This is a genomic window from Halopiger thermotolerans, from assembly GCF_054654555.1.
Window position 1 is genome coordinate 172,621 of record NZ_BAAIEU010000003.1, and the last position, 57,092, is coordinate 229,712.

Genomic DNA, 57,092 nt, shown 5'->3' on the forward strand with positions numbered 1-57,092 from the left:
CGACATTTGAGCGAGCGCGGCTTCAGCCGTGGATTTTCGTCGTTTACGTTCTCTCTCGCGCAAGCTCGGTCTACAGTTCTACGGGCCTGAATCGAGCGATTCACCGGCCGAAGGGGCCGCTTACGGCGAGTTAACCGGTCCGCAAGGATCGGTCTCGAGCAGCCCGTCGGTGCAAACGCGATACCCTGCCCCTCGATTCCCTCGGTCGTCGGTGCGGTGACGACCGCGATGAACGATGACCGCGTTCGACCGCTCCGATGCTACTGTCGGCGCGGCGATAGCCGATCGGCATAGGACCGTCGTCTCGGTCGCACGTCCGCTGGCGGTAATATGATGCTACTCTGTTGAGTGTAGAGAACTGTTATCAAACGGACCGTTCGTAGCAACAGTTTGCTGTTTCAGAATGACGAACGATAGTATGGGGGAGCCGCACTGGCGTTTTCCGGACGAGCGAATACGAACGTCCTAGGGCTACCGCCGCCTATTTTGCGCATCGTTCCCAAATCCGTTACCGTCATCGATATCAGTCCCTACTGGACGCTCACGTGATCGAACAATTAAATAATGATATTGAGTATCGTTCGTATCTTATCTATACCGCGTGCGTCGCGAGCTATTCGGATAGTAACCGGGGAATTCGACGTACTGTATCAACGTCCGGTTTGCGGTCCGATCGGTTCCCCTGCTGATCGACCGCGCGAACGATCGTCCGGCGGTCCCCGGCAGGAAGTACGACAGGCAGTTGACTGCTGTCTCCGTTCGTCACGGACTCGAGCGCTGTGAGCGGTGTCCGACCGAAGTCGTCGCTACGGCCGAGTCGCCCCCGTCAGAGACGGCGACTCGACCGCCGAACGCGGCCGCGGCCGATAGAGCGCCGCCGTGACGTGGCGTCGTGGACTCAGTTCGCTCGAGGACGGGCGGCGGCCCGTCAGTCCTCGGCGGCGCCGATCGTCAGGACGGGAACCGGCGCCGTCCGGAGGACTCGTTCCGTCGTCGATCCCAGCAGTCGCTCGTCGAGTCCGGTCCGGCCGTGGGTTCCCATCACCACGAGATCGATGTCGGCGTCCGCCGCGAACGAGCGGACCGTCTCTGGAACCGACCCGCTCTCGACCGTCGTCTCGACGTCGTCGACGCCCGCCTCCCGAACGGCCGACTCGCCGTCGGCCAGAATCTCCTGCGCGTCCGCCTCGAGCCGGTCGTGGACCGGTGAGGAGCCGACGGCGTCGCCGAGCGCGGGCTCGTCGATGACCGACAGCAGGTGCACCGTCGCGTCGTGGTGCGCCCCGACTTTCGCGGCGAGATCCAGCGCCTTCCGCGCGTTATCGCTTCCGTCGGTCGGGACGAGAACGTCGTCGTAGGGGTACGGTCGGCGCGCGTCCGCGTCCTCGCGAACCGACAGGACGGGCGTTTCGCTCGCGTTGACGACGTGCTCCGTGACGCTCCCGAGGACGTACTTCTCGAGGCTGTCCCGGCCGTGGGTTCCCATCACTACGAGATCGACGAAGTCGGGGTTCGCCGCGTCGACGATCGCTTCCCGCGGATCGCCCTGAACGATATCGTCGGTGACGGGCACGTCCCGCTTCGTCGCTCGCTCGCGCGCGTCCGAGATGACGTCTTCCCCCTCCCGTTCCAGAACGTCGACGACGGTACCCTCGTACTGCGTGAGACTCGGCTTGTTCGTGTCCGCGACGTACAGCAGCTGCACCGTCGCCTCGTGGGTAGACGCGATCTCGAGGGCGTACTCGAGCGCGGCGGTCGCCGGATCGCTGCCGTCGACGGGAACGAGAACGAAATCGAACATACCGGGTATTCGGCCGGACGTCACATATCGTTATTCCTACCGCGAGCGATCGCGGCCCGCTCGACGCGGTCTCGGTAGCGGCTGCCGGACGAGGGAGTCCGACCTTCGGTTCTCGCCGGCCGGGTACCGTTCATCGTCGTTCCGTCCGGTACCGAATGCGACTCCGATAGTGTCGGATTACGAGGACGACCAGACCGCGCGGTAGCCGTCGGCGTATCCGGCGATCGCCTATCAGTCCTCGAGTTGAGTATTCCCGCACAAGGTCTATTGATGACGGTGATTGAGGATAGCGTACTGATTCTGTATGTCAGCCATAGGAGTCGTTCATATGGACCTCGGCGCGAAAGGCGGCGGTGAGGCCGTCTGCATGAACGTTCTCGAGACCCTTCAGGACGACCACGAGGTGACGCTGCTGACGCTGACCGAGCCGGACCTCGCCGACCTCAACGAGTACTTCAACACGGACGTCCGCGATATCGCTGTCGAGCGGGCGGGGGTGCTCGCGCCGTGGATGCACGAGCGCTACGGGTTGCGATACTACATCCTGCAAAACGCGCTGCTCGGTCGATACGCGCGGAGCCGGGCGGACGAGTTCGATCTGCTCGTGAGCACGATCAACGAACTCGGCCTCGGGCCGAACGCCGTCCAGTACGTTCACTTCCCGTTCGACTGGACGGTGAGCCTCGAGAACCGCGAGCACATCTTCCACCCGACGGTGGAGGAGGATTCGTTCTACGAGCGGCTGTGTACGTTTGTCGGCGAGATCGATCAGACGGAGCTCCAGCGGTGTACGCTGCTCGCGAACTCCACGTGGACGGCCGAGGTCATCGAAGACGCCTACGGCACCACGCCGCAGGTCCTATACCCGCCGATCGATACGGCCGAGTTCGACGAGTTCGAAATCCCGTGGGCCGACCGCGAAAACGGGTTCGTCACCGTCGGTCGTATCGAGCGGAGCAAGCGGATCGCCGAGATGATCCGAATAATCGACGGGGTTCGGGACCGCGGTCACGACGTCCACTTCCACGTCATCGGGCCGACGGTGGACGACGAGTACTACCGGGAGGTGGTGGCGCTGGCCGACGACCGGGATTACGTGGACCTCGAGGGCGAGATTCCGCGCGACGAGCTGGTCGAGCGCATCTGCACGCACCGGTACGGCATCCACGGGAAGGAGTACGAGCACTTCGGCATGGCCGTGGCCGAGCTGGCCGCCGGCGGGACGATTCCGTTCGTCCCCGCGACGGGCGGGCAACACGACATCGTGAACGGTCGCGAGACGCTCGAGTACGAGTCGCCGACGGACGCCGTCGATCGGATCGACCGCGTGCTTTCGACGCCGTCGCTCCAGCGGGAGCTGCGGATCGATCGCGCCGAGATCGAACGCCGGTTCGGCCGCGAGCGATTCCAACGCGAGTTCGACGACATCGTCGCCGCCGCGCTCGAGGAGTCGCCCGCGGCGGTCGAACCCTCCCCCGCGGCGAACGTCGAACCCGGATACGGCGATTGAATCGCTTTCCCTTCGGCACCGGCTCACGCTCTCGCTCTCGCTCCCGCGGCAGGTATCGGTGTGGTCCTTACCCCCCTGCGAGCCGATGGTATCGTCGCTCGAGCGCCGACACCGTCCGCTCCCACGGATAGCGGCGTTCGACGTAGCGGCGACAGGCACGCCCCGCGGCGGTTCGCGCCGCCGGCGCGAGCGCCGCCCACTCGCACATCGCCCGCGCCAGCGCGTCGGCGTCGACCGCCGACGCGAGCGCCGGCCCCCGAAACTCCTCGAACGCGGTCAGTCCGCCGATCACCTCCGGCGTCGCCCCGACCGGCGTGCCGACCGCGGGGGTGCCCGACGCGAGCGCCTCGAGCGTCGCGAGGCCAAAGCCCTCGAGCTCCGTCGTCGGGAGGACGAAGCAGTCCGCGGCCGCGTACGTCGCGGGGAGGCGGTCGTCGGGAACGTAGCCGAGGAACGTCACCGCGTCGTCGATGCCGAGGCGAACGGTCCGCCGCTCGAGGCGCTCGCGAAGCGGCCCGTCGCCGGCGATGTAGAGGCGGGCGTCGGGGTGTCGATCGCGGACGGCGACGAACGCCTCGAGCAGGAGGTCGTGTCCCATCCGTTCGCTGAGGCGCCGCACGGTGAGGAACGCTGGGCGTCCGGGGAGGGCGGTCGAGTCCGCTCCCGAGCCGTCCGTCTCGAGCGGCTGGGTCGGGCCCGGACCGTCGGACTCGATCCGTTCCGCCGCCGTCGCAGCGCTCGGCGCGTACCGCTCGAGGTCGACGCCGCCGGGGACGACGATCGGTTCGGAAGCGCCGCCGTAGGTTCGGCGGAGTCGATCCCGCATAAACGCGCTGAGCGTGACGATCTCGTCGCAGGCGTCGAGCGCGCGAGCTTCGACGGCGTGTCGGAGCCGGGCGTTGAGTTCCCGACGGAGGTCGCTCCGGTCGCTCGAGCGGGTCCGAATGCGGTACTCCGTCGGCCAGGCGCTGTGAAACGTGCAGGACCGAGGGATCGCGTCGTCGGCGAGCGCCGACAGCAGCGGTCCCGTCACCGGACCCTGGAGGCTGAGGACGTCGGGCGGACCGTCAGAGCACAGCGCATCGACGTGTCCGGCCGTCTGGGGTAGCGACCGGGGCAACTGTCGGATGACGGCCGGTGCGTTTCGCTCGGCAATCTCGAGGTCGTAGCGGCGGACGTCCATCCCGGCGACGGTCTCCCGTTCGGGGACGTCGCCTCGGCGACGCGTGAGCACGGAGACGTCGTGCTCGCGGTCGACGAGTCGGCGGCCGGTCTCGTAGACGTACCGACCCGAGCCGCCGGAGCCGGGGTCCGGGTAGAGGTCGTGGGCGGCGATTGCGATGTGCACGCGGAACGTTCGGAAAGACGAGCACTCGCTCCAAAAAAGCGGGGCGTGACCATGCCGTCGGAGTACGGTGGTCCGACCGATCGATCGGTCCCGATTCAGGACGACTGCAACCGACTCCTGAAGAACCCGACGAGGCCGCTCACGTATCCGGTTCCCCAGATCGCCACGAGTATCGCACCGACGCCGTTGAAGATGAAATCGGTGACGATGTCGTCGATCCCGTAGACCGTGACGAAGCCGCCGAAGGTGAACTCGAGCACTTCCCAGAGGAGGCCCGCCGCGAGGACGAACACGACGATGAACACCGCTCGAAACTCCTCGGGGACGTCGATCTCGTTCGAGTGGAGTTCCAGAGCCCGGAAGGACGCGTATCCAATGCCGGCGATAACCGTCGCCGAGAACGTGTGCGTTATTTCGTCGTACCACTGGTACTGCTCGTACAGCCCCATCGAGCCGACCGTGTGGAGGAGCATGGCGACGGTGATCCAGAGCACGAGGCCGGGGTCCATCGAGTAGTCGTACTCCCGTCGTATCAGCGCGGGCAGCAGCGTGACGCCGAGCGCGATCGCCGCCGTCGCGGCGACGTTTATCCAGTTCGTCAGTAGGCCGGCGACGATCAGCGCAACCAGCACGGCCTGAAGGGTCCGCGTAACGAGTCGTTCCTGGGAGTCCGACAGTCCGAGCGCGTCGCCGATAGTCATCGTGTCCTCGTTCGATACGTCGGTCGGTCGACTACTTCCGCCGGTTCGAATCGGGTGACGTACCAGTAAAAGAGGCTCCCGACGGTAAATCCCACGACGGTGACGACGACGATGTCCCGCTGCAGTTCGGTCTGCGTGGTCAAGAAGTCCGTTCCGAGCCACTGATCGGAGTAATACTGGGCGACGATCCAGACCGCTTCGGTCGCCATGGTCGTCAACACGCCGAAGGCCACGGCGAACCGACGACCGAGTTCGACGGGCGTGAACACGTCGAGTTCGACGACGACGATGAGCGCCGCCGCGGCGATCAGCAGATACCCGGCGAGTTCGGGATAGAGATCGATCGCCCCCGTGAGGACCGCGAACGCGGCGAGAACCGACAGCGGCCACGGAACGATCGCCGTCCAGTCGCGAGTCACCACCGCCGGGACCGCGATCACGACCGCGAGAAGTAGCGAGACCCCTCCCCAGAGCAACGCCCCCGCGAGAACGCTGCCGACTGCACCGAGCGCTACGAGTCCCCCCATCGTCCACCCGATGATCGCGTTCCGCCGGACGCCGATGGCTGACGGGGACACGATTCTAGGCGGGCGTCAGCTCGGACGGACGTCGGTCCGAACGGTCGCCCGTCGTCCGACCGCTCGATCGGCGCTCGCGCGGATTACCTGAGATCATCTCGCTCTATGGTGAAGGAGTCTTCGTCGATCGCGTTGAACTCGGCGGCGACGAGATTGCCGGCCGGATCGAAGACCTCCGATTCGTCTCGCATGATGTAGAGCCGTCCCTCTTGGGTCTCTGCTCCTTCCTGCACGAAGAAGAGAAACTGCTCGTTCGTCCCGAAGTACTCGGCGTGGACGGTGTTGTAGTCGGTGAACAGCCCGCTCTGTTCGACGTCCGGCGGCACCCACCCCTGCGGCCCGGAGGTGATCGTAAACGGCGCGCTCCCGAAGAAGTTGTCCGGCCGGACGGCGGCTTCCCCGCCGGTGTCGTCCAGTACCTCGAAATCCTCCTCGACCTCGAGGTCGAAGGGGAGGTCCGCGTCGCCGAGCGGGCGGTACTGGACGCGAACGAGTTCGGACGTATCGATTTCTTCTCGGATCGGGGCTTCCCACTGGTCGAAGACATACTTCTGGCCTTCTTCGATCTGCGTATTCTGCGGGACGAAGAGGTAGCCTTCTTCGTTCGTGTTGAAAAACTCGATGACGCGGACGCTGTAGTTCTGCAGGGACTCCGGATTGCCGACGGGGGGCGCGTTCTCCAGCGGCGGCGAAACGACCCGGAAGACCGTGCCCGAAAAGAACGTTTCGCCGGTCGTGTACGCTTCTCGGAGTTGGCCCTGATCGGTTTCGGTCCCGGTCCCGGTCTCGTTCGACGAATTCTGCGCACCGACGCTTCCGGTCGTCCCGAGTCCGAACGCGGCCGAAGCGATCGCCCCGGCCTTGACGAACCATCGACGCGATCTCCGGCTAAGCTGGTCGTTCATATCAATTGGCTCCCTCTCGGAGGGTAATTTACCCCGTTTTCGAATAAACTCCCTGCTGGCTTTTGCAGCCGTCCGCCCTCCGTAACCGGCTGTCCGTGCCGTTCGTACTGCCGCCCGTCGCGCTGCAGGGCCATCCTCTTTGACGGAGGACGTGGTCGTTCCCTCCGCCTCAGATGGTTACGTACGATTTCGACGGGCAAACGGCACTGGTGACGGGCGCGGCCCGCGGCCAGGGCCGTTCGCACGCCCTCGAGTACGCGGAGCACGGTGCGAACGTCGTCGCGACGGACGTCTGCGAGACGGTCGACGAATCGCCGTACGAACTCTCGGGTCGCGAGCAACTCGAGGAGACGGTCGCGCTCGCCGAGGAGCGCGGCGCCGAGGCGATCGGCCTCGAGATGGACGTCACGGACGAAGCCGAGGTCGAAGCGGCGGTCGAAACCGCGGTCGCGGAGTTCGGCGGGATCGACATTTTGGCGAACAACGCGGGCGTCGCCCCCGTGGAGTCGCTGCTGGACCTCGAGCAGGAGACCTGGGATCTCGCGGTGGACGTCAACCTGAAGGGGATGTGGCTCACCGCGAAACACGTCGGTCGGCACATGGTCGACCGGGGCGGGGGCGGTCGGATCGTCAACACGTCCTCGACGGCGGGGTTCGTCGCCTCGCCCGGACTGGGCCACTACACGGCGGCGAAACACGGCGTCATCGGCCTGACGAAGACGCTCGCGGTCGAACTCGCCCCGCACGATATCACGGTCAACGCGGTCTGTCCGACCGCCGTCGATACCGAGATGACCAGCGGCATCGTCGAACACATCGACGACGACATCGCGGAAATCGCCGAGCAGTCGGGCCCCGACAACCTCTTTGCGGACATCCTCCAGCCGGAAGACGTCAGCGCGGCGTTCATGTGGCTCTCGAGCGAGGACGCCCGGTTCGTCACCGGGATCGCGCTCCCCGTGGCCGCGGGGGCGACGGCGCTGTAGCGTCGCCGGCCGGCGCACTTAATAGGCGAACAGATTCTCGGGAACCCTTATCCGGCGACGGCCGCGCAGTGCTGGTATGTCCACCGCTTCTACCGATTCCGCAGCCGTCGTCGCCGTCGGACTCGGCGGCCTCGGTCGCGTCCTCCGCCGATCGCTCGCCAACCTCGGTGCGAATATCGACGTCGTCGCCGGCGTCGACGTCGCCGACGCCGCTCGCGACCGGTTCGAAGCCGCCGTCGGGGCACCGGCGTACGCGGATCTCGGGACCGCCCTCGAGACGCACCGCGACGACCTCGACGCGGCGATCATCGCGACGCCCCACGCCCTGCACCACGAGCAGGCCGTCGCCTGCCTCGAGGCCGGCCTCGACGCGTTCGTCGAGAAGCCGATGGTGACCGACGTCGCCGACGCGGTCGACCTGATCGAGACGGCCGACCGTCTGGACCGCACGCTGGCGATCGGGTACCAGCGACACTTCCACCCGGCCTTCGTCGAGATCAAGCGCATCGTCGACTCGGGGCGGATCGGCGACGTCCACGCCGCGAACGCTCACCTCTCGCAGGACTGGATCGACCTCCAGCGGGGCACTTGGCGAGCAAACCCGGAGCTCTCGGGCGGCGGTCAGCTCTACGACTCCGGCTCGCACCTGCTCGACGCGCTGCTCTGGACGACCGGCGCGACGCCCCGGACGGTCTCGGCGCAGATGACCTTCGACAGCCCGGGCGTCGACACGGACGCGGCCCTCGCGATCGACCTCGAGGGCGCCGACGGCCGGCCGGTGACCGCGAGCGTCTCCGTCAGCGGCGCCGGCATCGACGGCGAACCCGCGGAGGGGTACGCGATCTGGGGGACCGAGGGTCGGCTCACCTACGACGGGACGCGCCTGCGCGTCACCGAAGACGGTGCGACGACATACGAAACCGAGATCGATCCCGTCGACTTCGAGACGCTGACGGAGCGCAAGCTCGCGGACTTCTTCGCGGCGCGGGAGGGCGGCGACCCGGCCGTCTCCGGCGAGACCGGTCTCGAGATCACGGCGCTGACCGAGGCCGCGTACCGCGCGGCCGAGGAGGGTCGGACCGTCGACGTGCGAGCGTTGATCGACGAGGCGCGAGCGGCTCACGCGCCGGCGACGGCCGACTAGTCGGTCAGTACCGAGTCGGTTCCGACGTCGACTCAGTCGGCGATCACGCGTCGTCGTCGGAGTCGATCGCGTCCTCGCCGAGTCGCTCCCCGCAGTTCGGGCAGCGGTCGTAGCGGAGGTCGCGGCTCGAGCGGTGAACCTCCTCCATCGCCGCGCGGACCCGGTCTTCCGCGTCCCGCTCGTCGGTCGGCGAGAGCGAGGTTCCCTCGACTTCGATCAGGAACCGCGCTACCTCGGTCGCCTCGTACATGATCTCGTCCAGTTCATCGGCCGTGAAGAAGTCGGCGTAGGCGCCGTAGAGAAACGTCGCGCCGGCGGTGCGGACCTTCTCCTCGAACGACCGTCGCGACTGGTAGACGGCCTGACGCGTGTACGGCTCGTCCATGAATGGCACAAGCTCGGGCAGGTTCTCCCCGATCTTGGTCATCTCGACGCCGGTTCCGGTCCGAAAGTCCGAACAGAGGCGCGCGATCGCCCACTCGCGGGCCGTGAAGGCGACGCGATCGCGGAGAAAGTCGTTGACCCGGTCGTAATCGGCGCCCTCGAGTCGTTCGAATCGATCGGGCTCTGGCGCGGCTTTGCTAGGCTCGGCGGATGAATGCGTATCTTCGGGCATGGTGGGTTTCTGCGGTTGCCCGCATCACGTTCAGGGGCCGGAGGTGGATAACGCTGTCTGTCGCGCCGTCCGGCGATTTCCCCGACTCGAGGAGCGAATTCGGACCCGCGAATCGCTTCACTTTCACTCCGCTACGCGAGCCCTTTTTGACGGCGACGCCGTTCCTGAGATATGGTCACCCGACGAAATCGAACCAGACCATCGCGCCAGTTCCCGTTCGAACGAGGTGGATCCCGATGACGCGGCGTTCGTCCGCCGACGCGGCGTCGTCCGACGCCAGCCGCTCCCGACTCGAGAACGGCCGGACGCTGAACCGCATCACGTTCCGGGCGACCGACGACCAGCTCGCGGCGCTGGAATCGCTGGTCGAGGACGACGTCTACCACTCCCGGAGCGAGGCGATCCGCGCGGGGATCCGGGAGTTGCTCGAGCACCACGGGTCTCCCGAGCGCGATCGCGACCGGCCGTGACGAGCCCGCGGCGTCGCCGATCGCGCGGTACCGGCCGCGGACGGCTGCGGAACCCGCCCCGTTTCACAGGCAACGGCTGGGACTTTTCGCCGGCGGGCCCGTACCGAACGTCGATGCCAAGTGGCGATCGTCACTCCGGCGATCATCGCGTGCGGGCCGCCTGGAGGCGGGCGAAGAAGTGGCTCCTCGTCGACGGCTCTCGAGGCGTCGTCGCGGCGATGATGATCGCCGTCGTCTTCGCGTTCGTTTCGGCGGTCAGCGTGTCCCCGCTCGCGCCGTGGGATTCCGTCGAGCCCGCCTTTTACGTGTTCGTCGGGCTGATAACCGGCAACATCACCGTCATCACCGTCGTCGTTTCGATCAGTCAGCTGTTGCTCTCGACGGAGCTGAAGACCCCCGACGAGCTCCGATCGCAGATCGACAGCGCGACCGCGTACCGCGACGAGGTCGGTGACGCCGTCGGACGGATTCCGCCGGTCGACCCGCTCGAGTTCCTTCAACTCTTGTTCGAGACGGTGCGCCGGGACGCGCAACGGTTGGGCGGACTCGCGAGAAGCGAGACGAGCGGCGTCATCGTCGACGACATCGACGCCGCCGTCACCGAAGTCACCGACCGGGCGACGAGGGTGGACACGCACCTCCGGACGGCGGACACCGCGACGATCGAGGCCCTCTCGGCGACGCTCACCGTCACCTACGCCGACGAGATCCGCCACCTCCGACAGATCCAGTCCGACTACGACGAGCGCCTGCCTGAGAACGTCTCCGAACAGATCGACGCCCTCGTCGATCACCTCCTGGACATCGACGTCGCGCGGCAGTACTTCAAAACGATCTACCTGCAGGAGGAACTCGCCGTCCTCTCTCGAGCGCTCGTCCTCGCCGGCCTGCCGGCGCTTGCGGTCGTCGTCGCCGGACTGTTGCTCTTCACCGCGTCGACCGGTGCGTCCGTCCCGCAGTCGGCGCTTCCGGTCTTCCTGCCGGCGATCGTCGCGATCGGATTCGTTCCGCTGGCCGTCCTCTGTGCGTTCGTCGTCCGCATCGCGACCGTCTCCCGGCAGACCGCGGCGATGCTCCCGTTTCGGGCGCCGGCCCAGCGATAGTGGACTCATCGCTGAGAAAGGACCTGATTGGATCGTGGCCGTCGTGGCTGCCATCGCGGTCGGATTCGGACCCCGATTGCAGATCGATTCGGACAGACCCTATCGACGACCCCGGCTCCAATCACTTCAGGCTGCGAATATGTTCGGCACAGGGGGCTTCCCGTCCGCCGAGTAGTATCCACTACGAAGATGACGACCGAGCTCGACCTGCGAGGGCGACCCGATGACGAGTATCGGACCCGGATTTTTGAGGCGTTGACCGACGCAGAAACCGGCGACGTCTTCGCAATCGTCGCCGAGGAGGACGTCGATCCGCACCTCGTTCGGTACCAGATCGAACGCGATCGCGCCCTCGAGTGGGAGTACGACCATCCGGACGCGGAACCGCGAGAACTCCGGTTGACGGTGGGCGATCCGCTCGAGGGCGAGTTCGGAACGATCGACGTTCGGGACCTGAAACCCCAGCGTCGTCACGAAGTGCTCCTCGAGATTTTCGACGCGCTCGAGGCCGGCGAGGGGTTCGTCCTCGTGAACGATCACGATCCCAAGCCGCTGTACCACGAACTCCGCTCGACGTACGGGGACGTCGTCGGCTGGGAGTACGCGAGCGAAGGCGACGGCGAATGGCGGGTCGAGATCGAAAAGACGGCCGCATCGGCGGCCGACGGCGAGGACGTCGTTACTCGGTACGACGTGCGCAAGATCCCGAAACGGGAGCGCCATCCGACGATCCACCACCGGTACGGAATGCTCCCCGACGGCGGAACGATGGAACTGATCGCCCCGCACGAGCCCCGGCCGCTCCGCCGGGAGTTCCGCCAGCAGTACGGCGACACCTTCGAGTGGGAACTCGTCGATCAGGAACCGGGCCGATGCCGCGTTCACATCACGAAACGAAGCGACGCTGACGGCGACGCCTCGAGCGGTATCGAAACCGATGCGAACGACGCGGCGATCGACGGGGATGCGCTCGAGACGACCGCCGAACTCGACGTTCGCGATCTCCCGCCCGCCCAGCGGCACGAACGGATCTTCGACGCGTACGCCGAGTTGACGGGTGGCGAGGGATTCGTGCTCGTGAACGACCACGACCCAAAGCCGCTGTACCACCAGTTCGAGGCCGAAGCCGGGCCCGAATTTCGATGGGAGTATCGAAAGCGAGAGCCCAGCGAGTTTCGCGTTCTGATCGGGAAAGCGAACGCGAATGATGCCGAAGGTGAGGCAAGTAACCGCTCGGACGGGGCGGAAACGGGATCCGAAGCGCCGTTTTGAGGCGCCTCGACGTTGCCCGCGAATCAGTCTTCAGTACGGTTTTGGGCCGGTGACACTATCTAGACTATTCGCTGCTTCCCGACACCTGGGCGATGTGACTGAACGTGACCAGGCCGAGCCCGCCCACGACGTTCCCGGCCGTCACGATGGCGGTTATCCACCCCAGCGTACTGATGGCGATCTCGGCACCGAACTGCATGCCGAAGAAGACGTGGAGAACGGTGACGATCACGTGATCGAACGGCCCGAGCGCCAGCAGGATTCCGACCATGTACGTCACGGCGATCCGGCTGCCGACGCTGTTGACCGACTCGAGGAGGTGTGAGAGCAACGCCACGAGCGCCCCGCCGGCGATGGCGTCGGCGAATATCCCTTTCGTTTTGCGGTGAACGATATCCTCGGCGACCGACACCAGCGATTCGCCGGTCCCGGGGGGAAGCGCGCCCTCGATGGAGAGCACGAAGACGAAGAGAGCGCCGCCGACGAGGTTGACCACGAACGTCACCGTCCACAGGCGGAGCAGCGGTCCGACGAGCCACGAGTCGTCTCGCTCGATCGCCGCTGCCACGGGATCGAAGAAGTTCTCGTTGAACAGTTCCGTCCGTCCGGTGACCAGCATTACGAGACCGATACCGAACGCGAGCGATCCCGGCAGCTTCGAGGCGGCACCGATGCGCGGTGCGAGGGTCGCATGGGCGATGCCGAGCGCCGCGAGGCCGAAGACGATCGTGAACCCGGCGATGAAGCTGGTCGAGACCAACTCGAGCCACGACTGATTGAGGCGCCGTTCCCCCTCGCTGGCCGCGCGATCGAAGATCTCGGCGGGATCGGGAGCGACGGACATGCGCTGACAATCGTTCCACCTGATAGGTGAAATAGGACGTGCCTGCGTTTCCGGAGATCGATCACATCTCGCGTACGTCCGGTCGCCGTGGCGGTCGATCCCGCGCTCGAGTCGCGATCGGCGTCGAGTCTCTATCGGTACGCCCGCACCAACGTTTTCCGGGACTCCCTCGTACGTGTGCCAGAATGGTCGGATTCCGTCCGCGTATCGCCGTCTCGAGTTCCGTTGCAATCGTTCAATCGATCGAGCCGGTGCGGCTCCTCTATCTCGCGATCGGCGTCGGCTGTCTCCTCGTCGCGGTCGTCGATCTGTTCTGGACGACGCTGTGGGACGATAAGGGAGCGGGGCCGCTCTCGTCCCGGTTGATGACCGGCGCGTGGCACCGACTTCGAACGGTCGGCGGCGATCGCGTCTCGGTGCTCTCCGTCGGCGGCCCGCTCATCCTCGCGTTGAACCTCCTGACGTGGGTCGGGATCATCTGGCTCGGCTGGACGTTCGTCTTCGCCGGCGGCGAGAACGCCCTCGTTCACTCCCGCCCCACGGGCCCCGTCACGTGGATCGGGCGGTTCTACTTCGTCGCACAGACCATGTTCACGATGGGGAACGGCGATTTCTATCCCGGCTCCAGCGTGTGGCAAGTCGCTGCCGCTCTGACGACGGCCAGCGGAATGTTGTTGGTCACGCTCGGGGTCTCGTACGTGATCTCGGTGCTCCAGGGCGTCACCAGCCGTCGATCGTACGCCAACAGCGTCCTGGGCGTCGGAAAAAAGGGCGAGACGTTCGTCACGACCGGCTGGGACGGCGACAACTTTGACCGGTTCCACCACCTGCTCGATTCGCTCTCGGCGGAACTGAGCGACCTCGGGGCCCAGCACAAGATCCATCCGATCCTCCACTACTACCGCAGCGAGAAGCTGCTGGACTCCTCGGCCAGAGCGGTCGTCGTCTTCGACGAGGCGCTGACGCTCCTCCGGTTCGGAATCCCCGAGGAGCACCGGCCGAACGACGCCATCGTCGGCAGCGCCCGCTCGAACGCCGAGAGCTACCTCGAGGCGTACACGGACACGATCGAGCCGGCCGATCAAGCGCCTCCGGCGCCGGATCTCGATCCCCTCCGCGAAGCGGGCATCCCGACGGTCTCCGACGAGGCGTTCGCCGACGCGGTCGCGGACCTCGAGGAGCGCCGTCGGCAGCTGCGCGCCGTGATCGAAGCGAGCGGCCGGGAGTGGCCGGAGGGGGATGAGGACTGAACGGCGCACGCCCCCTTCGAACCGTAGTCGCCGTCTCCCGAACCCGATCGCCCTCGAGCGACGTTCGACCGCGATCGAACGGCAGTGTGCCCCTCGAGAACGGTGGTCCGCACTACTCGACGCCCGTCGAATCGGACGCCGGCGCTCAGAGACGTTTTTCGACGGCGGTGACGCCTTCCGAGAGCGTCTGGCGCTTGAAGTACAGCCCCTCGATCGAGAAGACGATCGCCGCGATGACGACGACCAGCCAGAAGACCGCCGGGAGCTGCGAGTAGAGGTACCACGTTAGCATGACGAAGAACGCGACCGACCCGACCGCACCGAGCAGCGGCGGGATCGGGTTGAGGTCGACCTCGTCGCGGACCGTCAGCGCGAGCCCGGACATCGCGCCGAAGACGACGATGAAGGCCAGCGAGGCGAACTCGACGACGGCCTCGAGGCTCCCGAGGATGGTGAACGCGGCCGTCAGCAGCCCGATGACGATCACGGTTCGGCTCGGGGCCGCGTCGGCGTCGGGATCGCCCATCTCGTGGGGGAGGATGTCGTCGCCGATCAGGTTCTTCGCGAAGATGGCCTCGCTGAACAGCGTCGAGTTGATCGCGCTCGCCGTCGAGATCAGTCCGGCGAGTCCGACCCCGAGAGCGAGCCACTTGGAGATGAGCAGGGCGCCGTAGAGCAGCGCCGGCTCGGGTTGGGCGGCGATCACCTCTTCGGGCAGCAGCGTCGTGATCACGAAGCCGACGAGGATGTAGATCGCCGCCGCGATCGGGATCGAGATGTAGACGCCCTTCGCGAGGGTCTCGTCGGGGTCGTCGAACTGCTCCTGATCGTAGAACAGCAGCTGCCACCCTTCGAAGGAGACGAAGCCGACGGAGGCCGCGAGGATCGGATTCAATCCGAGTTCCGAGAGGCCGAGATCCAGTTGATAGTTCGCGGCGCCGAACCAGAGGCCGACGAGTCCGAAGACGGCGATGATACCGGCCTGCACGAACACGAGATAGCGCTCGACCGCCGCCGACGAGCCCGCGCCGAGCAGGTTCAATCCGATGAAGATCGCGAGGACGCCGACCGAGAGGAACTGCCTGATCGGCAGCCCCCAGACGTACTCGAAGCCGATCATCATCTGGCCGTACATGCCGAACGCGTACGCGTACATCGCCATCGTTCCGATGTAGCCGACGACGAGCGTCCAGCCGACGACGCCGGCGACCGTCGATCTCCCGGTCAGCTCTTCGATGTACGTGACGGACCCGCCGTCGCTGTCGGTCGCGTCGTTGAGCTTGATGTACGAGTACGCACAGCAGAGCACGACGACCGTCGCCAGCGCGTAGGCGAACCACGTCAGGATGCCGGCCGCGGCCACGACGATCCCGATCGCCGCGTAGATGCCGCCGCCGACGATCCCGCCGACGCCTAACGCAACGGCCGTTCCGACGCCGAATTCACCGTCACCGTCGCCGTCGCCGTTTCCACCGCCGTCGTCGCTCATGACCCATCACCTACGGTGACGACCTCGTTTTCCCACACGAGCCGCGGATTGACCTTCGATATCGGATGCACGCGGAAGTTCGAAACGTTCCCGTCCACGGCGAAGCTGTTCTCGTACGAGGAGATCGGCAGGCAGACGCGGTCCTCGAGCAACCGCCGAATCGCCGCCTCGTAGAGCCGTCGCCGCCGCTCGCGCTCGCGCGTCTCCCTGGCGTTTGCGAGTCGTTCCATCACCGCGTCCTCGCGGTAGAACGTCCCGTTGGTCGTCCCTTCGGCGTTCTCGTGGAACGCCGGGTAGAGGAACGAATCCGGATCGGGGGTTCCCGAGATCTCGCCGACGAACACCGAGTAGTCCCGCTCGGAGCCGGAGACGTACCGCTCGAGGTACGACGTCTCGGGCTTCGAGATGACGAGCGCGCCGTGGCCGGCGTCTCGAAGGCCGCCCGCCAGCGCCTCGCCGAGCTCCTTGTGCTTCGGATCCATCGTGGTCAGGATGCGGAGTTGGCCGCTCGTCTCGTCGGCCTCACGGAACAGCTGCTGGGCGCGTTCGGCGTTCTTCTCGTTCGCGAGTTCGGCCCACTCCCCGGTCGGCATGTCCCACTCCTCGGCCACTTGCGGCGGGAGCGGGCCGTACTGGCGCTCCCCCATCGGCTCGATGAAGTCGGCGACCGCCTTCTCGAGGTCGATGCAGTAGCTGATCGCCTCGCGCACCTGCGGGTCGGTCGTCGGCCCCTCGTTCAGGTTGAACCCGAAGTAAAGCGACGTGTACCCCTCGCGTCGTTTCACGGCTGCACCCCCGACGCTCTCGACGTCGTCGACGATCTGGGGCGACACCGGCTCGATCGCGTCGTTACGGTTCGTCCGGAGGCTCGTCAGCTGGGTCATCGGAAACTCGACATAGGCCATCGTGACCCGCCCGATCTCCGGGACCGGCTCGCTCCAGTAGTCGTCCCACTGCCGGAGCGTCGCCTTCTTCTCCGCGCTGAACGACGCGACCTCGTAGGGACCGGCGCCGATCGGATCCGTCGCGAACGCCTCCCTGTCGTCCTCCCGTTCCTCTCGGGGGACGATCGGGTGCGTAAGCGCGTGCTCGAGCGCGGGGTACGGTTCGGAGAGCGACAGGCGAACGGTCCGCTCGTCGACCGCCTCGATCGAGTCGATCGGGCTCACGCGCCACGCCGTCGGCGCGTCCTCCTCGAGGGGCGCCTCGAACGAGTAGACCACGTCCTCGGCGACGACGTCCCGACCGTTCTGGAACCTGGCCCGATCGTCGAGTTCGATCACGGCCTCTCGGCGGCCGTTCTCGTACCGGGGTTCGCCGGCGGCGATCGCCGGGACGACGTCGGTCCCCTCGGCGTACGCGTAGAGCCCCTCGAAGACCCGCTCGATCGTCTGTTCGGAGCCGATCGATTCGGCCTCGATCGGATCGAGCGTGACCGGCGGTCGGAGGGTGCCGATCCGGAGCGTCGGATCGGGGCCCGTCCCCAGCGTCGTCGAACAGCCGGGCAGCACGGCCGCGCTCGCAGCGCCGACGCCGGCGAGCACCTCCCGTCGCGTCGGCCGATTCCGGTCGTCCCGCGCGTCTCCCGCGTTCGACCGCTCTCGAGGACCGGATCCGACTGGTGCGTCGTCGCGTCTGCGGTTTCGCCGTCGCATCGGAAACCGTACCGACCATTGTGACGGAGAAATCTTGGGTCGGCGGCTTGCTGTTGATGGGAGCGGCCGGCCGCTCGAGCGCGATTCGAGGAGCGTACGCTAGATCGGGTCGGAACCGATGACCCGCTCCCGTCCATTGCGAATGCGTGGGACAAGATGAGTTGGCGGGACGACGTAGGGCCACTCATGACCGACGGGAGCTTCGGTCTCACCGAAGCCGTCTCGATGGCGCTCGGGGGCATGATCGGCGGTGGGATCTACGCCGTCCTCGGCGTCGTCGCCGGAATCACGCAGGCTGCGACGTGGTTCGCGTTTCTCCTGGCCGGTCTCCTGGCGACGTGCGCCGCGTACTCCTACATCGGGTTGAACGAACTGGCCGCGGACGGCGACGACGGCGGGGGTGGCGGCTCGGTAACCTTCGTCCAGTCGTTCACCGGAAACTCGACGCTGGCCGGCATGATCGGGTGGACGCTGCTGTTCGGGTACGTCGGCTCGATGGCGATGTACGCGTTCGCATTCGCCGAGTTCACGATTTCGCTTCCCGCAGTTCCCGCCACCGTCGTCGGACTCCCGCTGCGTCCGCTTCTCTCCGTGTTCGTGGTCGCCGGGTTCGTGGGGCTGAACCTGCTCGGGGCTCATGCGACCGGGTCGGCGGAAAACGTCCTCACCTCGGTGAAAGTCGTCGTGCTCGTCGCGTTCGGGATTGCGGGGGTCTGGTACGCGCTCGCCGTCTCGTCCGAGCCCGTTTCGATCGGCGCCGGGAGGCTCACCTCGTTCAGTCCCGTTATGGCGGCCGCCGTCTCCTTCGTCGCCTTCCAGGGCTGGCAACTGCTCTTCTACGATCAGGAGAGCATCGAGGACCCGCTCGAGACGATACCGCGGGCGATCTACGTCTCCATTCCCGTCGCGGTGTCGATCTACGTGCTCGTGGCGCTCGTGACCTACAACCTCGCGCCGACCGCCATCCAGAACAACCCCCACACCGCCCTGGTCGACGCCGCGTCGACGATCGGCGGCGCCGTCGGCCTCTCGAGCGCGGCCGGCGTCGTCATCTCGCTGTCGGCGCTGTTCTCGACCGGCAGCGCCATCAACGCGACGCTGTTCTCCGCGGGCTATTTCGCCAAGGGAATGCTGACCGACGACCTGCTGCCCGACCGCGCGGGCGACTCGAGCGAAAGCGGCGTTCCGACGCGGACGCTGCTCGTGTTGGGCGCCGTGACGGCGGCGTTTACCGCCTACGGCAGCCTCTCGGCGATCACCTCGTTCGCCTCGCTCTCGTTCATCGTCGTCTTCGGCGCGATGAGCGCGCTCGCGTTCGCCCAGCGGGACGACGACCGCATCGGCGCGACCTGGCCGGCCGTCGGCGCGGTCGGCGGCGCCCTCTCGTTCGTCCTCATGTTCTACCACCTCTACACGGCCGAACGGGGGACGTTCTACGCCGTGCTCCTCATCGCCGTCGCGGTGTTCGCCGTCGAACTCCTCTACTTCGAACGCGACGTCCTCGAGGAGGAGATCCCCTATCTCGATCACGAGTCGGGTCGTACCGCCGACTGACTGCGGCGCAGGACATCGCGAGCGCCGATGAAGTGAGAACCGCGGTGGACGACCTCGAGCGCCGCTCGGGTTCCGGCGGCGGCCGAGGCTACTCCGACTGGGGCAGTCGTTCGGCGGCCGTTCGGCGGCTCGATTCGGCGCGCGTCCGGGGATCGTGGTCCGACGTCAGCAGTCCCGCCGCGCCCGCCAGCGCGACCGTGACGACCGCGCTGGACGTCGGGTCGTGTTGGTTGCGTGGGTAAGCCCAATCCCTTTCCCGTCAGACACTTGCCACCTGACGAGGTCGGTGTCCAATGAGTAACATGCCCGAACTGAAACCGAGCGACGAGGTAGACGAGCGCCACCTCGAACTCGCCCGCCAAGCGGGCGACGCCTACCGCGAGGCGGCCGAACACATGATCGAGGAGGTCGCCGAAACCGGTGCGAAGACCGAATCTGGTGACTACATCGTGGGCTTCGCCCAGGAGGAAGCCGAGGGTCTGTATCGAATGCAAGACGGCGGACTGGAGTGGGAGGAGCCCGCCGAGAACGAGAACTGCCACCTCGAGGTGGTCGTCGCCAGCCGCGCCGACGGACGATTCCTCCCTGGAGTAGACGTGCGGGTGACTATCGAGGACGACGGCGACGCGGTCGTCGGTCCGACCGAGATACCGTTCCTCTGGCACCCCGGTCTCTACCACTACGGCGGGAACTTCGAACTCCCCGGCGACGGCACCTACGCGATCACCGTCGAGGTCGACCCGCCGGAGTGGCCCCGCCACGACGAGCGGAACGGCGACCGATTCGCAGAGCCCGTCGAGGAACGGTTCGAGGACGTGCAGATCGAAACCGGTCGAGATTAAGATCGCACAGCGGCGGACCTCGGGGCGACGGCCCGGCCGACGGACTCCCGCCGCTCCCCGACCTCGTCCCTACTCACCGGCGAACCCCTGTCCCGACCGAACTACCGGTACCCGAGGTCCTCGAGGCGCCGCTCGAGGGCTCGCCGCTCGCCCTGCTCGAGACCTCCGTCCTCGCCCCCGCCCGCTTCCTCCGTCGAATCCCCGTCCTCGGCGTCCTTCCTACTGTCCTCGAGGCCGGGGACGGCTCCCGAGAGCTTCTCGACCGCCGGGATCGACGCCGACTCGAGGGCGGTGCGGGCCTCCGCGTCGATCGACGCCGCCCCGGTCGTCGACCCGTCGCGTCGCCTGATCGCGGCCCCGTCCTCGGTCGTCACCCGCACCGCCCCGTTCGACTTCGAGACGACGGTGCGCCCCCCGAGGTCGGTGAGCGGGCGAGCGTGTGGCGGCTGATCGATCTCCCAGTCGTTAATCTCCGCGAGCGTCGGCAGCACGTCCGCGTTCTGGACGAGGTGATCGTAGGATTCCCCGCCGCGCTCGTTGCCCGGAAACTTCACCAGCAGCGGCACGCGAACGAGCGAATCGATCGGGTCGGCGTCCCACCGGTGGTTGTAGACGCCCCGTTCACCGAACGCTTCACCGTGATCCGACGCGATCACGATCGTCGCGTCCTCCCACCTGTCGGCCGTCCTAAGGTCGTCGAAGAAGGCCGCGAGCTGCCTGTCGAGAAAGCGGATCTGCTCCCCGTAGAAGCGCTCGAGAAAGGCGAGGTCCTCGGCGGTCGGCTCGCCGTCGACGTACCGCTCGTTCATCGCCAGGATCTCGGCGTTCGAATAGGGAGTCGAGTACTCCCGGTCGCGGACCTGCTGGGGTTTGAACTGGTAGTGGGGGTCGATGAAGTGCGCCCAGAAGAAGCCCCGCCGATCCGCCACGGCGTCTCGGAGCACCGCGCACACCTCGGCCGCCGAGTTCGGCGGCGGCGTCAGATCGGGCTCGTCGCCGGCGTCCCCTCGAGCGGCCGTCGCCGACTGCCCGTCGTCGAGGAGGTCCGGAACGCTATCGCTGAACGCGTCGAAGCCGCGGTCGTAGTCGCGGTCCGACCGCAGGTGCGGGTTGTTGCTCGCGGCCCACGTCGGGCCGTCGTACAGCTCCGCGAGCGTCGGCCGGTCGGGCGGGAGCGTGCCGTCGTCGACGACGTGGCGGCCGGTGAGGAGCGTCGGAACGGAAAGCGGCGTCGCCACGCCGTTGGCCAGGGCGCGCTCGAAGCGGACGAACTCGGTCTCGAACGTCTCCCAGCAGTTCGGAAACGTCCCCGGACCGACGTAATCCGCCCGCAAGGAGTCGATCGTCAGGAGCAGCAGCGCCGGCATACGACTCCGTCGACGGCTACCGCCAAATACGGCGCCTGTGAATACCCATGCCCATGCACCGGGCGGTCGCGGTGCTCGGTTCGGTTTCGACCGGAGATGGACGGGAATCTCGAGGTCGTCGCTCAGCCGTCCGGCCGCTCGCGGCGCTCGAACGCGGGCGTTCCCGGATCGCCGACGTCCCGCCAGCCGAGCGCCCGCAGCGCGTAGACGACGTCGGTCGCGGCGACCGTCTCACCGTCGCCGCCGGGGTCGTCCGCAACGGTAGTCGCCCGCTCGCGGACGGTATCCAGCGCGATGCGGTCGAAGTCGACGTCCTCGAGCGCGGTTTCGACGATCGAGACGATCGGTCGGTCGTCGGTTTCGTTCGTGCTCCCAGGGAATACCTCTCCGTCCGCGGACGCATCTCGGTACCGCGCCTCCTTGGCGTCGACGCGGCGCCGCAGATCCTCGTACGTCCGCTCGCCGACGCGTCCGGGGGCGCGGACGCGCTCGAGATGGGCCACGAGGTCCCGGTTGGCCGCGACCGCGTCGTCCCACCGCTCGACGGCCTCGGCCGCGAGCCCCTCTAGCTCCTCGAGCGGCGCGACCAGCGGGTGGTCCTCGGGGACGCAGTCGTACACCCACGGCTCCTCGCGGAGGAGCAGCACCTGGCCGTTGGCGGCCTGTTCGAACCACGTCCGCGCGAGCGTCTCGTACTCGCTGGCGCAGATCGCGAGGTCGCCGCGCTCGAGGGCACGTTCGTAGGTCTCGCGGTCGGCGTTCGGGTGGGCCTCGACCCACTCCCGGCTCGCGTACCGCACGGGGACGTCTTCGACGCTCGTCAGCACCGTCCGGACGCCGTACCGATCGTGAAGCGACGCGGCGATGTCGAAGACGGCGTCCGCGTGCTTTTTCTCCCAGAGCGAGCCCGCGACGTGGAGCCGTTGCGGCCGGTCGGCGTAGGACTCCTCGAACCGGTCGAAGCAGAGCGGACCGCCGATCTCGCGGCTGCGCTCGAGCGCGTCGTCGAGGATGTCGTCTTCGAGAAGTTCGTCGGCGCGTTCGCGGAACCGGCGCGCGTCGACGGGGGCGGTGAACCAGATGCCGTCGGCGAAGGCGGCCTCGCAGAGGGCCATCCGCCCCTGGTAGCGGTCCCGGTACGAGCAGTAGCGGTACTTCCGTGGGACCTGGAGGTCGTGGACGTTGGCGATCACGTCGAACGGCCGCACGCGGGCCGCCCACTGGTCGACGCGCTCGAGGAGCCACTTGACCAGCGTCCGGCGGCCGGCGCGGCGCCCGTCGACGACGGCGTCGAGATACGCGCCGCGGTCGTAGATCCCCTCCGCGATCGCGCGGAGTTCGGCCTCGCTGTAGCCGTCCTCGGTGAACGGCGCGGTCGGCTCGAGGGCGTCGCCGTAGGGCTCGGCCTCGAGCAGCGTCACCCGGTCGCGGTCGGCGCGGACGTCGGCCGCGGCGTAGTCGGCCCGCTCCCGCGGGGGCAGGAGCCAGTAGACGTGCATCGACGGGTCGCGCTCGAGCCAGTCGTCGACCCACGCGACGGCGTCGGAGACCGTCCCGTTGGCCGAGAGGTCGGTTCGCCGGTAGACTTCGGGGACGAGCAGGACGCGCATGGACGGACGTCGTCGGACCGTTCCGTCGGTGCGGGCAAAACGGTCGGGCCGGCAGAGGGAAGGCCGCCCACAGGCATCGACGCGGTCGGGCCTGAACGTGGGAGCGGCGCCGGGTTGCTCATTCACCCCGAAACGACATCACCGTCGTCGTCGTCGGTCCACCGCATGCTCGAGGCTGCGCTCGGATCGCGGACGCGGGATCGGGTGCGAACGTGGCGGGCCGATCGGGAGTTCCGTCGGCGAGTCGACGCTGATACGTCCGCCGGTGCGGCCGCCGAACTGGTCGACGACGCGCCCCAGCACGTCGTGGTGGTGGTCGTCGACGCGCTCCGGGCCGACGCGGTCGACAGTTCGACGACGCCCCACCTCGCCTCGATGCTAGGTACTGCGGCGGTGTCCCCGTCGACGTGGACGTTTCCGGCGGTCGCGTCGCTGCTCTCCGGTCGGTATCCCCACGACCACGGCGCGATCCGCCGCGTCGACGACTTCGAGCACTCGGTCGCCGATATGACTGGATTGCCGCCCCAGCCCCGGTCCGACTGTCGACTGCTCCCGGAACGGCTGGCCGAAGCGGGCTACCGGACCCGCGGCGTCTTCTCGATGATCGTCCCCTTCCTCGCGCTCTCGGGCCGCTTCGGGTCGCACGAGCTGTACCGGGACGCGTCGGCCGACCGCGTGCTGTCGAACCACCTCGAGTGGCTCGCCGACCGCCGCGACGAGCGGACGTTCTCCTACGTCCACCTCGGCGATCTCCACGAGCCCGTCGACCCGCCGGCGGACTACTGGGACGCCCGCGACGTCGACGAGACGATTCCCGACGTCCGGACGTGGCGGTTCGAGGACGTCGCCGACCCGTCCGCCTCGCCGACCGTCGAGCGCTACCGGACCCACCGCCGGCGCCTCTACCGGGCGGCCGCGGAGTACGTGGACAATCGCCTGTCGGCGTTTCGAACCCGCGCGGACGAACTGCTCCCCGAGACGCTGGTCGTCGTCTGCGGCGATCACGGCGAGGCGTTCTGGGAACACGCCGCCTTCGCCGCCGACCGGTTCGCCGATCCCCGGCCGGCCTACTGCGTCGGCCACGGCGGCGCGCCGTACGAAGCCGTGGCTCGCGTCCCGCTGTGCGTCGGCGGGACGAGCGCCGCGGCGGACCGAATTCGCGAGGGAGACGCGGCCCTCGAGTCCGCCTCGAACCGGCCCGATCCCGACGGCCGGCGCTCGCTGATCGACGTCGCGCCGACGGTCCTCGAGGCGGTCGGCCTCCCCGCTCCGTCGGGAGTCGCCGGCACGTCGCTGGCCGCGAGCGTCGAGGACCGCCGACTGCTCGTCGAGAGCGCCCGCTACGGCTACGAGAAGAAGGCGGTGTACGACGGCGATCGAAAGCTGCTCGTCTCGGCCGGCGACGGCGTCGTCGCCGGCTTTTCGCTCCCCGAGGAGACTCCGTGTACACTCGCGGACGACCGCGAGGCCGCGCTGCTCGAGGCGCTGCCGTCGTGGCCGGGCGCGCGATCGAAGCCGAGGGCGGACGCCGACGCGGCGGCCGAACCGGGCGACGGTCCGGCGCCGGACGGCGATTCCGCCGGCCGACCCGCCGAGCGGGAGGTTTCGCGGGACGTGCAGCGACGGCTGGATCGGCTCGGCTACCGCTGACTCGAGCGCGTCGCCGTCGGAGCGGCGTTCACATGACGGTGATGGTCATCGATTGCGAGCGGCTGCCGGACGAGCATTCAACCGTGTCCGGAGTGTACGTCCCCTCCAGACGGCGCTTGCGATCGAGTCCGCGACCGCGGCTCGACACGATCGACGAACGACGATCCACAATGTCATCACAGTCACACTCTCTCGAGGCGACCGACGACGATTCCAGTACCGCGCAGTCGACTACGACCCGAATCCGCTCGGTGCTCGAAGATCGCAGTCGAGACGGCTCGCTGGCGATGCTCGCCGGCGGGGCGACGCTTGCATCGGCGCTGACGAGAGTTCGGAAGACGAAGGGCCGCGCGACGGCGACGGTGCTGGCGCTGGCCGGCGCCGGACTGGTCGCGCTCGGCGCGCGCCAGCGAGGGACCGACCGCGGCGGGGACACCGTCGAAACCGGCGCCGACGCTCGCCGGGACGAAGACGGCGATAAGCGGGTCTCCGACGAGGCCTACGCCGAAGCCGAAGCGGATCTCGGCGCCCAGCGCAACGCCGACGAGTCGGCCAGCGTCTACCAGTCGGCATCGGTGTCGGAGACGGAGCCGAACCCGCGCGGGATGTCCGACAGGTCCGACGTCGACGCCGACGAGCAGGGGGACGAGGAGGGCGACCTCCGGTTCGTCGAGGGCGAACAGGCCGACCCCCACCGGGAGACCCACCTCGAGGACGAGACCGCCCACGACACGCGGCTGCATCCCGAGAGCGACGACGAACCCACCGAGATCGACCTCTCGGAGGCCGCGATGGCCGACGAAGCGAGCGAGGCGGCGGGACCCCATCCCGAACAGTCCTATCCGGCCCGCGAGGGGACCGATCCCGAGCCGACCTCGGCGAAGGCCCCCGAACGGACGGGCGAAGGCGCCGTCGCGCCCGCCGACTCGAGCGACGACGAGGACGACGGAGACGCCGACGCCGCCGGGGAGACCGAAGCGGACGACGCTGACGAGCAAGCGACGTCCGACGACCGCTCCGAGGACGGCGAGTAACGATCAGTGCCCCGCTCGAGAGGGGCCGTCCGGCGCCGCTCGCGACCGTCGCGGCCGGTCGCACTTTGCAAGCCGAAATCGGTCCGCCGCTTCGGTTGGGGAACGAAACCCTCGAGCCCTGTGTGCCGTCACATCGCTAGTCCCAACCCCGGTAAACGAGCGTCCCCTACTCTCACATATGGATCGAGAGGAGTACCCGATCCTGGTACTCGTCGCGATCGCGGTGGTCGGCATCGGCGTCGCCACGACGTCGAAACCGCTCGGACAGTTCTTCGTGCAAGGGACGCGCGAGTTTCTCACGACGACGGCCGCCATGGCGTGGATCACGTGGTGGGCGCTGGTCGTCGGCTTCGCCATCGCCGGCGGCGTCGAAGCGTGGACCTCGACGGAGGCCGTCTCGGACCTGCTCGAGGGCCACGGCCCGCGCGAGATCGGCTACGGGTCGCTGTTCGGATTCGTCTCGTCGTCGTGCTCCTACAGCGCCATCGCCACCGCGAAGAACCTCTTCAAGAAGGGGGCGTCGGCGGCGGCGTCGCTCGGCGCGTTCATGTTCGCGTCGACGAACCTCGTCATCGAGATCGGCGCCGTAATCGTGCTCCTGCTCGGGTGGCAGTTCTTGGCCGCGGACGTGATCGGCGGCTTCCTGCTGATCGGGCTGATGACGCTCGGCTTCGTCTACGTCATCCCCGACGATATCGTCGAGGGGGCGCGCGAGAACGTTCTCGAGGAGGGCGAGCCGACCGCGCAGGACCCCGTCTGCGGGATGGAGGTGAACCCCGAGGAGACCGACTACTCGACCGAGGTCGACGGCCAGACGTACTACTTCTGCTCGCAGTCGTGCATGGAGAGCTTCGACCCCGAGGAAGCGAACACGACGATCCGCGAACAGGCGACCTCGCTGTCGGGGTGGAAGGCGCTGGCCGACAAGCAGTGGAAGGAGTGGGGGATGCTCTGGGACGAGATCGCCATCGGGTTCGTGTTCGCGGGGCTCATCTCCGGGTTCATCCCCCGCAGCGTCTGGACGTCGATCTTCTCCGGGCCGATCCTCGGGATGCCCACGTACGTCGTCTGGACGTCCGCGCTCGGCGCGATCATCGGCGTCGCGACGTTCGTCTGCTCGGTCGGCAACGTTCCCTTCGCGGCCGTCCTCTTTACGAACGGACTGCCGTTCGGGAGCGTCCTCTCCTACATCTACGCGGATCTGATCGTCCCGCCGATCGTCGACGCCTACCGCGAGTACTACGGGACGACGTTCGCCGCCGTCCTCTCGGGAATGATCTTCGTCTCCGCCGTCGTCGTCGGCGTCGTCGTCCACTTCCTGTTTGCGGGGCTGGGGCTGATCCCTCCGCGTTCGAGCGCGACCGTCGCCGAGGTCTCGATCGAACTGAACTACAAACTCGTGCTGAACGTGCTGGCCACCGCGCTGTTCGCCGTCCTCTACTGGCTCCACCGCTCGAGTTCCTCGAGTTCGGAGAGCGGCGGCGAACAGCAGACGCACGCGCAGCCGTCCGACTGATCGTCGAGCGGTAGATTCAGTCGGGCCCCGTAACGACGCGGGCGCTGCCCGACTCCCGATCGCGGTAGCCGTTCGAACTGCGGAGAAAAAAGCGGCGTCCGACTGCGGCGATCGGCGGATCTCGAGCCGCTGCGAGCCGACTGGCGCCGATCGGTCTCGATCCGTTAGGCTGACATCATGTTGCGACAGGACTCGGCGCACTCCTGGAGCACGTCGGCACAGACCTGGCAGTGCTCGGCGTCGTGGCGTTCGCACTCCTCGGCGCACTCCTCGCAGGCGCCGGCGCAGGCCTCGGCGAGTTCCGCGCTGTAGTTCGAGTTCCGGGCCATGAACCGGGCGTGCATCGTCGTCAGGTCGGCGACGTCGCGACAGAGGCGAAGACACTCGGCCATCTCCTCGCCCTCGCCGGCGCACTCGTCGGCGCACCACTCGCAGGCCTGAGCGGCCTCGAAGCAGTTGTCGATACACTCCTGCATCTCCTCGTTCTCGCTCACGTGGTCGATCTGTTCCAGTGCCATTGCGTTCGAGACCGACCACGTCCGTCGGGGTAAAACGGCGGCTAACATGCGCAACCTCGTCGCAAATCCGTCAGTACCGTCGTCAGAGGGGCGACCGAAAACCCGCTCGCAAGCCGATTAGGGTGACGAAATAACCGCGACCTCGTCGGTCGACTTTCGCTGTGCGCTACTCGTCGGACCGGAGCCGCGCCCGTCGCTCCTCGAACTCCTCGTCGGTGAGTTGCCGTGCGTACGCCAGCCGAAGTTCCTCGAGTCAGTCGGCCGGCCGTGCCTCAGTCGAGGGCGATACATCGGGCAGGTTCGGCACCGAGAGGTCGACCCGGCGGAGCAGTTGGGCGTTGATCGCCACGATGACCGTACTCAGGGACATCAACAGCGCGCCGACCGCCGGCGAAAGCAGGATGCCGAACGGTGCGAGGACGCCAGCCGCCAGCGGGATCGCGAAGACGTTGTAGCCGGCCGCCCAGACGATGTTCTCCTGCATCTTCCGGTAGCTCTTCCGGCTCAGCGTCACGAGGCGGACGACGTCCACCGGGTCGTTCTGGACGAGGATCACGTCCGCCGACTGGACGGCCACGTCCGTTCCGCTGCCGATAGCGATGCCCACGTCCGCGCGGGTCAGCGCCGGCGCGTCGTTCACGCCGTCGCCGACCATCGCCACGCGTTTTCCCTGTTCCTGCAACTCGACGATCTTCTTGTCCTTGTCCTCCGGCAGCACCTCCGCGAACACCGTGTCGATACCGAGTTCGTCGGCCACCGACTCGGCCACGTCCCGCGAGTCGCCAGTCAGCATCGCCACCTCGATCCCGAGGTCGTGCAGCGCTTCGACGACCCGATGGCTCGAGTCGCGGATCACGTCGGCCATCGCGATCGCGGCGATCGGATCTCCACCGCGGATGACGTAGACTACTGTCTCCCCACGCTCGCCGGCCGCATCTGTGAACCGTCGCAGCCTCGAGGGAACGTCGCTCTCGAGTTCGAGGTGGGTGAGGAGGTTCGGACCGCCGACGTAGACGTCCGCCCCGTCGACGCGAGCGCGCACACCTCGGCCCTTCATCGCCTCGAAGCCCGCGGCGTCGGGAGCGTCGATTCCGCGCTCGTCCGCCTCGCGGCCGATGGCGTGGGCGATCATATGTTCGGAGTCCCCTTCGACCGCGGCGGCCAGCGTCAGCGCCTCGTCCGCGTCGACTCCCTCGACCGTCGCCACGTCCACCACGCCGTGTTCGCCCTCCGTGAGCGTCCCCGTCTTGTCGAAGACGATCGTCTCGAGGTTGCGCGCTTCCTCCATCGCGATTCGGTCGCGAACCAGCATCCCGTTGCTGGCGGCCAGCGAGGTGTTGATCGCGACCACGAGCGGGATCGCGAGTCCCAGCGCGTGCGGACAGGCGATCACGAGGACGGTGACGACCCGCTCGATCACGGTCGCGTCGAACGAGGTCGCGACCGTCCACGCGACGGCGGTCACGGCCGCCGCGCCGACGGCGACGTAGAACAGCCAGCCCGCGGCGCGGTCGGCGAGCACCTGCGTCTCCGATTTCCCTTCCTGTGCCTCCTCGACCAGCCGCATGATCCCCGCGAGCGTCGTCTCCTCGCCCGTCGCTTCGATGCGCACGCGGAGGCTCCCGTCGCCGTTGATCGTCCCGCCGATCACCTCGTCGCCCGGCGCCTTCGAGACGGGCATCGACTCGCCGGTGATCATCGATTCGTTCACGTCCGACTCTCCCGTCTCGACGACGCCGTCGGCGGGCACGCTCGCGCCGGGGCGAACGAGGACGAGATCACCTTCGGAGAGGTCGCTCACCGGCACTTCCTCCGTGTCGCCGTTCTCGGTGATCCGTTCGGCGGTGTCGGGCATGAGCCTCGCCAGTTCGTCGAGCGCGCTCTGGGCCCGCCGGACCGAGCGCATCTCGATCCAGTGACCGAGCAGCATGATGTCGATCAGCGTCACCAGTTCCCAGAAGAACGCCGACTCGGTCGGCAGGACGACGCTCGCGAGGCTGTAGACGAACGCGACCGTGATCGCCATCGAGATGAGCGTCATCATGCCCGGCGAGCGCTTCCGCAGTTCGGGGACGGCCATCCGGAGAAACGGCACGCCGCCGTACGCGAAGACGACGACTGCGAAGACCGGATTGATCCACTCGCTTCCGGGAAACGCCGGGACGGAAAACCCGAGCCAATCCTGCAGCATCTCGCTGTAGAGGAGGACCGGAATCGACAGCAGCGTCGAGACGAAAAAGCGTCGGCGGAACATCTGTTCGTGGCCTTCGTGCATGCCGCCGTGGTCGTCGTGATCGCTGTCGCCGTGATCCCCACCGTCGTGGTCACCGCTCCCGTGCCGCCTACCCGTTTCGTCCTGATCCGTCTCGGACTCGTGTCGATCCGCGATCGCACGTTCGGCCTCGCCGGCGTTCGTCGCCTCGGTCTCGAGCATCGACCGTTCCACTCGCGGCTCCTCGTCGTCGGACGCCGCCTCCTGATTCGGTCGAGCGTTCCGGCCGTTCGCGCGGTCGCGGTCGTCCATGGTTCTCGTCCGGTACGGTCCCCGACGTGATGGATGTGTGCCCTTCGTCAGAAACGGGATTACGCGCTCTCGTCTGCCGGCCACTCGCGGACGTCGGACTCGACGAGGGCGAGCAGCGTCCGCCGGCGTTCGTCCAAGCCCGCGACCGCCGCCTCGAACTCCCGGTCGGGGACGGTCGGTATATCCGCGTCGCGAAGCCGTTCCAGATCGGGATCGGGCGGGCGGTCGGACGCTGGCTCGATGAACGCACGCTCGAGCGTCAGGATGTAACTCTCGACGCTCGAGCGCGCGTTCGTGACGACGAGCGCGCTCGGTCGGGCCCGTTCCGGAACGCCGAACCTGTAGAGGGTCAGCGCATCGTCGAAGAGCGCGATGCTCCTCGTCGGCGCTTGAGTTGCCTGTTTGCTGTGAAAGTAGTGGAGGATCGGGTACGCCTTGTGGTTCGCGGTGAGCGTCTCCAACTGCGATGCAAGTGCGCGAACGGTCACGTCGACCCCCTGAAACGCCGTTCCGTTCCAACTCGTCCGGACGATTTCGGACCCTCGCGAACCGAGGGCGCTCACGCTGCTGGCGAACGACCGTTTCTGGGTGACCGCTCCGAGGACGGAGAGCACGTAGGTGACGCTCAGCGTAATAAAGAGCATTCCGGTCGCGGTGGCGAGCGTGGTTATGAGCTGCCAGAGATCGCCACGGGGAACGAAATCGCCGTTTCCGAGGGTGAAAATCGTGTATCCGGTGAAGTAGAGCAGTTCGGACCAGCCGATCGCTCGAGTGCCAAGCGTATCGATGAGCGCTCCCCTGGCGCTGGCGAAGAGAAACGTCCACCCGATCCAGAGGAACGCGATCCACGCGGAGAGCTGGAAGACGAGAACGAGCGGTCCCGAGAGGCTCAGTATTCGATCGTTCTGGGACCCTACCCATCGAACGAGCCGCCACGTCCACGCCATCACCCGCGACGTCAGCGGGCCGGCACCGCCTTCGACCCAGAGCGTCGTCCACAGCAGGTCGACGACTGTAACGGCGAGTAGGACCACGCCGAGACCGAGGTAGAGCGGGTTCACGCGCCGTCCTCCTCGACGACGGCGCCGGTTCGTCGGGCCGAGATGCGTCCACTCGAATCGATGCGGGCGGTACCGGCCGGGACAGTCGCGTTCGGGCGTCCCATCTTTCGTTCGACTTCGGCCGCGACGCCAAAATGCTCCGTGGTGGGATGGACCAGGTATCGACGGCCGCTACGACCGGCCGGAATATGCTCGCTACACCACTATGTGGCCGATCGATGTGGACCCGAACGGTGATCTCCGGTGGCCGACGACGACAGCGACAGTCAGGCAACGACAGACCACGAAACCATTCGCGAATGGGCCGAGGAACACGGCGGACAGCCGGCGCGAGTCGAGGGAACGGGCGGCGGCGACGACGGTGACGGCGGTCTCCTCCGCATCGACTTCGGCGACGAGGACGAGAACCTCGAGGAGATCTCCTGGGACGAGTTCTTCGAGGAGTTCGAGGACAGCGATCTCGCGCTCGTCTACGAGGAGGACAGTCGCTTCTCGAAGCTCGTCGACCGGGACTCGGTATGACGTGGGACGGCCTCGGAACGCCTTTTTTCGACGGCTGTCGGCGTCGCCGAACGGAGGGGAAACCGTGACGCCGTCTGCCGACGATCCCGCGGTGAGCGTCGTGCTCCCGACGTACAACCGCGCGTCGGTCCTCTCGGGGGCGATCGAGAGCGTCCTCGAGCAAACCTACGACGACCTCGAGTTGCTCGTGATCGACGGCGGCTCGACTGACGGAACGCGGGCGGTCGTCGACCGAATCGACGATCCGCGCCTCGAGTACGTTCGACGGGACCGGCCCGAGGGCGTCAGCGCCGCGCGCAACCGCGGTATCGAGCGCTCGAGCGGCGACCTTGTCGCGTTCGTCGACTCCGACGATCGCTGGCGGCCGACGGCCCTCGAGCGACGGGCGGCGGCCCTCCGGGACGCCCCCGCCGACTACGGCGTCGCCTACTGCGGCATCGAGAAGCGCGAGGGCGAGCCGATCACCCGATCGGGTGCCTCCGGCGACGTCCGGTCGGAACTGCGCCACCTCGCCGTTCCGACTTACACGTCGACGCTCGTCGCCGAGCGCGAGGCGCTCGAGGCGGTCGACGGGTTCGACGAGGCGCTGCCCTGCTTCGAGGACTGGGACCTCTGCATGCGGCTGGCCCGGACGCGGCGGTTCGCGTACGTCGACGAGCCGCTCGTCGTGAAGGGGGAGCCCGGCGACAACGTTTCCGCCGACCCCGAGTGCCTGGTGACGGCGATCGAGCGCCTCGAGGCGAAGTACGATCTCCCGCGGGACACGCGGGCGCGGCTGCTCGCGGATGCCGGCGCGACCCACTGCGAAGCGGGTCGGGTCGCGGAAGGCCGCCCGTACCTCGAGCGGGCGATCCGCCTCGATCCGACGCGGGGGAACGCCGTGGCGGCGTACCTCCTCTCGCTGACCGGCTCCGAGACGGCGTACGACGTCGGCATGGGTGTCCTCTACGCGGTCCAGCAGCGACTCGAGCGCGCGCTCGTCCGCGCCGATCGGGCGGTTCGCTCCGGCGGCGTCGACGGCGGCAGCGGTGCCAGCGGAGGTGAGGCGAGCGGATGACCGCGACCGGGCCGACCGACGCGAGCGAGGCGGACCGATCGCGGCCAAACGTCCTCCTGCTCGTCGTCGACGCCTGCCGCGCGGACGCCCTCGAGCCCTACGGCGGACGCGTCTTCGGCGGAGACGATTCTCGGAACGAGACGACCGTCGAGACGCCCGCCGCGGCGCGGCTGGCCGAGGAGGGCACGCTGTTTCGGCGCGCGATCGCGCCCGCGCCGTGGACGCTGCCCAGCGTGACCAGTCTCCTCTCCGGGCGCGACGCACACGAGCACGGCGCGACGTCGCGGAACTTCGAGTACGACGGGCCGACGCTCCAGCGGGAGCTGTCCGCGGCGGGCTACCGCACGATCCACCTCTCGCCGAAGACGTGGATCGGCGACTGGCTCCCGCAGGGGGCGGGGTTCGACCGCGTCGACGAGTTCACCGGCCCCCGCCACCGCCACTTCGACGGCGGCCGCGACGTGCGCGACCTCTCACGGGGCGTCGCCCGCGGTCCCGAGTGGTACGCGACGGTGGTCCGGCGCGCGCTCGAGTCGGACGCGCCGCTGCGCAGCCTCGGCAACGCCGCGGCGTTCAAACTCGCCGAGGCGACCGGCGACGCCTGGCTCGACGACGTCCGCGCGAGCGAACGCGCCGCGCGACTCGCCGACGAGCGGTTCGCCGAGGCGGCCGACGGCGACGACGACCGGCCGTTCTTCGCGTACGTCCACCTCATGGACCCGCACCTCCCGTTTTACGTCCCCGAGCCGTTCCGGACCGACGCGGTCCGGCCGCCCGGCTGCGACGACTACGAGGACGAACTCGAGTACGTAGGGTCGCTGATGGACGACATCTGGGCGATTCGAACCGGCGACCGCGTCCTCACCGCCGACGAGCGGACCTACCTCCGGACGCGGTACGCCGACGAGGTGCGGTACGCCGACCGCGTGATCGGCGCGATCGTCGAGCGCCTCGAGCACTACGGGCTCGCCGACGAGACGCTGGTCGCGCTCACGGGGGACCACGGGGAGCACCTCGCCGAGTCGGTCGCCGACCGTACCGCCGGTACTCGCGGCACCGGAAGCACCGGCGACAGCGGCAGCGAGCGAACGCTGCTCGACCATCAGGCCTCGATCCGCCTACCGGTGCTCCGGGTCCCTCTCGTCGTGCGCTACCCCGGCGTCTTCGAGGACGACGACCGCGACGACCTCGTGCAACCGCACTACCTCGCCGAGACCGTACGCGCGCTCGCCGGCCTCGAGCACGAGCCGTCTCGGTCGCTGCTCCCCGCCGACGAGCCGCGAGCGGTCGCCCGCGCGTCGTACGAGGGGGTCGTCCGGTCCCACCCGCCGGACGGCGTTCCGACGGTCGACCTCTTTCGACCGCGCCGGAGCGCGATCCTCGGCGAGTGGAAACTCGACCTGCTCGGCGCCGCTCCCGGCGGCGACCGCGAACCCGAGTACCGCGCCCGACGGATCGACTGGGAGGGGAACGAAGCCGAGCCGGTCTCTCTCGAGGACGTGCCCGACGACGTTCGAACGCGCCTCGAGGAGACGCTCGAGGAGATCGACGACGGCGAGGGTCGTGGTCTCGGCACGGCCGACGGAACCGACGCGGACGCGGCCGGCCAGCGCGAGATGCCGGCCGCCGTCGAAGACCGGCTCTCCGAACTCGGATACCGATGACCGGGATCGACGACGTGCGCATCTGTCTGCTTTCGGACGGCTATCCGCCGTGGGACCGCGGCGGCGCGCAGCGGATCGCCGCGCAGCTCGCGGAGGGCTACGCCGAGCGCGGCCGCGAGACCCACGTCGTGACGACCGTCACCGACCGCGCGGACGTCGGCCGCTCGGTCGAGAACGGCGTCGTCGTCCACCGGCTCTGGACGCCCCGCCCCCGCCGACTCCTGCCGTACCTGACCGTCCGAAACCCGTTGATCGAACGCTCGCTCCCGGACGTCATCGCGGCTATCGCTCCCGACGTCGTCCACGCGCACAACGCGCACTACCTCTCGAACGCGAGCCTGCGGATCGTCGACGAGCGCGGCGTCCCGCTCGTCAAGACGTTCCACGACGCCGGCACCGTCTCCTACGGCGAACTCACGGTCGTCGCGGAGCGCGCGCCGCCGCTGTCGGCCGACGCCGATAGCGCCGCGATTCCGGCGTCCGCGTACCGCGTCTCCCCACGCCAGCAGTTTCGCGAGCAGGGCCTTCGGTACTTTCCGCCGCGGACCGAGGCGAACCGGCGGTGCATCGCCGAGCGCGTCGACGTCGGCGTCGCGGTGAGCGAGCGCCTTCGGCGCGGTCTCGCCGTCAACGGCGTCGAGTGCGACCGGGTCGTTCGCAACGGGATCGACGCCTCGAGGTTCGAGCCGCCGGACCCTGCGGCGCCGGCCCCGACCGAATTCCGGCGCCGCCACGGGCTCGGCGACGCCCCGTTCGTCCTGTTCGGCGGCCGGACGAGCTACGAGAAGGGGGCGGCCCACCTCGCGGCCGCGTTCGCTCGCCTCGTCGACGACGGTATCGACGCGCGACTCCTCGTCACCGGGGACGACGACTACGTCGACCGGATGCGGGAGTTCGCCGGCCCGGCCGCCGACCGCATCGTCGCGACCGGCTGGATCGACCGCCCGGCGCTCCGGACGGCGTTCCGGTCGGCCCGCGTCGTCGCCTCGCCGTCGGTCCACCTCGATCCGTTCCCGACGGTCAACCTCGAGGCGTTCGCCGCCGGAACGCCGGTCGTCACGACCGCCTTCGGCGGCGCGTCGGAACTGGTCGCCGACGGCGTCGACGGTCGCGTCGTCGATCCGCGCGACGTGTCGGCGCTGTCCGCCGCGCTCGAATCGTTCCTGACCGATGCCGAGCGTGCGGCCGCGTTCGGCGACGCGGGACGGATGAAGGTGCGCGATCGGTTCACCGTCTCGCAGCAGGTCGATCGGTACCTCGCGATACTGGAGGCCGCTCGAACCGGGACGCGCCCGCCGGCCTCGGACGACCGGTCGGACATTCGTTCACACCTGTCGTTATCGAATACTTGAGTCGGTATCACCTATTTACTGCCTCGCGTAGTGATCCCGTACATGGCGTTCGTTTCGACGTCTCCGTCGACGGAGCAAATCGGTCGATTCGGACCCGCGCCAGATCGACGAAGGGCTGCGGCGGCCGCTTCGCCGTACCGACCTCGGACGTCCGTCGGTTCCGTCCCCGTTTCCGTTCGAACCGGACTGGCGGGGCGCTCAGACGCCCGCCTTGAGTCCGAGGCGGCGGCTCGGTTCGACGGGGGTGGTCGACCGTGACCGACGTCGGCGTCTGGTTCGTCGGCGCTCGCGGGAACATCGCCACGACGGCGATCGTGGGCGCCCGTGCCATCGCCCGCGGCGAGACGTCCACGACCGGCATGGTCACCGAACGCCCGCCGTGTACGTCGCTCGAGTTGCCGGCGGTCTCGGACCTGACCTTCGGCGGCCACGATATCAGCGACCGGCGTCTCCGAGAGGGCGCCGAGGAGCTCGCGGACCGGGGCGGCGTTCCCGCCAGCGAGACGATCGAGGCCGTCGCCGACGACCTCGAGCGGATCGACGATCGCATCCGACGTGGGACGGCGCTGAACTGCGGCCCCCGCGTGCGGGAGTTGGCCGACGGCGAACCGCTCGAGGCCGACCGGACGGTCGCCGAGATCGTCGACCGGCTGCGGGCAGACCTCGCCGACTTCCGCGACCGCGAGGGGCTCGACCGCCTGATCGTCGTCAATGTCGCCTCGACGGAGCCCGAACTGGCGGAGCCGGAACGCTACGACACGCGCGAGGCCCTCGAGCGGGCGATCGACGAGGACGACCGCGACCTGCCCGCGAGCTCCCTGTACGCGTACGCGGCGCTCGCCGACGGCCACCCCTACGCGAACTTCACGCCGAGCCCGGGTAGTTCGCTCGGCGGACTGCAAGAGCTCGCCGACGAGGAGGGCGTTCCCCACATGGGGGCGGACGGCAAGACCGGCGAGTCGCTCGTCAAGGCCGCGCTCGCGCCCATGTTCGCCGGGCGCAACCTGCGGGTTATGAGCTGGGAGGGCCACAACATCCTCGGCAACACCGACGGACGCGTCCTCGAGGACGAGCGCAACAAGGCCGGCAAGCTCGCGAGCAAGGGCGGCATCTTGGACGGCATCCTGCCGGACATCGACCACAACCGCGTGCGGATCGACTACACGCCGTCGCTGGGCGACTGGAAGACCGCCTGGGACTACGTCCACTTCGAGGGCTTCCTCGAGACCGAGATGACGATGCAGTTCACCTGGGAGGGCTCGGACTCGGCGCTGGCAGCGCCGCTGACCCTCGATCTGGCGCGGCTGCTGGCCTACGCCGACGAACGCGGCGAGGGCGGGCTCCAGCCCCACCTCGCCTCGTTCTTCAAGGCGCCCGAGGGCGTCGACGAGCACGACTTCTCGCGCCAGCTCGAAGCCCTGTACGAGTACGTCCGGCACCGCGCCGATACGGCGGCCGAACCGACGCCCGAACCCGCGACCGACGACTGACCGCGCATGCACGTGCTACTCGCCGCGCACGCGCTGCCGCCGGCCACCACCGGCGGGACCGAACTCTACACCGTGCGCCTGGCCGAGGCGCTGGCCGCCCGCGGACACGAGGTCACCGTGGCCGCGCCGCGGGGCGCGACCGCGACCGTCGACGGCGCGACGGTCGTCGAACTCCCGGATCCGCGGCCGAGCGACGGCACCGACGACGGCATCGCCTTCGACGACGCCGGCGGCGTCGTCAGTCCCGCGATCGACGCCGCGGTCACGGCCCTGCTCGAGGCCCGCGAGCCCGATCTCGTCCACCTCCAGCACTTCAAGGGCCTCTCCGCGTCGATTCCGTCCCGCTGCGCCGAACGGGGGATCCCCTGCGTCGCCACCTTACACGACTTCTGGACGCTCTGTCACCGCGAGCAACTCCGGCGGCCGGACGGCACCCGCTGTTCGGGGCCGTCGTCCGTCGAGAAGTGTATCGGCTGCTACGCCGGGGTCGTCGCTCGAGCCCTCGCGCCGGCCTCAGACGATTCCGAGTCCGACGAATCACGCCTCGAGCGCCTCGCCGGCGAGCGCGCCGGGCTCGAGGCCGCCGTCGCCGAACCCGTCGCCCGGCGGACGCGGCGCCTCCGCCGGGCGCTCGCGGACTGCGACCGCCTCGTGTCCCCCTCGCGGTTCCTGCGGGACGTCTTCGTCGAGTACGGGACCGATCCGGAGCGGATCGTCCACCGCCGCAACGGGATCCGGACCGGCCGCTTTCGCCGGGCGACGTTCGAGCCCGACGAGCCGCTTCACGTCGGCTACGCCGGCCGGATCGCCGAGTCGAAGGGCGTCCACCTGCTGCTCGCGGCGCTCGAGCGGCTCCCGGACGCCGACCTCGAGGTGCACGTCCACGGGCGGTTCGAGCCGGACGAGGAGCCGTACCACGCGCGGCTCCGGGACCGGGCCGCCGATCGCGACCGCGTTCGGTTCCACGGCCGGTACGACGACGCCGCCGACGTCTTCCCCGAATTCGACGTCTTCGTCCTGCCGTCGATCTGGCTCGAGAACAGCCCGCTCGTGATCCAGGAGGCGTTCGCCGCCGGCGTCCCCGTCGTGACCGGCGACCGCGGCGGGATGGCCGAACTGGTCGACAACGGCGCGGACGGGCTCACCGTTCCCGTCGGGGACGCCGACGCGCTGGCGGCGGCGCTCAGGCATCTCGCGACCGATCCCGACCTGGTCCGGCGGCTTCGGGCTGGCGTTGAGGAGCCGACCGACCTCGGAACCCACGCCGACGAGTTGCTCGCGCTGTACGGCGAGCACGTCACGGGGGCGAGCGAGAGCGGCCGCCGGAGCGAGGAACCGGGCGACAGCGGACGGTCCGTCGAGTCCACCGGGGACGTATGAGCACGGTCCTCTTTTTGACGCGCGAACTCCCGTACCCGCCGAACGCGGGCGATCGCATCGTCACCTACGGCTACGTCCGCGGACTCGCCGAGCGCGGTCACGAGGTCCACCTCCTGACCCAGCGCTCGAGCGAGTCGGCGGCGGACGTGGCGACGCTGCGCGAGCACTGCGCGTCGATCGTGCGTGTTCCCGGCGACGAGTCGCGGCTGCCGCCGACGGCCCGCAAGGTGACGCGGGCGGCGCTGGGGCGCTCGGACGTGATGACCATGTTCGACTCGCCGGCCTTCCGCGAGGCTGTCCCGCGCCGGATCGCCGCCCTCGAGCCGGACGTCGTCGTCGCCCAGCACCCCTACATCGGGCAGGTCTTCCGCGACGAAGCGGTTCGACGGGCAGCGCGCGAGGCCGGCGCGGGACTGGTCACGAACGCGCACGTCGTCGAGTACGCCGCCCACGAGCGCCACTACGAGTACGCGGACGACCCCGAGACGCGCGCCGAACTGCGCCTCGAGATCCCCCGCCTCCGACGCGAGGAACTGGCCACCTACCGCGCGTCGGACCTGACGATCGTCCTCGGCGAGGAAGACCGGCGGCGACTGCAGGAGGCGGGGGTCGGGCCCGTCTCCCGCGAGCGCGTCGGGCTCGATCTGTCGTCGTACGCGCCGCCGCTCGAGGCGGACGGCGACGGCGATGGCGGCGACGGAGACGGTGACGGCGCCGATAATAACGGACGCGCCGACGGCGAGAACCACCTCGCCTTCTTCGGCTCCTACGTCTGGTTCCCCAACGAGGACGCCGCGCTCGTCTTCGCGCGCCGCGTCTTCCCGCGGATCCGCGAGCGCCATCCCGACGCCGAACTCGCACTCGCCGGGCGCGACGCGACCGACGAGGTTCGAGCGCTCGGGGACCGCCCCGGCGTGACCTTCCGCGGCGAAGTCGACGACCTCGAGTCGTTCGTCCAAGCGGCCGCGGCGGTGATCGCGCCGCTGCGCGTGGGCGGTGGCGTCCGGCTCAAGATCCTCGAGTCGATGGCCTGGGGCGCGCCGGTCGTGACCACGCGAGCGGGGTTCGAGGGCGTCGACGCCGTTCCGGGCGAGGACCTTCTGGTCGCCGACGACTGGGACGCGTTCGTCGACGCGACGGTCCGCCTGCTGCGCGATCCGGCCGAACGGCGGCGCCTCGGGGCGAACGCCCGCGAGCGGATCGCCGACCGCTACGCGATCGATGACGTCGCGGCCGACCTCGAGGCGACGCTCGGGCTCGCGGAGTAGGACGGCAGTCGAGCGGACGCGGCGGTGCTCAACGGCGACCCCTCAGGAGGTCGACCGCCGCTCCGACTCGTCGGACACCGCGGTTCGAACGGCGCGGCCGACGTCGAGGAGGGTCCGCCGGGCGACCGCGTCCTGCGCGAGGATCGCCGCCAGGTACGTCGCGACGCCGATCGCGCCGGTGACGACGAGCTGGTGGGCGACCGCGTTCGGCGGGAGCACCGCGAGAGGGGCCATGACCGCGGCCATCGCGACCGCGCCCCGCAACTGCGCGCGGAGCGGCGCCGGGAGGAGCGGCACGGCGGCGTCGTTTTGCCGCAGCGCTCGGTGGAGGAGCAGACAGCGGACCGTCTCCGCGACGATCGTCGCGACGACGACGCCGATCGCGCCGACGGTCACCACGAGCGCCACGCCGAGCACGAAGTTCACCGCGACCGTGATCGTCGAGATCCGGAAGACGGCGTCCGGTCGTCCCATCCCCTTCACCGCGCTGTCCAGCGGCTCGCGCTGGGTCTGGACGACGCGGTAGACCGCGATTCCGAGCAGGAAGGGAACGGCGGCGAGGTAGTCGGAACCGTAGACCGACCGCACGATGGCCTCGCCGTGGAACGCGACCAGCACGAGCATCGGAATCGCGATGACGCTCGTGTAGGAGATCGTCGCCGTCACCGACTCGCGGATCGACCGCCCGCGACTCGAGAGGTTGCTGGCCTTGCTGATGAGCCCGTCCATCACGACGCCCGAGATCAGCGTCGCGAGGCCGGTCAGCGAGAGCGCGACCTCGTAGTAGCCGACGCCGGCCGTGAGGCCGATCGCGCCAAGCAGGAAGACGTCGAACCGAGTGTAGGCCTTGCCGACGACGTTCGACGGGACGTTGTACTTCGCGTAGTCCCAGACGTAGACGACCGTCTCCCGCGAGGGGAGCGACGGCCGGACGCCGAGGTAGTACAGGATGATCGGCAGACAGCACACCGTCGCGACGATGAAGCCGACGGTCATCCCGGTCACGCCGAAGCCGAGCGCCACGAGGCCGAACTGGAGGACGGTCTTGATCACTTCACGGGCGAAGTCGATCCAGTTCGTGACGCCGAACTTCCCCTTCCCGGCCAGCAGGAACTGCAGCGGGAGGAACAGCGAGATGGCGACGAAAAGGGCGATCGCGAGCGGCGCCGCGTTCGGAACGCCGGTGTACGACGCCAGTTGCGCCCGGCCGGCGACGGCGAGGACGGCGGCGACGAGCGCGGTCGTCAGCGACCCCGCCAGCGCGAGCCCGAGCAGTTCCGCGTTCGACGTGTCGGTCTCCGCGAGGCGCTTCTGACACGCGCCGCCGATCCCGTGGGGAATGCGGTTCGCGAACTGGACGACCGAGAGCAGGAGGAAGAAGCCGCCGAACGCCTCTGGGCCGAGTTCGCGGGCGAAGTACGCCGTCGCGATGAACCCGAAGCCGTACATCGCCAGCTTCGCCGAGACGCCCTTCAGCGTCTCGAGGCCGAACGAGACGTCACCTGCGTTCGTCATTAATTGGAGGATACGCTGCGTCGAGGTTCGGTAATCCGTCGATACGTCCGCGTAGCATGGACCCGAATCGGCGGGTCCTCATTGAGAGTCTTCCGGTCACCGTCAGCCGAGCGACGTCATCGCATGGCACGGCCGCTCGCCCGGAAGTCAGGACTGTCGCGGCGAAAAAGTAGGTGTTACCGCCGGTAAAACGGTATTACTCGACCGATCGCGATCGCGCTCGAACGATCCCGACCGACCGGTCGGGATCGGGATCGGCTGACCGTCGCAGCTCGAGCCCGCACGCGGATCTCAGAATCGGCCGCCGCCGTCGGTAGCCGCGCTCGAGGGAGTACCGGGAACGGCCTCGCGGTCCGCGCCCGCAGCCTCGCGCGTCCGTTCGACGAGCTCGAGCGTCCAGCGGCTCACCGCGGGGGAGACGGGCGGTTGCACGCCCTGCTCGAGCGCCTTCGCGCCCTCGTTGATCAGGTAGTAGTGGCCGTCCTGGCTCTCCTCGGTGTGGGTTCCGAGGTCGTCCTCGAGGCGCGATTTGGCGTAGCGGGCGGCCTCGCGACCGGCGCCGGCGAGCGTCGTTCGGAGCTTCTCTATGTGGCGGCGGGTGCGCTCGTTCTGGAAGTGGTAGGGCCCCGACTCGGCGTCGTGGACGTCGACGGTCATCGTCGGGATATCGACGTGGAGGGACCCCTCGGACCCGTAGACGCGCACGCGGTTGTCCCGTGCGGAGCCGCTCAGCACCGTGATCGAACAGAGCGCGTCGCTCTCGGTCGCGTACTGGACCGAGACGCCGTCGTAGGCGACCTCGTCCGCGTACTCGTCGGCCGTGCGCGTCCGGACGTCGATCGCGGCCGGCGACCGCGGGAAGCCGCCGATGCCGAGCGCCAGGTAGAACGGATGGGGCAGCCCCTCCTCGAGGTCGCCGCCGGGGAGGTCGAGCACCCAGTCGCCGCGGTAGGTTTCGTCCGGCGAGCCCTCGCCGGCGACCGTCACCTCGACGGCGCGGACGTCGCCGATCTCGCCCGCCGCGATGCGGCGCCGGACGTCGCGGATCGTCGGATAGTAGAGCCAGTTGTGGACGACCGAGACGGGGACGCCGGCCTCGTCGGCCGCCGTCCGAAGCTCCTCGAGTTCCGCGACCGTCGTCGCCGCGGGCTTCTGGACGAGGACCGGGACGCCCGCGTCGACGGCTCGCCGCGCCAGGTCGGCGTGGGTCTGAACCGGCGTCGCGACGTGTACCCAGTCCAGATTGGCCGTCTCGAGGAGGCGGTCGGGGTCGACGTACGAGTCGCAGTCGTACTCAGCCGCGGCCTCCCGCGCGGCGTCGCGGTCGAGGTCGCAGACGGCGACGAGGTCGGTTCGGGGGTTTCGCTCGAGCGCCGGGAGGTGGTTGTTCTGCGAGACGATGCCAGCCCCGATGACGGCGGTTCGAAGGGCCATATCGGTCGGACCACGGCCGACCCGAAATAGCCCGTCCCGGTATTAGCACGGGTCGCGGGTTGCAGGCCGCGAGACGGCCCTCGAAGCGAGGGCCGATAAGCGTCGATTACCGGCGCGGCCGCATCGCGCCGGAGACGGTACCGATCGGCACGTGCATGCTGTATCGTTTTCCTTCGACCCGGCGGACAGTGCGGACATGGCATTCGAACCGCCGGTCGAGTGTCCGATCTGCACGGAAACGCTGGAACTCGATCGGACGCTCGAGGACCATCTCGTCGAGAAGCACACCCACCGCGAGGTCGCTAGTTATCTCGTCGACACCGCGAAGCGCGTCGAGGTGTCGCCGCCGTCGGACTGAGGTCGGCCCGGATCGGTCGACACCCATCCGCTCCTCCCAATGCTGCGCGTTCGAATTCCCGAACCCTTTCGCTTCGAGTCCAGTTCTCGGACCGTAAGAACGCTGTGACGGTTTCCGGCGACGATCGTGTCGCCGGCCGATCACGCGATCGTCGGCCGCTCGAGCCGGCGCTCCGTCGAGTCGCCGTCGAGCGCCGTTCGGACGAGCGTCCGGATCTCCTCGCGGAACCGGTCGCGACCGAACCGCTCCTCGACGCGGTCGGGCTCGAGGCGGACGTCCCGCCGCCGCTCGGGGTCCGAGAGCACGCGGTCGATCTTGTCGACGGCCTCGGCGGGCGTCCGGTACAGCAGGTCGCGCTGGCGGTCGACGATGTCGCGCTGGCCGCCGTTGTCGGGGACGAAGGGGATCGCGCCGGCCGCGACCATCTCGGCGACCGCCATCCCGAAGTGCTCGTGGCGCTTGCCGTGGAGCCCGTAGCGGTGCGTACAGAGGAGGTCGACGAGCTCCGCCCGGGGCAGTTCGCCCTCGAGCGTGACGTAGTCGCGCGCGGCGGTCATCGCCTCGAGTTCGCGGCGGTACTCGGGGTCGTAGGAGGGGCCGACGACGTGGTGGTGGACGTCGTGGCCCCGGTCGCGGACGCCGTCGACGATGCGGATCGTCTCCTCGACGTTCTTGTAGCGCGCGAGCCGGCCGACGGTGACGAACCCGTCCTCGCGGTCGTTCCACGGTCGCGGCTCGAACCCGGTGGTGTCGACCGGCGGGTGGACCACCTGCGGGCGGACGCCGTAGACGTCCTGGACGACGTTGGCCATCCAGTCGGAGTTCGTCAGGAGCGTACTCCTGCGGATCTCGTCGGCGTCGTAGCGGCCGATCCGGTAGCTCAGCCGATCGTAGAGGTGGTCGACGAAGCTATCTTCGCCGACGCGTTTCGAGGTGACCAGCCGTCCGAACCGCGGCGTGTGGATGTACTGGATGGCCGGCGGCTCCGGACTGAGTTCGTTGTCCGTGCTGACGACGAGGTCGTACTCGTCGCGGTGGCGCGCGACGTGGCGATTGAGCAAGGCGTTACGCAGGTTATACAGCGGAATCTCCGTCAGATCGAGGATCGATTTGGCGAACTGCGCCCGCCGCACCGGTAACGGATCGACGGCCGTGTTGAAGTAGCGGTTCAACTCGCCGAAGTCCGGCCGCGTCAGGGTGAGGAGGTGCACCTCGTGGTCCGCCTGGAGGGTCTCGAGGACGGTCATGCAAACGCCCTCGCCGCCGCCTTTCGCCGTCAGATCGGTGTGCGCTACGGCAATTCGAGCCATCTGCACGTCCCGACCACGGCCACCGTCAAAGGGTTGACCCAGCATGCGACGAGACGCCGTCGGGTCGGGGACTCGCAATCGACGGCTCGAGCGCGTCCGACGCCCGCCGCGACCGCGTCGACTCGTGAGCGAGCGCGACGCGGTCACTCCGCGTAGCCGAGCGCGCGGAGCCGGGATTCGATTTCGGTGTCGGACGGACCGTCAGCGTCGGCATTGGCGTCGGTATCCGCGGTGCGCTCGGTCTCGGTCTCCGGAACTCGGGTCCGTTCGTCGGTCGCCGTCACCGACACCCAGGGGACGCGGCGGAGCGCGGGATGGGGGAAATCCCGCGGGTGTTCGTAGACGCCGCACTCGCCGAGCAGGTTCGCGTGGTCCGCGGTGATCACCGCCCGGTCGGCGTTGACGTTCCGGAGCAGCACGCCGACCTCCTCGAGGACGTACCGGAGGTTCGCGGCGTAGCCGTTCCAGAGCCGCTCGCGGCTGATCTCCCCTTCCCGGTACAGTTTGAACTCGTTCGGCTGTTCGATGTCGCGCTCGCGGTCGGTGAGCCGATCGAACGCGAAGCCGTCGGACCAGTCGACGGGGACGAACGGGCGGTGGGGCTGGAAGTACCACGCGACGGTCCGCTCGGCCGGCGTCTCGGCGGCCCGGTTGCGAACGTAGTCGATCGTCGCGTCTGTGACGGTCCGGGCGGGAACCGTCCCCTCGTCGTCGTCCCAGCCGCGTCGCCAGACCTCGTCCAGGTAGCCCCACCCCTCTCGAAAGCGCTCCTTCCAGCAGGTGTTGATGTTGCCGCTGACGAGCGCGGTCCGTCGCCGTTCCGACCGGTACCGCGCCTCAGTGTGAACCTCGAGCCACTCCTCGCTGTGGCTGGCGGGGCTGTACGCCGAGTCGAACTCGTCGGGGACGAACTCGAACGCCGGGGCGACCTCGCAAAAGAGATCCCACCGACACGCGTCCAGCACGATCAGCAGGTCCCACTCGCGGTCCCAGATCGGCGTGCCGTAGTTCCACCGCCGTCGCAGCGCGCGGCCGCCCTCGAGGACGAGGTCGCTCGCTCGCTCCCGGATCGCCGCCGTCCGGTCGTCGCCCGGTAGCGCCCGACGAAGCCGGGCCGCTCGCTCGGATACCGTCATCACCGACAGCTCTCCATCCCTGCCCCGTTAGTAGTTGGCGCGGCGATAACAGGCTCGAGACCGCGGAAAATTCGGCGTCGAGGGCCGTCATTATCAGGGTATAGTCCGTTGGGACTGTTTCCTGTACACCGACACGATGCCGGACGACTGGGCGAACGAACGCGTGTTGATCACCGGCGGCGCATCGTTCATCGGTTCGCACCTGACCGAGGAACTCGTCGAACGGGGCGCGACCGTGCGCGTCGCCGATGACTTCTCGAGCGGTTCGATGGATCACCTCGAGTCCGTCGCGGACGAGATCGAGATCGTGGAGGGGGATCTGAAGCGGTGGGACGTCGCCGACGAGGCGACGACCGACGTCGAGACGGTGTTTCACCTGGCCGCCGACCACGGCGGCCGCGGCTACATCTCCTCGCACCCGGCCGATTGTGCGACCAACATGGCGCTGGACAACGTCGTCTTCGAGACCGCCGTACAGAACGGCGTCGACCGGATCACGTTCGCCTCGAGCGCGTGCGTGTACCCGACCGACGTCCAGCGCGAGCAGCGGCGCCTCCACGAGGGGCTGGTGGACTTCGACCAGCGCGGCGGCGCCTACGCCGACGAGACCTACGGCTGGGCGAAGCTCATGGGCGAACGGTCGCTGCGCGCGTTCCACGAGCAGTACGGGATCGACGCCAGCGCCGTCCGCATCTTCACCGCCTACGGCCCGCGGGAGAACGAGACCCACGCGGTCGTCGCGCTCATCGCCAAGGCGTTCGCTCGCCAGGAGCCGTTCCGGATCTGGGGCGACGGCGAACAGACGCGCAACTTCACCTACGTACGAGACGTCACGCGAGCGCTGCGGCTTGCCGCCGAGAACGTCACCGATGGCTCGGCCGTCAACGCCGGCGTGCCGGACTACATCAGCATCAACGAGGTCGCCGAGACGATCTTCGACGAACTCGGCTGGCGGCCCGAGGAGATCGACCACCTGACCGACAAGCCGGTCGGCGTGCGCCACCGCGCCGCCGACACGAGCCGCGCGAACGACCGGCTCGACTGGGAGCCGGAGTACGACCTCGAGGAAGGACTGCGGCGGACGATCGACTGGTACACGGACGCCAAGGATCGCGACGCGGTGCAACGGAACCTCGAGACGCTGCTGCACGAGCGCTGATCGACGATGGGAGGGACACAACCGACGCAAACGGAGACCGAGACACGGACGCCGTCGATCGGCCTGTTCGAACTCACCTGGCACCCGCAGAACCTCCGAGAACTCTGCCGGATCGTCGATACGGAGGCGAACGACGTCACCGTGTTCACCAGCGAGGAGCTCTACGAGCGGTGGCTGGCGGACGCCGACCTCGAGGCCGAGGGCGAGGACGCCGCGTTCTCGTGGGTGCTACAGGGAGAGGACGAATCCCTCGCGTCGTACTTCGACCGCGCCGAGACGTACTGTTCCGAGACGCTCGACTTCCTGATGGTGCTCACGCCGTTCGGAAGCGGGATCATCACGTCTCATTTCGTCGAGTTCGATCCAGACTGCACGTCGGTCTGCTGGCTCTACAACTCGCGGGCGTGCATCGAGAGCACGCGCGAGGCGACCGACGCGAGAACCACCCTCCGGGACGCGACCCCGGAGCTCCGGCGCGCGCTCGTCCCGGAGGATCGCGAGACGGCGGAGCGGTCGCTGAAACCGCACCGGTACTACATGCGGCCGTACATCCTCGAGAACTACGACGGCTACGTCGTCGAGTACCCGCCGATCCGGCGCTACCTCGAGGAGAACTGGGAGTGGACGCGGGCCCAGGGCGGCGATCGGCCGGTCGTCGATTTCTCGCCGTACGTCTACGAGGGGGCCGACGACGACGCCGACTCTCGAGCCGGTGCGGACGACGGCGCTCCTGGCCGATTCGCGGAGCCGGTGTCCGTGACGGTCTCCGGCCGCGTCGTCGAGAACGTCCGGGACTACGACCAGGTGCTCGACGTCTTCGAGTCCCTCTTTCCCGAGCACGGCGATGCACTGGAGCTCAACGTTCTCGGCCGACCCGTTGGCGACTACGGCGACCGGATCGTCGATCGCTGTCGCGACCTCGAGTCGCAGGGGTACCAGGTGACGTACTATCCCGACACCGACTGGGTGCCCGCCGAGGAGTTCGACGCCGTCCTCGAGCGCTCGGACGTCCTGCTGAACCCGATCTACCTCGTCGAGGAGACGACCCGCGAACCGGCCCCCGACGAGCGGCGGAGCCGGACGAAGGGAACCGGCGTCCTGTTCGACGCGCTGAAACACGGCAAGCCGCTCGTTCTGCCGGAGGGGTTCGTCGTCGATTCGATGATCGAGGGCTCGACGCTGACCTACGATTCCGAGGCGGAACTGCGGCGCCTGCTCGAGGGCCTGGTCAGCGACCCGCGGCCGCTGGCGACGCTTCGGGACCGCGCCGAACGGAACGCGGCCGCCTTCACGCGGGCGAAGCAACGGGAGCGGTTCGACGAACTGGTCGGGACGATCCGATCGGCGGCGGACGACTCGGCGGCCGTCGGTCGCCGCGGTCGGGACCGGTAGCCCGGACTACCGTCGGCGGACGGCCGGCGCGGCGACAACCGCTTTCCTGCGAGCGGAGCGGTCGGCGGCCACGCGTCGGGCCCTGGTCTGTGCGCGGTTCCTCGGCGGGCAATATCAGACGCCGACACATTCAGGTTTACAATAGTACGCCTGTTCCGTTCACCCTGCGTGGACCGTCGCGCTGTCGCCCGCCGTCGGTGCGGCGAGGGTGTCGAACGCGGCGCTCGAGTTGCATAGCAACGCCGAACGTATTTGCCGCCGCTCGAAGTGGATCCGAGTATGGCCTACTCTCTGTCGGCCGACGAGGAATCGGCACGCCAGCGCTTCGCGGACGCGATTCGGGCGAACGAATGAACGGGCGACGTATCTTGATCACCGGCGGTGCGGGGTTCATCGGCTCGAACCTCGCGAACGAACTCGGCGCGGAAAACGAGGTGCTCGCCGTCGACGACTGTTATCTCGGCGAGGCCGACAACCTCTCCGACGACGTCGAGTTCGTCGAGGCCAGCGTCCTCGAGGACGACCTCCCGACCGACGTCGACGTCATCTTCCACCTCGCGGCGCTCTCGTCGTACGCGATGCACGAGGAGGAGCCGGCACGCGGTGCGCGGGTCAACGTCGAAGGGTTCGTCAACGTCGTCGAGCAAGCGCGACGGGACGGCTGCGAGACCGTCGTCTACGCGTCCACGTCGTCGATCTACGGCAGCCGGACCGAGCCGTCGCCCGAGGACATGGACGTGACCGCGAACACGGGCTACGAGGCGTCGAAACTGGCCCGCGAACGGTACGCCGAGTACTTCTCGAACCACTACGACCTCTCGACAGCCGGAATGCGGTTTTTCTCCGTCTACCAGGGGTACGAGGGCGCCGAAGGCCACAAGGGCGAGTACGCGAACGTGATTGCCCAGTTCGCAGACGACATCGCCCACGGTCGGTCGCCGAAGCTGTACGGCGACGGCACCCAGACGCGGGACTTCACGCACGTCTCCGACGTGGTCGACGCGCTGACTCGAGCGGCCGACCGCCGACTGGACGGCATCTACAACGTCGGGACCGGCGAGCGATACTCGTTCAACCGCGTCGTCGAGTTGCTCAACGAGGAACTGGCCGCCGACGTCGACCCCGAATACGTCGAGAATCCGATTCCGGAGGACGTCTACGTCCACGACACCTGCGCCGACTACTCGAAGCTCCGGGAGGCGACGGGGTGGGAGCCGCAAATTTCGCTTCGGGAGGGAATTCGGCGCGTCTGCGAACCGTACCGCTGATCCCGCGTCCGAACCGACCGACGATGGTCAACGCGTTCTGGCTCGACCGCGACCTCGAGACGACCGCGACGTGGCTCGTCGACCGGCACGTGACCAGCAGCGTGTTCGAGTGCTCGATGGTGCTCACGACCGCGGTGCAGTTGAACGGCTATCCCGAGTCGGAGTCGCTGTACTTCACCCACCCCGACAATCCGCTGACCCGGTGGGCGGCCCGGTCGCACGCGAACTGGCGTCGGCTCCGCGACTACACCGAGGCGGCCCACGACGAGTGGCGCTACCGGTGGGACCACGACCCCGCGGAGCGACACGGCTGCTGGGAAACCGTCCGCTCGCTCGAGACGCCGGCCGTCCGCGACCTCGAGTGGCCCACGGAGGACCGGACCGATCCGCCGCAACTGACCGGCGAGTGGACGGCCGACGACTACGTCGAGGCGTACCGCTACTACTACGCGAACGAGAAGCGGCACCTGTTCCGGTGGGCGAAGGATCGGTCGATGCCGCCGTGGATCCCGGAGTACGCGGTCGGCGACGACGGCGAGGAGGATCGGGAGCGGTGACCGTTCGCCGCTCGTGATCGCGTCGCCGCGTGGGTCCGGCTCACCGTCGCCGGGGTACCGCAGTCGATACGAGACCGCGCGACCGCGGGCCGGGACGAGCAGCGCCTCGAACTAGACGGCGAGCAACAGCAGGGTGTAGCCCGCGGCGCCGACCGCGAACGCCCAGAACCGACTCTGTCGTTCCTCGGGGAGTTCCTCTTTCACGACGTTGAGGATCACGCCGCCGGCGAGGAACGCGAACAGGAGCGCGACGGTGAACTCGCTCACGGTCATCGCGTAGCCGACGACCGTCCCGAGGAGCACGGCGCCCGCGAGGAGCCACCGACCGTATCGGTGGTAGACCCGCCCGTGGTGGTCGCGGAGGCCGGCGTCGTTCACGACGAAATGCAGCGCCATCGCGACGAAAAACAGCGTCAGGCTCGCGACGCCCGACTCCTCGCGGTGGAGGAGGAGGTAGCCGATGAGGGCGTTGTACGCGGCGAACGACGTCGTGTGGAGCCAGAACACGCCGCTCGGCGACGACTCTGAGGTCCGAGCGGCCGTCGGTTCCCGGTCCGCGGATCCGTTCGACTCGCTTCCGCGTCGCTCGCTGCCGGCGCCCGTCGAGCGAGACGACCGCTCGCCGCCGTCCGACCGCGAGCCGTCGTCGGCTTCCGCCCCGGACCGCTCCCTGACGAACCGCTCGAGACCGTAGAAGACGACGAAGCCAGCGAGGGTGACGAGGTAGATGTGGTGGTCGACGGCGGCGAGGACGGTTTCGCTCTCGTCGATCGCCTCGGCGGCGGCGCCCACCTCCGGGAGGACGTGGACGAAGACGTATCCGACGGAGACGCCGCCGGCCAGCGACAGCCACCGGCTGCGTGGAATCGCGTCGAGAAACCGCAACCGCCCGGCGTAGAGATGGACGAGAGCGAGTCCGAGCGCGAACGCGGGGACGAGAACGGCGACGAGATCGGCGGCGCCGGTCGTCGGTGCGCCGGTCATCGTCGGTATCGGCGCCTGCGGTCGGCTCGCGTCGATCGGTCGGTCGCCGTCCTCCCCGTACTCGCTTCCGGCATACTCGATCGGTCGTCCGCTGACGCCTTGGATCCGCTGCAAGCGAGAGCGACCGCCGGTCGGGGAAAACGCCTTTTTTCGGCCGTCCGTACGGGCGGACATGCTCGAGGGGCCCCGGTCGCGCTGGGGTGCGATCGCGTCTCGACTTCGTCGTATCGAACGCCGGGAACTGCGCGAACTGCGGGCGTGGATCGAACGGACGCGGAACCTGATCCACCTCTCGGCGCTGCTGTTCGTGCCGCTGGTCATCGCCGCGGTGACGGCGCTGTCGAACGCCGTCGACGCGCTCCCGTTTCTCCTGTTTCCGCCGCTCGCCTCGGGAACGTACACGCTCTTTGCCGAACCCGAGAGCCAGTACGCGTCGCCGCGCCGGTTCGTCGGCGGCATGACCGTCGGCGCCTTGTGCGGCTGGGTGGCGCTCGAGACGGCCGCGCGGTACGCCTCCGGCGGTTCCATACCCCAGGGATCCTTCGAGGTCCACGCCGGCGCCGCCGCGTTCGCCATCTTCCTCACGAGCGCGGTCACGTGGGTCCTCGGACTCGAGGAGTCGCAGGCGTTCTCGACGGCGCTGCTCGTCCTCGTGACCCACCCCGTCGACTCGAGCGTCTCGTTCTTGGGGACCGTTCCCGGGCACACGGGCGCCGCGCTCGCGTACGTCCTCAGCGTGTTCGTTTCGACGTCGCTGGTCGCGGTCGCGTTCGTCGGCTGGCGGCGCTGGGTCTACGAGCGGCGCGCTCGCTTGCTGTACGCCAGTACGACGGCCGACGACGCGGTCCTCGTACCGATGCGCGGCGATCACCCGAACGCGACCGCGACCCTCGGCGCGCGCCTGGCCGCCGCACACGACGCCGGCAAGGTCGTCTTGCTGGACGTGGTCGACGACGAGGCGGTGGCCGACGGCGCGGCCGACGCCGAGGCCCGCGACCGAGCGGCCGACCGCCTCGGGTCCGAAACCGCCGAATCCCTCGAGGAGTACGCTCGTCGCATCGAGTCCGCGATGGACGTCCCGTGTCAGGTCGTCGTGGCCGCGGGGGATCCGGACGATCCGTCGACCGTCCTCGAGGCCGCCCGGCGAGCGGACTGCGATCTGATCGTCGCCCCGTACGAGTCGTCGGAGACGAGCGACGGCCCCTCGTCGTTCGTCCGCGAACTGATACACGGTGGCATCGACGTGCTCGTCCACCGGGCGGCCGACGGGCGGGAGGCGGACGAGTGGAACCGCGTATTGGTCCCGGTTCGCGGCGAGAGCGACCTCGCCCACGCGATGATCGACTTCGCGACGCGACTGGCCGGCGCCGACGGAACGGTGAGCGTCTGCCACTGCCTCTCGCGCGACCGGGACCGACGGCGCGCCGACGAGATGCTCGCGCGCCTCGTCGAACCGTTCGACGGACAGGGTCAGGACGACGAGTGCGGCATCGAAACGCGGATCGCGACCGACTCCCCGGAGGCGTTCGTCTCCGATCACGCCCCCCGGTACGACCTCGCGCTCGTCGGCGCGAGCACCGACCGCACGACGGTGTCGCGGTTCGTCTCCGCATCCACCGCGGACCGCCTCGAGGATCTCGAGTGCGATCTCGGGATCGTGGCGACGGCTCGAGGGTAGCGAACCCCATCGGCCGACGATCGCGGCACGCATCCGCGCGTGTATAATCCCCAACACCTACGTCGCGGCCACCGTTTGAGTCGACTATGGGAGACGATCGAGTCGTCCGGGCGGCTCGAGGAACCGCCGGCCGGTCGGGGGTGGTACCGTGAGCGAGCGTCGGCCGGAGTCGAGCAGCGACGTCGGCAGCGACGCCGACGCCGATGGCAACGTCGACGCTGACGCTGACGTCGCTGCCGATCCGGACGAACTGCCCGCCGGATCGATCGTGACCGAGCAGACGCCGACGACGGAGATTCTCAGCTCGCTCATCGATACCGGCTTACACGAGATCCGCCGCGAGCGGACGGGGCTGGTGCTCTCCGGGCTCTCGGCGGGCCTCGACATCGGATTCGGCCCGTTGCTGATGGCGGTGGTGTTGACCCTCTCGACGGGCGGGTACGGCGACCTCCGGACGGAGTTGTTGCTGGCCAGCGCCTACTCGGTCGGCTTCGTGTTCGTGGTCATCGGCCGATCGGAACTGTTCACCGAGCACACGACCGTCGCGGTGATGCCGGTGCTCGACGGCCGGGCGTCGGTTCGAGAGTTGGCCCGACTCTGGGGGCTGGTCTACGCCAGTAACGTCTTCGGCGGCGCGGTGTTCACGCTGCTGGTCGTCACCCTGATGCCGAGCCTCGGGGTCGCCTCGGCCGACGCGTTCACCGCCATCGCGCTCAAACTCGTCAACCACGACCTCGAGTGGTTGTTCGTCGCCGGCATCTTCGCCGGCTGGCTGATGGGGCTGTTGGCCTGGCTCGTCGCCGCCGCGCAGGAGACCTCGAGTCGGTTCCTGTTCGTGTGGCTCGTCACCGCGTCGATCGGCATTCTCCACCTGCCACACTCCATCGCGGGGAACGTGGAAGTCCTGTTCGGCCTGATCCTCTCGCCGTCGGTGACGCCCCTCGACTACGCCGCGTTCCTCGCGCTGGCGACGGCCGGGAACGCGGTCGGCGGCGTCGTGTTCGTCGGCCTGTTGAAGTACACCCACGTCGTCCGCGGCGGCAGCTGAGACGACGCGGCGCTCGCATGCCCTCGGCTTTTGCGCGTCAGGCGTCTACGCTGTTACTCGCTACTGCTGGTTCTCGGAGCGAGCGAAGATGGCGGGGAAAATCGCCGCTCCGCGGACCGGTGGGGGGTACCACGACATGACTACCGTCCTCTACGCTATCCAGCACGCCTTCATGGCGAAGACGTTCGAAGCGATCGACGATCACATCGACGCCGAATCGGCGTACGTCCCGATGAACGTCGGCGCGCGGAACGCGTCCGAGACGATTCCCGAGGTGAGCGTGGACGAGGTCGGCGCCATCGATCGACAGGTTCGACGGATCGACCCCGACGTCGTCGTCTACAACCACCGCCACAAGGCCAACGACGCCGAGTTCCACGAGGAGTACCCGCTGGTTCACGTCCGACACGGCGCGTCGATCGGTCGGGGCGAGATCGAGGAGACCGCCGAGATGACCGGCGAGGCGGTGGACGCGGCGCTCGCCCCCGGCGAGTACTGGGCGAGCCGGTACGAGGAGGTGTATCCCGACGACGTGGACGTGTCCGTCGTCGGCGTGCCTGAGGCGGACGCGCTCGTGGCGACCGATCCGCCCCGCGAACGACGGGTGCTCTACGCGCCGACCAATCACAACTACGGCGGGGGATCGTACCTGAACACGGCCCGCGAGGTCGTCGATCTGTTCGCGGGGAGCGACTACGAACTCCTGTTTCGGCCCCACCCCGCCGACCGCGACGAGGAACCCGGGAAGTCGCTGACCGAGGCGTGCCGAGACCGAATCGGCGAGATTCCGAACGTGACCTTCGACGCGAACGAGACGCCGCTCTCGAGCATGCTGGCGTCGGACATCCTGCTTTCTGACTACTCCGGCATCGTCACCGAGTGGCTCCACAGCGGTCGGCCGCTCGTCCAGTTCACCGACATCGTCTCCGAGGAGAACGAGGTCCCCCGGATCGGGCACGTGACGAGCGTCGACGACCTCGAGCTTCGGACGATCGACGCCCTCTACGAGGACGGCTATCCGGATCGGATTCGGCGGCGCGAGGCCGCGTTCCGCTCGGATCTCGGCGTGCCGATGGACGGGCGGGCCAGCGAGCGCGCCGCCGCGGAGGTGATGTCGTGCGCGGAGTGATCCTCGCGGCGGGTCGCGGAAGCCGGATGGGCGACCTGACGGCGGACGTCCCCAAGGCGTTCCTCGAGGTCGACGGCCGGACGCTGTACGACCGCCAGCGGACCGCGCTCGAGCCGTTCGTCGACGAGCTGACGGTCGTGCTCGGCTACGAGGCCGAACGGGCCCGCGACCGCCTCGCCTCGCTCGAGGCCCGTTACGAGGACGAGCGGCCGCTGCCGGTCGATACCGTGGTGGTGGACGACTGGGACGAGTGCGACAACGCCGAGTCGCTTCGGCGCGCGTTACTCCGCGCCGCCGACGACGCGCTCGTCCTCAACGGCGACGTGGTGGTGCCGCCGCGTACGGTCCGGCGGCTGGTGCGGCGATTCCGCGAGGCCGGACCGGGGCGCAACGTCGTGGGGTGTCTGCCCGGCGCGCAGACCGACCACACGGCGATCCGATCGGACGTCTCGGGGGAAGTGACCGACTACGGGGAGATCGTCGGCTACCGGCACGCGGGGATCGGGGTCGTCGACGCGCGAAACCGGGACCGCGCGATCGAGGTGCTGGCCCGCAACGCCGACGACTGGTATCCCCGCCTCTACCCCGAGACGCCGACCGAGCGGGTCTTCGTCTCTCCGGACGCGCACCTCGAGCTCAACCGTCCGGAAGACGTGGATCGGGCACGAGAGCGGCTCCCGCTGGCCGACGCCGAGGAATCGTCGGTCGGCCGGCGCCCGTCTTTCGGCGGCCGCTGAGCGGAGTCAGAAGGCCTATAACCGATCGGTCCCGCTCCCCGGCACAGAATGGACCTCATCGCCCACCGCGGGTGTTCCGACGAGTTTCCCGAAAACACGCTTCTCGCGATCGAACGCGCCGCCCGACGCCTCCCCGCCGTCGAGTTCGACGTGCGCCGGTGTCGGTCCGGCGAACTGGTCGTCGTCCACGACGAGCGCGTGGACAGGGTCACGGACGGCGTCGGCGCCGTCGCGGAGCTGGACTGGGCCGATCTGCGCGACCTGACCGTCCTCGAGTCCGGCGAGCGGATTCCGTTGCTCTCGGAGGCCCTGGATGCCGTCCCCGACGACGTGGCCGTTCAGGCCGAACTCAAGGAGACCGGAATCGCCGCGGACGCGGTGGCCGCCGCCGACGACGCCGACGCGGACGCTCGGTTCACCTCGTTTCTCCCCGACGCGTTAGCGGAAGCGCGGGACGTCGCTCCCGACGCCGCGCTCGGCTACCTGTTCGACCACCGCGTGGGCGTCGACGGGGGACTTGAAACGGCGCGCGAATTCGACTGCGAGTACCTCCATCCGCACGCGAACCAGTGTCTGGAGACCGACGTGCTCGAGCGCGCTCGAGCGGCCGACATGACCGTCGTCGCCTGGGGCGTCGACGACGCGGCGACCTGCGAGCGACTCCGGGCGGCCGGCGTCGACGCCGCGACCGCCGATAGCTGGACGCTCGGCGCGGCGTGGGCGGACGACGGCGTCGGCGCGGCGGAGGCGAGCGACGATGCGGGGCTGGCCGCAGGGGACTGAGCGGCGCGCGGTGAGACGGCGATAGTCGGCTCCGTCCTCAATCAGCCTCCGTCGCCTCCGTCGACCCACCGCGAGCGCCGGCCGAACGGTTACGCCCGTCGGGCCGCTACCGCCGCCGTGACTCCGACAGTCGAGCGGAGCGACCTCGAGCGGATGGTCGCCGCCGTCGAACCCACGTGGTCGGTCGAACGGGTCCGGCCGAGCGACGAGGGATCGGCCGCCGTCCACTTTTTGACCGTCGACACGCCGGACGGGTCCCGCGACGTAGTCGTGAAAGCGTTCACCGGCGGCGTCGTCTCACCGGCCGTCGCCCGCGCCGAACCGCGTCTCCTCGAGCGGCTGGCGGCCGAGACGGCGATTCCGGTGCCCGAGGTCGTCGGATACGTCGACGACCATCCGACGCTTCCGGCGCCGTTCTTCGTCGCCGAACGCCTCCCCGGCGAGAACGGGGCGAACCGCTTCGACGACCTCTCGACGGCCGCGCTCGAGCGCGTGTTCGCCCAGGCGGGGCGCCACCTCGCGG

At 68.6% G+C, this 57,092-nt stretch carries 50 protein-coding genes and 1 pseudogene (2 of these 51 only partly in view); 31 read left to right on the plus strand and 20 right to left on the minus strand.

Going from position 1 to position 57,092, the window contains the following annotated elements; all coding sequences use genetic code 11:
* Positions 1-10: the 3' end of an archaea-specific SMC-related protein gene (locus ACYQ26_RS06070; RefSeq protein WP_459807965.1), read on the plus strand. 1,979 nt of this gene lie to the left of the window's left edge; only the last 10 of its 1,989 coding nucleotides appear in the window; the start codon falls outside the window, past its left edge; it ends in the stop codon at positions 8-10.
* A 918-nt stretch (positions 11-928) separates the two neighbouring features.
* Here the strand turns inward: ACYQ26_RS06070 and ACYQ26_RS06075 are convergent.
* Positions 929-1,801 (minus strand): universal stress protein, encoded by an 873-nt coding sequence (locus ACYQ26_RS06075; protein WP_459807966.1) that lies wholly within the window; start codon positions 1,799-1,801, stop codon positions 929-931.
* Positions 1,802-2,105: 304 nt separating this feature from the next.
* Between ACYQ26_RS06075 and ACYQ26_RS06080 the strand changes: the two genes are divergently transcribed.
* Positions 2,106-3,311 (plus strand): glycosyltransferase family 4 protein, encoded by a 1,206-nt coding sequence (locus tag ACYQ26_RS06080; RefSeq protein ID WP_459807967.1) that lies wholly within the window; start codon positions 2,106-2,108, stop codon positions 3,309-3,311.
* A 67-nt stretch (positions 3,312-3,378) separates the two neighbouring features.
* Here ACYQ26_RS06080 and ACYQ26_RS06085 read toward each other — a convergent pair whose 3' ends face one another.
* From ACYQ26_RS06085 to ACYQ26_RS06100, 4 genes are all read right to left on the minus strand, one after another.
* On the minus strand, positions 3,379-4,659 hold the full coding sequence (locus ACYQ26_RS06085) for a glycosyltransferase family 4 protein (RefSeq protein ID WP_459807968.1): 1,281 nt from the start codon (positions 4,657-4,659) through the stop codon (positions 3,379-3,381).
* A 95-nt stretch (positions 4,660-4,754) separates the two neighbouring features.
* Positions 4,755-5,360: a DUF2238 domain-containing protein gene (locus ACYQ26_RS06090; protein ID WP_459807969.1), complete on the minus strand. Its 606-nt coding sequence runs from the start codon at positions 5,358-5,360 to the stop codon at positions 4,755-4,757.
* Positions 5,357-5,887: a hypothetical protein gene (locus ACYQ26_RS06095; protein WP_459807970.1), complete on the minus strand. Its 531-nt coding sequence runs from the start codon at positions 5,885-5,887 to the stop codon at positions 5,357-5,359. Before ACYQ26_RS06095 ends, ACYQ26_RS06090 begins: the two co-directional genes overlap by 4 nt.
* 134 nt (positions 5,888-6,021) lie before the next feature.
* Complete coding sequence (locus ACYQ26_RS06100; protein ID WP_459807971.1) at positions 6,022-6,843, minus strand: hypothetical protein; 822 nt, start codon at positions 6,841-6,843, stop codon at positions 6,022-6,024.
* Positions 6,844-7,016: 173 nt separating this feature from the next.
* On the opposite strand from ACYQ26_RS06100, the gene ACYQ26_RS06105 reads away from it, so the two are divergent.
* Both ACYQ26_RS06105 and ACYQ26_RS06110 read left to right on the plus strand, forming a co-directional pair.
* Positions 7,017-7,829: a mycofactocin-coupled SDR family oxidoreductase gene (locus ACYQ26_RS06105; RefSeq protein ID WP_459807972.1), complete on the plus strand. Its 813-nt coding sequence runs from the start codon at positions 7,017-7,019 to the stop codon at positions 7,827-7,829.
* 76 nt (positions 7,830-7,905) lie between these two features.
* A complete protein-coding gene (locus ACYQ26_RS06110) occupies positions 7,906-8,973 on the plus strand; it encodes a Gfo/Idh/MocA family protein (RefSeq protein ID WP_459807973.1) in 1,068 nt (355 codons plus the stop codon).
* A 43-nt stretch (positions 8,974-9,016) separates the two neighbouring features.
* Here the strand turns inward: ACYQ26_RS06110 and ACYQ26_RS06115 are convergent, their stop codons facing one another.
* Complete coding sequence (locus ACYQ26_RS06115) at positions 9,017-9,589, minus strand: DUF5806 family protein (protein ID WP_459807974.1); 573 nt, start codon at positions 9,587-9,589, stop codon at positions 9,017-9,019.
* A gap of 236 nt (positions 9,590-9,825) precedes the next feature.
* Here ACYQ26_RS06115 and ACYQ26_RS06120 point away from each other — a divergent pair, with 236 nt between their 5' ends.
* The 3 genes from ACYQ26_RS06120 (at position 9,826) to ACYQ26_RS06130 (ending at position 12,434) form a co-directional block, all read left to right on the plus strand.
* Positions 9,826-10,059, plus strand: coding sequence for a ribbon-helix-helix domain-containing protein (locus ACYQ26_RS06120; RefSeq protein WP_459807975.1), 234 nt, complete (start codon positions 9,826-9,828; stop codon positions 10,057-10,059).
* A 113-nt stretch (positions 10,060-10,172) separates the two neighbouring features.
* Positions 10,173-11,162: a DUF7972 family membrane protein gene (locus ACYQ26_RS06125; RefSeq protein ID WP_459807977.1), complete on the plus strand. Its 990-nt coding sequence runs from the start codon at positions 10,173-10,175 to the stop codon at positions 11,160-11,162.
* A 189-nt stretch (positions 11,163-11,351) separates the two neighbouring features.
* Positions 11,352-12,434: a DUF2249 domain-containing protein gene (locus ACYQ26_RS06130; RefSeq protein ID WP_459807978.1), complete on the plus strand. Its 1,083-nt coding sequence runs from the start codon at positions 11,352-11,354 to the stop codon at positions 12,432-12,434.
* A 64-nt stretch (positions 12,435-12,498) separates the two neighbouring features.
* Here ACYQ26_RS06130 and ACYQ26_RS06135 read toward each other — a convergent pair whose 3' ends face one another.
* The gene (locus ACYQ26_RS06135) at positions 12,499-13,278 is read right to left on the minus strand and encodes a formate/nitrite transporter family protein (protein ID WP_459807979.1); all 780 of its coding nucleotides are present in this window, start codon (positions 13,276-13,278) and stop codon (positions 12,499-12,501) included.
* A gap of 185 nt (positions 13,279-13,463) precedes the next feature.
* Between ACYQ26_RS06135 and ACYQ26_RS06140 the strand changes: the two genes are divergently transcribed.
* Positions 13,464-14,528: an ion channel gene (locus ACYQ26_RS06140; protein ID WP_459807980.1), complete on the plus strand. Its 1,065-nt coding sequence runs from the start codon at positions 13,464-13,466 to the stop codon at positions 14,526-14,528.
* A gap of 145 nt (positions 14,529-14,673) precedes the next feature.
* Here the strand turns inward: ACYQ26_RS06140 and ACYQ26_RS06145 are convergent, their stop codons facing one another.
* Both ACYQ26_RS06145 and ACYQ26_RS06150 read right to left on the minus strand, forming a co-directional pair.
* Positions 14,674-16,017 (minus strand): APC family permease, encoded by a 1,344-nt coding sequence (locus tag ACYQ26_RS06145; protein WP_459807981.1) that lies wholly within the window; start codon positions 16,015-16,017, stop codon positions 14,674-14,676.
* Positions 16,014-17,672, minus strand: coding sequence for an ABC transporter substrate-binding protein (locus ACYQ26_RS06150; protein ID WP_459807982.1), 1,659 nt, complete (start codon positions 17,670-17,672; stop codon positions 16,014-16,016). Before ACYQ26_RS06150 ends, ACYQ26_RS06145 begins: the two co-directional genes overlap by 4 nt.
* Positions 17,673-17,828: 156 nt before the next feature.
* Here ACYQ26_RS06150 and ACYQ26_RS06155 point away from each other — a divergent pair, with 156 nt between their 5' ends.
* Both ACYQ26_RS06155 and ACYQ26_RS06160 read left to right on the plus strand, forming a co-directional pair.
* Positions 17,829-19,226: an APC family permease gene (locus ACYQ26_RS06155; protein ID WP_459807983.1), complete on the plus strand. Its 1,398-nt coding sequence runs from the start codon at positions 17,829-17,831 to the stop codon at positions 19,224-19,226.
* Between the two features lie 293 nt (positions 19,227-19,519).
* The gene (locus tag ACYQ26_RS06160) at positions 19,520-20,068 is read left to right on the plus strand and encodes an iron transporter (protein WP_459807984.1); all 549 of its coding nucleotides are present in this window, start codon (positions 19,520-19,522) and stop codon (positions 20,066-20,068) included.
* A gap of 101 nt (positions 20,069-20,169) precedes the next feature.
* Here the strand turns inward: ACYQ26_RS06160 and ACYQ26_RS06165 are convergent, their stop codons facing one another.
* Both ACYQ26_RS06165 and ACYQ26_RS06170 read right to left on the minus strand, forming a co-directional pair.
* Positions 20,170-21,435: a sulfatase-like hydrolase/transferase gene (locus tag ACYQ26_RS06165; protein ID WP_459807985.1), complete on the minus strand. Its 1,266-nt coding sequence runs from the start codon at positions 21,433-21,435 to the stop codon at positions 20,170-20,172.
* 122 nt (positions 21,436-21,557) lie between these two features.
* Positions 21,558-23,045, minus strand: a complete 1,488-nt coding sequence (locus tag ACYQ26_RS06170) for a glycosyltransferase family 1 protein (RefSeq protein WP_459807986.1) — start codon at positions 23,043-23,045, stop codon at positions 21,558-21,560.
* 165 nt (positions 23,046-23,210) lie between these two features.
* Between ACYQ26_RS06170 and ACYQ26_RS06175 the strand changes: the two genes are divergently transcribed.
* From ACYQ26_RS06175 to ACYQ26_RS06185, 3 genes are all read left to right on the plus strand, one after another.
* Entirely contained in the window at positions 23,211-24,695 is a 1,485-nt protein-coding gene (locus tag ACYQ26_RS06175) for a sulfatase-like hydrolase/transferase (protein WP_459807987.1), read from the plus strand.
* A gap of 170 nt (positions 24,696-24,865) precedes the next feature.
* On the plus strand, positions 24,866-25,729 hold the full coding sequence (locus ACYQ26_RS06180; RefSeq protein WP_459807989.1) for a hypothetical protein: 864 nt from the start codon (positions 24,866-24,868) through the stop codon (positions 25,727-25,729).
* 178 nt (positions 25,730-25,907) lie between these two features.
* On the plus strand, positions 25,908-27,245 hold the full coding sequence (locus ACYQ26_RS06185; RefSeq protein WP_459807990.1) for a permease: 1,338 nt from the start codon (positions 25,908-25,910) through the stop codon (positions 27,243-27,245).
* Positions 27,246-27,409: 164 nt separating this feature from the next.
* Here ACYQ26_RS06185 and ACYQ26_RS06190 read toward each other — a convergent pair whose 3' ends face one another.
* From ACYQ26_RS06190 to ACYQ26_RS06205, 4 genes and pseudogenes are all read right to left on the minus strand, one after another.
* Positions 27,410-27,763, minus strand: a complete 354-nt coding sequence (locus ACYQ26_RS06190; protein WP_459807991.1) for a four-helix bundle copper-binding protein — start codon at positions 27,761-27,763, stop codon at positions 27,410-27,412.
* A gap of 166 nt (positions 27,764-27,929) precedes the next feature.
* Positions 27,930-28,016, minus strand: a pseudogene (locus ACYQ26_RS06195) (SHOCT domain-containing protein); the annotation flags it as partial.
* Positions 28,017-30,038: a copper-translocating P-type ATPase gene (locus ACYQ26_RS06200; protein WP_459808287.1), complete on the minus strand. Its 2,022-nt coding sequence runs from the start codon at positions 30,036-30,038 to the stop codon at positions 28,017-28,019.
* A gap of 308 nt (positions 30,039-30,346) precedes the next feature.
* Positions 30,347-31,348 (minus strand): potassium channel family protein, encoded by a 1,002-nt coding sequence (locus ACYQ26_RS06205; protein ID WP_459807992.1) that lies wholly within the window; start codon positions 31,346-31,348, stop codon positions 30,347-30,349.
* A gap of 243 nt (positions 31,349-31,591) precedes the next feature.
* On the opposite strand from ACYQ26_RS06205, the gene ACYQ26_RS06210 reads away from it, so the two are divergent.
* The 7 genes from ACYQ26_RS06210 (at position 31,592) to ACYQ26_RS06240 (ending at position 40,081) form a co-directional block, all read left to right on the plus strand.
* A complete protein-coding gene (locus ACYQ26_RS06210) occupies positions 31,592-31,870 on the plus strand; it encodes a hypothetical protein (protein ID WP_459807993.1) in 279 nt (92 codons plus the stop codon).
* A 64-nt stretch (positions 31,871-31,934) separates the two neighbouring features.
* Positions 31,935-32,927, plus strand: a complete 993-nt coding sequence (locus ACYQ26_RS06215) for a glycosyltransferase family 2 protein (protein ID WP_459807994.1) — start codon at positions 31,935-31,937, stop codon at positions 32,925-32,927.
* Positions 32,924-34,591, plus strand: a complete 1,668-nt coding sequence (locus ACYQ26_RS06220) for a sulfatase (RefSeq protein WP_459807995.1) — start codon at positions 32,924-32,926, stop codon at positions 34,589-34,591. The genes ACYQ26_RS06215 and ACYQ26_RS06220 overlap by 4 nt, the downstream gene beginning before the upstream one ends.
* Positions 34,588-35,943, plus strand: coding sequence for a glycosyltransferase family 4 protein (locus ACYQ26_RS06225; protein ID WP_459807996.1), 1,356 nt, complete (start codon positions 34,588-34,590; stop codon positions 35,941-35,943). Before ACYQ26_RS06220 ends, ACYQ26_RS06225 begins: the two co-directional genes overlap by 4 nt.
* A 254-nt stretch (positions 35,944-36,197) precedes the next feature.
* On the plus strand, positions 36,198-37,433 hold the full coding sequence (locus ACYQ26_RS06230; RefSeq protein ID WP_459807998.1) for an inositol-3-phosphate synthase: 1,236 nt from the start codon (positions 36,198-36,200) through the stop codon (positions 37,431-37,433).
* A 6-nt stretch (positions 37,434-37,439) separates the two neighbouring features.
* Positions 37,440-38,813: a glycosyltransferase family 4 protein gene (locus tag ACYQ26_RS06235; protein ID WP_459807999.1), complete on the plus strand. Its 1,374-nt coding sequence runs from the start codon at positions 37,440-37,442 to the stop codon at positions 38,811-38,813.
* Positions 38,810-40,081, plus strand: coding sequence for a glycosyltransferase family 4 protein (locus ACYQ26_RS06240; RefSeq protein WP_459808000.1), 1,272 nt, complete (start codon positions 38,810-38,812; stop codon positions 40,079-40,081). Before ACYQ26_RS06235 ends, ACYQ26_RS06240 begins: the two co-directional genes overlap by 4 nt.
* A gap of 42 nt (positions 40,082-40,123) precedes the next feature.
* Here the strand turns inward: ACYQ26_RS06240 and ACYQ26_RS06245 are convergent, their stop codons facing one another.
* Together ACYQ26_RS06245 and ACYQ26_RS06250 are read right to left on the minus strand one after the other, a co-directional pair.
* Positions 40,124-41,596 (minus strand): oligosaccharide flippase family protein, encoded by a 1,473-nt coding sequence (locus ACYQ26_RS06245; RefSeq protein ID WP_459808001.1) that lies wholly within the window; start codon positions 41,594-41,596, stop codon positions 40,124-40,126.
* A gap of 291 nt (positions 41,597-41,887) precedes the next feature.
* Positions 41,888-43,030 carry a Gfo/Idh/MocA family protein gene (locus tag ACYQ26_RS06250; protein WP_459808002.1) on the minus strand — a complete coding sequence of 381 codons (1,143 nt, stop codon included), beginning with the start codon at positions 43,028-43,030 and terminating at the stop codon, positions 41,888-41,890.
* 196 nt (positions 43,031-43,226) lie between these two features.
* Between ACYQ26_RS06250 and ACYQ26_RS06255 the strand changes: the two genes are divergently transcribed.
* On the plus strand, positions 43,227-43,388 hold the full coding sequence (locus ACYQ26_RS06255; protein WP_459808003.1) for a hypothetical protein: 162 nt from the start codon (positions 43,227-43,229) through the stop codon (positions 43,386-43,388).
* A gap of 140 nt (positions 43,389-43,528) precedes the next feature.
* Here ACYQ26_RS06255 and ACYQ26_RS06260 read toward each other — a convergent pair whose 3' ends face one another.
* A complete protein-coding gene (locus ACYQ26_RS06260) occupies positions 43,529-44,698 on the minus strand; it encodes a glycosyltransferase family 4 protein (protein WP_459808004.1) in 1,170 nt (389 codons plus the stop codon).
* A 143-nt stretch (positions 44,699-44,841) separates the two neighbouring features.
* Positions 44,842-45,834, minus strand: coding sequence for an alkaline phosphatase family protein (locus ACYQ26_RS06265; RefSeq protein ID WP_459808005.1), 993 nt, complete (start codon positions 45,832-45,834; stop codon positions 44,842-44,844).
* A gap of 136 nt (positions 45,835-45,970) precedes the next feature.
* Here ACYQ26_RS06265 and ACYQ26_RS06270 point away from each other — a divergent pair, with 136 nt between their 5' ends.
* The 4 genes from ACYQ26_RS06270 to ACYQ26_RS06285 all read left to right on the plus strand — a co-directional run bounded on the left by ACYQ26_RS06270 (position 45,971) and on the right by ACYQ26_RS06285 (position 50,210).
* Entirely contained in the window at positions 45,971-46,993 is a 1,023-nt protein-coding gene (locus ACYQ26_RS06270; RefSeq protein ID WP_459808006.1) for an NAD-dependent epimerase/dehydratase family protein, read from the plus strand.
* Positions 46,994-46,999: 6 nt separating this feature from the next.
* Positions 47,000-48,385, plus strand: a complete 1,386-nt coding sequence (locus ACYQ26_RS06275) for a glycosyltransferase family protein (protein ID WP_459808007.1) — start codon at positions 47,000-47,002, stop codon at positions 48,383-48,385.
* A 350-nt stretch (positions 48,386-48,735) separates the two neighbouring features.
* The gene (locus ACYQ26_RS06280; RefSeq protein ID WP_459808008.1) at positions 48,736-49,653 is read left to right on the plus strand and encodes an NAD-dependent epimerase/dehydratase family protein; all 918 of its coding nucleotides are present in this window, start codon (positions 48,736-48,738) and stop codon (positions 49,651-49,653) included.
* A 23-nt stretch (positions 49,654-49,676) separates the two neighbouring features.
* A complete protein-coding gene (locus ACYQ26_RS06285) occupies positions 49,677-50,210 on the plus strand; it encodes a hypothetical protein (RefSeq protein WP_459808009.1) in 534 nt (177 codons plus the stop codon).
* A 111-nt stretch (positions 50,211-50,321) separates the two neighbouring features.
* On the opposite strand, the gene ACYQ26_RS06290 is transcribed toward ACYQ26_RS06285, so the two are convergent.
* A complete protein-coding gene (locus ACYQ26_RS06290) occupies positions 50,322-51,194 on the minus strand; it encodes a ZIP family transporter (RefSeq protein ID WP_459808288.1) in 873 nt (290 codons plus the stop codon).
* Positions 51,195-51,366: 172 nt separating this feature from the next.
* Between ACYQ26_RS06290 and ACYQ26_RS06295 the strand changes: the two genes are divergently transcribed.
* The 6 genes from ACYQ26_RS06295 to ACYQ26_RS06320 all read left to right on the plus strand — a co-directional run.
* Complete coding sequence (locus ACYQ26_RS06295; protein WP_459808010.1) at positions 51,367-52,872, plus strand: HPP family protein; 1,506 nt, start codon at positions 51,367-51,369, stop codon at positions 52,870-52,872.
* Between the two features lie 250 nt (positions 52,873-53,122).
* Positions 53,123-53,920, plus strand: a complete 798-nt coding sequence (locus ACYQ26_RS06300) for a formate/nitrite transporter family protein (protein ID WP_459808289.1) — start codon at positions 53,123-53,125, stop codon at positions 53,918-53,920.
* A gap of 136 nt (positions 53,921-54,056) precedes the next feature.
* Complete coding sequence (locus tag ACYQ26_RS06305) at positions 54,057-55,049, plus strand: CDP-glycerol glycerophosphotransferase family protein (protein WP_459808011.1); 993 nt, start codon at positions 54,057-54,059, stop codon at positions 55,047-55,049.
* Entirely contained in the window at positions 55,037-55,786 is a 750-nt protein-coding gene (locus tag ACYQ26_RS06310; RefSeq protein WP_459808012.1) for an NTP transferase domain-containing protein, read from the plus strand. Before ACYQ26_RS06305 ends, ACYQ26_RS06310 begins: the two co-directional genes overlap by 13 nt.
* Positions 55,787-55,834: 48 nt before the next feature.
* The gene (locus tag ACYQ26_RS06315) at positions 55,835-56,569 is read left to right on the plus strand and encodes a glycerophosphodiester phosphodiesterase (protein WP_459808013.1); all 735 of its coding nucleotides are present in this window, start codon (positions 55,835-55,837) and stop codon (positions 56,567-56,569) included.
* Between the two features lie 117 nt (positions 56,570-56,686).
* Positions 56,687-57,092, plus strand: partial view of a phosphotransferase family protein gene (locus tag ACYQ26_RS06320; RefSeq protein ID WP_459808014.1) — the beginning only. The gene runs 617 nt beyond the window's last position; the window shows 406 of its 1,023 coding nt (coding positions 1-406); its start codon is at positions 56,687-56,689; its stop codon lies beyond the right edge, outside the window.

Excerpts from the sequence above, each read along its gene's own strand:
- ACYQ26_RS06075 (WP_459807966.1), bottom strand. The coding sequence starts at position 1,801 with ATGTTCGATTTCGTTCTCGTTCCCGTCGACGGCAGCGATCCGGCGACC.
- ACYQ26_RS06080 (WP_459807967.1), top strand. The coding sequence starts at position 2,106 with ATGTCAGCCATAGGAGTCGTTCATATGGACCTCGGCGCGAAAGGCGGC.
- ACYQ26_RS06090 (WP_459807969.1), bottom strand. The coding sequence starts at position 5,360 with ATGACTATCGGCGACGCGCTCGGACTGTCGGACTCCCAGGAACGACTC.
- ACYQ26_RS06095 (WP_459807970.1), bottom strand. The coding sequence starts at position 5,887 with ATGGGGGGACTCGTAGCGCTCGGTGCAGTCGGCAGCGTTCTCGCGGGG.
- ACYQ26_RS06100 (WP_459807971.1), bottom strand. The coding sequence starts at position 6,843 with ATGAACGACCAGCTTAGCCGGAGATCGCGTCGATGGTTCGTCAAGGCC.
- ACYQ26_RS06105 (WP_459807972.1), top strand. The coding sequence starts at position 7,017 with ATGGTTACGTACGATTTCGACGGGCAAACGGCACTGGTGACGGGCGCG.
- ACYQ26_RS06110 (WP_459807973.1), top strand. The coding sequence starts at position 7,906 with ATGTCCACCGCTTCTACCGATTCCGCAGCCGTCGTCGCCGTCGGACTC.
- ACYQ26_RS06115 (WP_459807974.1), bottom strand. The coding sequence starts at position 9,589 with ATGCCCGAAGATACGCATTCATCCGCCGAGCCTAGCAAAGCCGCGCCA.
- ACYQ26_RS06120 (WP_459807975.1), top strand. The coding sequence starts at position 9,826 with ATGACGCGGCGTTCGTCCGCCGACGCGGCGTCGTCCGACGCCAGCCGC.
- ACYQ26_RS06125 (WP_459807977.1), top strand. The coding sequence starts at position 10,173 with ATGCCAAGTGGCGATCGTCACTCCGGCGATCATCGCGTGCGGGCCGCC.
- ACYQ26_RS06130 (WP_459807978.1), top strand. The coding sequence starts at position 11,352 with ATGACGACCGAGCTCGACCTGCGAGGGCGACCCGATGACGAGTATCGG.
- ACYQ26_RS06135 (WP_459807979.1), bottom strand. The coding sequence starts at position 13,278 with ATGTCCGTCGCTCCCGATCCCGCCGAGATCTTCGATCGCGCGGCCAGC.
- ACYQ26_RS06140 (WP_459807980.1), top strand. The coding sequence starts at position 13,464 with ATGGTCGGATTCCGTCCGCGTATCGCCGTCTCGAGTTCCGTTGCAATC.
- ACYQ26_RS06145 (WP_459807981.1), bottom strand. The coding sequence starts at position 16,017 with ATGAGCGACGACGGCGGTGGAAACGGCGACGGCGACGGTGACGGTGAA.
- ACYQ26_RS06150 (WP_459807982.1), bottom strand. The coding sequence starts at position 17,672 with ATGCGACGGCGAAACCGCAGACGCGACGACGCACCAGTCGGATCCGGT.
- ACYQ26_RS06155 (WP_459807983.1), top strand. The coding sequence starts at position 17,829 with ATGAGTTGGCGGGACGACGTAGGGCCACTCATGACCGACGGGAGCTTC.
- ACYQ26_RS06160 (WP_459807984.1), top strand. The coding sequence starts at position 19,520 with ATGAGTAACATGCCCGAACTGAAACCGAGCGACGAGGTAGACGAGCGC.
- ACYQ26_RS06165 (WP_459807985.1), bottom strand. The coding sequence starts at position 21,435 with ATGCCGGCGCTGCTGCTCCTGACGATCGACTCCTTGCGGGCGGATTAC.
- ACYQ26_RS06170 (WP_459807986.1), bottom strand. The coding sequence starts at position 23,045 with ATGCGCGTCCTGCTCGTCCCCGAAGTCTACCGGCGAACCGACCTCTCG.
- ACYQ26_RS06175 (WP_459807987.1), top strand. The coding sequence starts at position 23,211 with ATGCTCGAGGCTGCGCTCGGATCGCGGACGCGGGATCGGGTGCGAACG.
- ACYQ26_RS06180 (WP_459807989.1), top strand. The coding sequence starts at position 24,866 with ATGTCATCACAGTCACACTCTCTCGAGGCGACCGACGACGATTCCAGT.
- ACYQ26_RS06185 (WP_459807990.1), top strand. The coding sequence starts at position 25,908 with ATGGATCGAGAGGAGTACCCGATCCTGGTACTCGTCGCGATCGCGGTG.
- ACYQ26_RS06190 (WP_459807991.1), bottom strand. The coding sequence starts at position 27,763 with ATGGCACTGGAACAGATCGACCACGTGAGCGAGAACGAGGAGATGCAG.
- ACYQ26_RS06200 (WP_459808287.1), bottom strand. The coding sequence starts at position 30,038 with ATGCACGAAGGCCACGAACAGATGTTCCGCCGACGCTTTTTCGTCTCG.
- ACYQ26_RS06220 (WP_459807995.1), top strand. The coding sequence starts at position 32,924 with ATGACCGCGACCGGGCCGACCGACGCGAGCGAGGCGGACCGATCGCGG.
- ACYQ26_RS06225 (WP_459807996.1), top strand. The coding sequence starts at position 34,588 with ATGACCGGGATCGACGACGTGCGCATCTGTCTGCTTTCGGACGGCTAT.
- ACYQ26_RS06235 (WP_459807999.1), top strand. The coding sequence starts at position 37,440 with ATGCACGTGCTACTCGCCGCGCACGCGCTGCCGCCGGCCACCACCGGC.
- ACYQ26_RS06240 (WP_459808000.1), top strand. The coding sequence starts at position 38,810 with ATGAGCACGGTCCTCTTTTTGACGCGCGAACTCCCGTACCCGCCGAAC.
- ACYQ26_RS06245 (WP_459808001.1), bottom strand. The coding sequence starts at position 41,596 with ATGACGAACGCAGGTGACGTCTCGTTCGGCCTCGAGACGCTGAAGGGC.
- ACYQ26_RS06250 (WP_459808002.1), bottom strand. The coding sequence starts at position 43,030 with ATGGCCCTTCGAACCGCCGTCATCGGGGCTGGCATCGTCTCGCAGAAC.
- ACYQ26_RS06255 (WP_459808003.1), top strand. The coding sequence starts at position 43,227 with ATGGCATTCGAACCGCCGGTCGAGTGTCCGATCTGCACGGAAACGCTG.
- ACYQ26_RS06260 (WP_459808004.1), bottom strand. The coding sequence starts at position 44,698 with ATGGCTCGAATTGCCGTAGCGCACACCGATCTGACGGCGAAAGGCGGC.
- ACYQ26_RS06265 (WP_459808005.1), bottom strand. The coding sequence starts at position 45,834 with ATGACGGTATCCGAGCGAGCGGCCCGGCTTCGTCGGGCGCTACCGGGC.
- ACYQ26_RS06270 (WP_459808006.1), top strand. The coding sequence starts at position 45,971 with ATGCCGGACGACTGGGCGAACGAACGCGTGTTGATCACCGGCGGCGCA.
- ACYQ26_RS06275 (WP_459808007.1), top strand. The coding sequence starts at position 47,000 with ATGGGAGGGACACAACCGACGCAAACGGAGACCGAGACACGGACGCCG.
- ACYQ26_RS06280 (WP_459808008.1), top strand. The coding sequence starts at position 48,736 with ATGAACGGGCGACGTATCTTGATCACCGGCGGTGCGGGGTTCATCGGC.
- ACYQ26_RS06285 (WP_459808009.1), top strand. The coding sequence starts at position 49,677 with ATGGTCAACGCGTTCTGGCTCGACCGCGACCTCGAGACGACCGCGACG.
- ACYQ26_RS06290 (WP_459808288.1), bottom strand. The coding sequence starts at position 51,194 with ATGACCGGCGCACCGACGACCGGCGCCGCCGATCTCGTCGCCGTTCTC.
- ACYQ26_RS06295 (WP_459808010.1), top strand. The coding sequence starts at position 51,367 with ATGCTCGAGGGGCCCCGGTCGCGCTGGGGTGCGATCGCGTCTCGACTT.
- ACYQ26_RS06305 (WP_459808011.1), top strand. The coding sequence starts at position 54,057 with ATGACTACCGTCCTCTACGCTATCCAGCACGCCTTCATGGCGAAGACG.
- ACYQ26_RS06315 (WP_459808013.1), top strand. The coding sequence starts at position 55,835 with ATGGACCTCATCGCCCACCGCGGGTGTTCCGACGAGTTTCCCGAAAAC.